We start from the raw sequence: 55,176 nt of genomic DNA, 5'->3' as shown, positions 1-55,176 counted from the left end.
CGGTTTCGACCTTGTCGCCGAGCGCCTTCTCCACCTCGAGGCGGCCTTGGTCGTGCTGGTAGGAATAGCCGAAATCGCCGATCGGGCCGGTGTAGACCCAGCATGCCTTCAACTTGTCGGCGGCCTGCGCCGACGCCGCCAGTGACATGGCGGCGGTCGTGGTCATCAACGCGATAAACAGTTTTTTCATTGTGTTACCTCTCTGAGTTTAGCCTTGGAGCTTCCCGTTTGTTTTTGTTGTCAACGATCCGGAACGAATGGCTGCCCCAAGGAAGCCGGCGTGTTCATCATCGTCAGACGCTTGTTGCGCGAGATTAGAACGAGAACCACGACGGTTGCCAGATAGGGCAGAGAAGAAAGCAGCTGCGAAGGCACCGGAATGCCAAATGCCTGTGCATGAAGCTGGCCGATCCACACCGCGCCAAAGATGTAGGCGCCGGCGAGCACGCGCCACGGCCGCCAGGAGGCGAAGACGACCAGCGCCAGCGCGATCCAGCCGCGGCCCGCGCTCATGTTCTCCACCCATTGCGGCGTGTAGACCAGCGACAGATGGCCGCCGGCAAGGCCGGCGCAGGCGCCGCCGAAGATGACCGCGAGATAGCGGTAGCGGATGACCTTGATGCCGAGCGCATGCGCCGATGTGTGGCTGTCGCCGATCGAGCGCAGGGTGAGGCCGGTGCGGGTCTTGAACAGGAACCACATGACGGCCGCCGTCAGCGCGATCGAGATATAGAAGATCGGGTCCTGGCCGAACAGCAGCCTGCCGACCACGGGAATGTCGGTGAGCACCGGAACGTAGAGGTTTGGCAGCCGCTCGCCGGGCTGGCCGACGAAGCTGGTCCCCATCATGCCGGACAGGCCGAGGCCAAGCAGCGTCAATGACAGGCCGGTCGCCACCTGGTTGGTGGCGAGCGACAGCGTCATCACCGCAAACAGCAGCGAGAACACGGCACCCATGGCGATTGCCGCCAACAATCCGATCCAGGGCGATCCCGTGAGATAGCTGGCGCCGAAGCCGCCGACGGCGCCCATGATCATCATGCCTTCGACGCCGAGGTTGAGCACGCCGGAGCGCTCGACCACCAGTTCGCCGATGGCCGCTATTAAAAGCGGCGTTGCCGCCGTGGCGATGGTCAAAAGGATGTTGACGGCGATGTCCATCAGCGGGCTTCCTTCAACTTCGGCGCGGCTTCAAGCTTCGCCGCGCTTTTCGTCAGCGCCATGCCGACCAGGCGAATGCGGTAATGGATGAGCGTGTCGCAACCGAGCACGAAGAACAAAAGCATGCCCTGGAACACGCGTGCCACCTTGTCGGAAATGCCGAGCGCGCTCTGCACCGCCTCGCCGCCGAGATAGGTCAACGCCAGCACCAGGCCCGCGGCGACGATGCCGAGCGGATTGAGCCGGCCGAGGAAAGCCACGATGATCGCTGTGAAGCCGTAGCCGGGCGAGATCACCGGTTGCAGCTGGCCGATGGCGCCGGAGACTTCCGAAATGCCGGCAAGCCCAGCCAGCGCGCCTGACAGCAGGAACGCAAAGAACACCATGCGGTTGAGGCCGAAACCGGCGAAGCGCCCTGCCCTCGGGCTGGAGCCGAGCACGCGGACCTCAAAACCCTTGAGCAGGCGGCTCATCAGCACCCAGATCAGCACGGCTGCAACAAGCGCGAAGACAAAACCCCAATTGGCGCGGCCGGCATCCGGCATCAGTTCCGGCAGGACCGCCGAGTCGTTGAACTGGATCGTCTGCGGGAAACCGTGGCCCTGCGGATCGCGCCAGGGGCCGCGCACCAACCAGTCGAGGAAAAGCTGGGCGACATAGACCAGCATCAGGCTGGTCAGGATTTCGTTGGTGCCGAAGCGCGTCTTTAAGAGAGCCGGGATTGCAGCGTAGGCGGCGCCGCCGACCATGCCGAACAACAGCATCAGCGGCAGCACAAGCGGGCCTTCGAACCCGGGAAACAGCACCGGAATGGCCGAGCCGAAAATGCCGCCGAGGATGAACTGTCCCTCGGCGCCGATGTTCCAGATGTTGGCCTTGTAGCAGACGGACAGGCCGACCGCGATCAGGATCAACGGCGCGGCCTTGATCGCCAGCTCATGCAGCTGCCAGACCTGGCTGATCGGCTCGATGAAGTAAATCCCGAAAGCAGTCAGCGGGTTGACGCCGAGCAGCGCGAACAGAACCGCGCCGGCGATGATCGTCAGAGCGAAGGCGATGAAGGGCGACAGCGCCGAAAACAGCATCGAGCGCTGTGGGCGTTTGACGAGTTCGAGGCGCATCATGCCGTCTCCAGACCATGTTCGGCGTGGCCGGGCTCGGCGCCGCCCATCAACAGGCCGATCTTCTCGAAAGTGGCCTCGGCGATCGGCAGCGGCTTCGACAATTCGCCGTTGTGCATGACCGAGATCGCGTCCGAAATCTCGAACAGCTCATCGAGGTCCTGGCTGATGACCAGAACCGCCGAGCCACTGCGCGCCAGTTCGATCAGCGCCTGGCGGATATGAGCGGCGGCGCCGGCGTCGACGCCCCAGGTCGGTTGGTTGACGACCATGACGGCAGGGCTGCGGTCGAGTTCGCGACCGACGATGAATTTCTGCAGATTGCCGCCCGAAAGGGCCGCAGCTTCCGGATCGGGCGCGCTCTTGCGCACATCCATCGCCACGATGATGCGCTGGGCGGCGGCATAGACCGCACCGCTTTTGACGGCGCCGCCGGCGCCGACAAAAACCTTGCCGTCGGTGGCGTGCCGCGACAGAAGCAGGTTTTCCGAAAGCTTCATGCGTGGCGCCGCGCCATGGCCGAGGCGTTCTTCCGGCACGAAGGCAGCGCCCATCAGCCGCCGGCTTGTGATCGAGAGCGAGCCGGCATCCTTGCCGCGGATGCGCACGGATGCGGCGTCCTGCTGCAGCACCTCGCCGGAGACGGATTCGAAGAACTCGCCCTGGCCGTTGCCGGCGACACCGGCAATGCCGATCACTTCGCCGGCGCGCACAGTGAGGGTTATGTTCTTCAGCGGGATCGAAAACGGGGTTGCCGGCTTGCGGCTGAGGGCGCGGATTTCGAGCAATGGCTGCGCGGTCTCGATGCCTTCGGCCGGCGCACGCACCACGGCCTTCACCTCGTTGCCGACCATCATGCGGGCCAGCGACGAAGCCGTTTCCTCGCGCGGGTTGCAATGGCCGACGACCTTGCCGTGACGCAGCACGGTGGCGCGGTCGCAGATGCGTTTGACCTCTTCCAGCCGGTGCGAAATGTAGAGGATGGATTTGCCCTCCGAGCGCAGGCGCTCAAGCGTTTCGAACAGCTTGTCGGCTTCCTGCGGCGTCAGCACCGAGGTCGGCTCGTCGAGGATGATGAGTTGCGGCGTCTGCAACAGGCAGCGGATGATCTCGATGCGCTGGCGTTCGCCGACCGAGAGATCGCCGACCAGCGAGTCCGGATCAAGCGGCAGGCCATAGCTGAAGGAAAGCGCCCTCGCCTTGGCCGCAATCGAGCTGATCGGTGAGCCGTCATCCAGAGACAGAGCGATATTCTCGGCCGCGGTCAGCGCCTCGAACAGCGAAAAGTGCTGAAACACCATGCCGATGCCGAGCTTCTTCGCCATGCCCGGACTGGTGATCCGCACCGCTTCCCCGTTCCAGAATATCTCGCCGGAATTGGGCTCCAGCGAGCCGAACAGCATCTTGACCAGCGTCGACTTGCCGGCGCCGTTTTCGCCAAGCAGCGCGTGGATCTCGCCCTTGGCGATGTTGAGGTCGATATGATCGCACGCCGTCAGCGTGCCGAATATCTTGGTCAGGCCACGAACCTCAAGCAGGTTCGCTCCATCATGATCTGCACTCACAGTGCCTCCCATCCGGTTCCCGGACATGTTCTGTTCCCGCCAGCATGGTATGCGCTGGCCGCTCTCGTGCGAAAGCAGCACCCACCTTGAAAGAGCTTCAAGAATTTCAGCGGAAACTCAAGGGGTAAAGATTGACCTGCTTCGGACAACAAACCGATCGCCCGGTTTTTCGGGTAAACATTGCTTGGCGTCGCGGCAAAACGCTGAAAAGCAAGGCAGATCAGGGGATCAGTATGGTCGTGCCAGTGGTCTTGCGCCCTTCGAGATCGGCTTGCGCCTTGCCCGCGTCCTTCAGCGCATAACGCTGGTTGATCTTGATCTCGACCGCACCGCTCAACACCACGTCGAACAATGCCGCGGCGGAGACTTCGAGGTCTTCACGCTTGGCGTTGTAGACGAACAAAGTCGGCCTGGTAGCGAACAGCGAGCCCTTCTGCGCCAGCAGCGACATCGAAAATGGCGGGATCGGTCCAGAGGACTGACCGAAAGAGACGAACATGCCGAGCGGCTTCAGACAGTCGAGCGAGGCCGGGAATGTGTCGTTGCCGACCGAATCGTAGACGACGTCACATTTCTTGCCGCCGGTGATGGCGGCGACGCCGGCGACGAAATCCTGCTCCTTGTAGTTGATGACATGGCCGAAGCCATGCGCCTTGGCGAGCTCGATCTTATCGGTTGAGCTTGCCGTGCCGATCACGGTGGCGCCGAGATGTTTTGCCCATTGTCCCAGGATCAGCCCGACGCCGCCGGCGGCGGCATGAAATAGGATGGTGTCGCCTGCCTTCACCTTGAAGGTTCGGCGCAACAGATACTCCGCCGTCATGCCTTTAAGCATCATGCCGGCGGCCTGTTCGTCGCTGATGCGGTCCGGCACCTTGACGACGCGGTCGGCGGCGACGACGCGCTCCTCGGCATAGGCGCCGACACTGACGGCATAGGCGATGCGGTCGCCCGGCTTCAGCCAGTCGATGCCTGCGCCGACCTCGAGAACCACACCTGCCGCCTCGCCGCCCGGGATCAGCGGGAAGCCGCCGGGCGGCGGATAGAGGCCGATGCGGTGATAGACATCGATGAAATTGAGGCCGATCGCGGTGTGCCTGACCAGGATCTGCCCGGCGCCGGGTTGTCCCGGATCGGCGTCTTCATAGGTCAGGACTTCCGGACCGCCATGGGCGTGGATACGGATTGCTTTGGACATTTGTGGGCTTTCCTGCGGTCAGGCTTTCTTAGTGTCCGGCTTGGCGCCGAGTTTGGGGAAGAACTGCATGATACCGCCGATGCAGGCGAGGTAAAGTCCGGTGATGGTGATGCCGACCTTGGTAAAGACGCCGACCTGTTCGCCCAAAACGCCGATCTGGTCGTAGAAGGCGGCAAGGGCCGCCTGCGCCAGCGCCAGCGCACCGAAAGCACACCAGAGCAGCGTCATGCCAAGATTGATTGGCCGCAGCCGCACCACCCGCACGGGATGAATGAAGTTGATCGGCACGAAGGTGAGGATGCCGGCCGCCACGACGACGCCGAAGGACACCCACTGTCCCGGCTCGATGACGAACAGCGTGAACACGACCATGTTCCAGACCACCGGAAAGCCTTTGAAGAAGTTCTCCTTCGTCTTCATTCCGGTGTCGGCATAATAGATGGCGCTGGACACCACGATGATGGCCGCCGACAGGAAAGACAGCCCTTCGCCCATGAAGCCGCGCTGGTAGAGCGCGAAGGCGGGGATCAGCACATAGGTGACATAGTCGATGATGTTGTCGAGGAGTTCGCCCGACCAGGTCGGCAGGATCTCCTTGACCTCAAGCTTGCGCGCGATCGGCCCGTCTATGCCGTCGACGAACAGCGCCAGCCCCAGCCACCAGAACATCGCCGTCCAGCGTTGCTCGCTTGCCGCCACCAGAGACAGGAAGGCCAGGAACGAGCCAGACGCGGTCAACAGATGCACCGAGAATGCCCGCGCCTGCGGCCAGGTGACCTTTTTCTTCGGCCTGGGTATCCGGTCGGTGATCTTTTTGGCGGCATTCCTGGCGGTTGTGTTCTTGCTCACGGGCCCCGCCAATCCAGTTTGCAGATTTCGGCCGAGCGGCCGGCAAAGTTCCAGTTGTGGCCGAACGCCCGCATCTTGCTTTTGTCGGACCTGGCCACGATGATCTCCGGCGCGATCCAGTATTCCGAGTTGCCGATCACGGTATCCTTCTCGCGATCCTTGCCGGGAATCGGTGTGACCGCCCCGTCGATGATCTTCGGTATCTGGAAAATACGGGTCTTGTCACGCGTCTCGTAGGTGATCGGCACCTGCTCGACACCGAGGAACTTGCCGACAAGGATCGACAACAGCGAGGTTGTTCCGCCGGCCTTCCCGGTGAAGATCCTGGTCAGCGCTTTCACCGCGTAGACGGAGGCGCGCTTGTCGATGAACAGGCCTGCGGTCCAGTTGCCGCGGCTCATAAAGCCGGGGATTTCCATGACCAGACCGAGATTGAGGCCGGACAGGTCGACCTCGCCGAAATGGCCTGCGTCGATGCGGAAGCCCGCCCAGGTCTGACAATAACCCTCCGTCGGCGGATGGCTGCCAAGCGACAGCACGCAAGGACAAAAAACCGTGCAATTGCAGGAGAGTACGAGCTCTCTTTTCATTGCCCAGCCTTGCTCTGCCATGGAATTCTCCCCCGTCATGCCGAGACTACTAGCAGGGCGACTACCCAGACAAGCAGTATCGCACCGGCCACTCGGGTTGGAAGGCTGCCGGTGGTCTGTTTTTCGATCAAGGTGAACAGGCCGATCAGCGCCATCCAGAACACGTTCATCGCGCCGACGGCAAACATCACCAGCATCAGCGCCCAGCAGCAGCCGAGGCACCACAGGCCCTGCTTCAGCCCTAGCCGGAAGATGCCACCCGGCTCCGCGCTCCAGTTGGAAAACAGTGTCGAGAACGGGTTCCGGCATTTTGTCAGGCAGGCCTGCTTGAGGCTGCTGAACTGGTAGAGGCCGGCAACCAGCAGCGCGGCCGCCGCGGCAAGGCCGCTCACCGGATCGAGCAATCGAGCGGAGGACGTAAATGCGTGGACGAGCAACGTCAGCACCGCGAAGCCGATAGAGGCGACAAGCCATGTCGAGAGGTAGCCGGCAGCCAGGACCAGCGGATGGGCCACCGGCTCGCCCTTGATGCGGGCGGTGTCGGCGATTTCACAATAGGTACGGATCATCGGCGCCGCCGACGGCAGCATCGTCGCCACGGCCATCAAAAACCACATCACGATCAGCGCCAGAACCGGTGCGCCGCCGGCATCAAGTGGTGCGGGCGTCAGGCACATGCCGAAGAAGCGGTCGAGGACATCCGGCAGCGGCAGTTGCGGCAGATATCGCAGGACCACATCGCCTGGTACGCCGGGGAGCCGGGCTTCGGCGCCGCGGATCGCCATGGCGCCGAGAATGAACCAGGCGAGCAGAATGCCGCCGGCGATGGCGATGTTGACCGTCAGGCGGGGGCTGCGGGCCAGGCTTGCCGTGGCGCGACCGGCGCGGTCGAGATGGCTGAAATCGTCCTGCTGGCCGGTCATGACAACCGAATGAGCCTAATCGCCGCGTTGATCAAGCCGCATGGTCTGACCTATATCCATGGGTAGACACCTGCATCGCAAACTGGAAGTCCAATTTGGATCATCGCGAGACAGCACGGATACTGGTAGCCGGCAGCGGCCCTGCCGGACTGATCGCGGCGCTCGGTTTCGCCGAGGCGGGCTTTCCGGTAACCCTGGTCGGACCCGAAGCAGGCGGGCCCGATGGCCGGACCACGGCGCTGATGAACCCTGCTCTCAAGGTTCTCGATCGGCTGGGCGTGCTGGCCGAACTTGCGCCGAAGGCCGCGCCGCTGAAGGTCATGCGCATCGTTGATGCGACCAGCCGGCTGATCCGCAGCCCGGTGGTGACTTTTCGCGCCATGGAGATCGGCGAGGAGCAGTTCGGGCTCAACCTGCCCAACAGTGCGCTGAACCCGACGCTGGCCAAGTCCGTCGCGGCCCATCCCGGCATCGAATGGCTGACGTCGATGGTCGAGAGTTGGCGTCTGGACGCCGATCAGGCGCATGCCGTCTTGACTGATGGTCGCGAAGTCTCGGCCGCGCTTGCGGTCGCTGCCGATGGGCGCCTGTCGCCGGCGCGCGAGGCGGCAGGCATAGTGGCCTCGGTGCGATCCTACCGCCAAGCGGCGCTGGTGCTGAATTTTGGCCATCGCAGCGAACACGGCTTCACCTCGACCGAGTTCCACACAGAGACCGGGCCGTTCACCCAGGTGCCGCTGCCCGGCAACCGCTCCAGCCTCGTCTGGGTGGTGAAACCGGAGGCGGCGAAGGACCTCGCCGCACTCGATGACGCGACGCTTTCCGAGCGTGTCGAGCAGCAGATGCAGTCGATGCTGGGCCGGGTGTCGGTCGAGCCCGGCCGACAAATTTACCCGCTTTCAGCGGCATCACCGGGGCGCTTCGCGCAAAACCGTGTGGCGCTGGTCGGCGAGGCTGCACATGTGTTCCCGCCGATCGGGGCCCAAGGTCTAAACCTCGGCATCAGGGACGTCGAGGATCTGATTGGAATCGCACGCGAAAATCGCGGCGACCCTGGCGCCGCAAGGGCTTTGGCCGCCTATGATTCCAGGCGCCGTCCCGACATTCAGGCGCGTTCGGGCGCGGTCAACCTGCTTAACATGTCGTTGCTGTCGGACATGTTGCCGGCGCAGATGGCACGCAGCGCCGGCCTCAATGTGCTCGGCAGTTTCGCGCCGCTGCGCGCCTTTTTCATGCGCGAAGGCTTGAGGCCGGGCAGCGGCTTTGCGGCGCTTACCGGCGGTTCAGGGAAACAGGTCCGGCGGTAAGATGCCGTGGCGGATCATGTAGAGCAGCCCGGTCACCGTCAGCACCGAGAGGCAGGTGGTGATCAGCACGCTGGCCGACGCGCGTTGCACCCAGACGCCATATTGCTGGGCGATGACGAAGACGTTGGTTGCGGTCGGTAATGCCGCCAAAAGCACGGCTGAAAAAACCCAGATTTCGGAAAAGTTCCCGATCCAGCTCAGCACGACGTAGCAGAGCGATGGATGCAGGATCAGCTTCAGCGCCGCGATCGACGCCAACTCATGCGGCACGCGGTTGAGGGGCCGGAGCGCAAGCGTCACGCCCATGGCAAACAGGGCGCAAGGGGCGGCCGCCCGAGACAGATATTCGAGCAGGCGATCGACCGGCTGCGGTGGGTGAAAGCCGAGATAGGCGGCGCCGACGCCAAGCGCGGTCGCGATGATGAACGGGTGCAGGACGATTTTCCTGACTACGCCGAGGATGAGCCGCCACGGCGATGTCTTGTCGTCGCCCGACAGCGCCATCATCATCGGCGCGATGGCGAAATGCATGATATTTTCGAAGCAGAAGATCAGCGCGACGGGAACCGCCGCTTGTTCGCCGAAGGCGAGCAGCGCCAGCCCCGGCCCCATATAGCCGATATTGCCGTAGGCCGCGGCCAGCGCCTTGATCGTCGACTGGGCGATCTCGCCGCGCGACGCCGTCACCGACCATACGAACATGATCGAGAAGATCGTGTAGGTGGAAAATACCGAGCCGAAGATGAAGCGCCATTCGGTCAACTGTTCGAACGGCGTGCGGGCCAGCAATTGGAAGAACAGGGCAGGAAGCGCGACATAGACGATGAAGGTGTTCATCCAGCCAAGCGCTTCCAGCGGCTGCCTGGTCATGCGCGCGACCAGAAAGCCGATGAAAATCAGCCCGAAGAACGGAAGAACAAGACCGACAATGTCAGACATTTTTGCCCTGGCCCGAAACCCCGGGACCGGGCTAGCCCGTAGCTTCATCGGGCGTCAAGCGCTTCGGCATTGAACTGACACGCCATCTGCGCCAAATAAAGCCTGATCCCAGACCTAAGTCGGGCTCGATTTTTGGCCACGGTGTGTGTAAATTCAAAGCCTTAGAGCGCTCTTCGCACATTCGAGGGGACGCCGGGCGCTCTAGAGGCTTAGTGGTGAGTATGATGAAAACGGCCAAATTTTCGATCGGACAGGTGGTTCGTCATCGGCTGTTTCCGTTCCGCGGCATCATTTTCGATGTCGATCCGCAATTCGCCAACACCGACGAATGGTACGAAGCCATCCCGGCCGACGTGCGGCCGCGCAAGGACCAGCCGTTCTACCATCTGCTCGCCGAGAATTCGGAAACGGAATACATCGCCTATGTCTCCGAGCAGAACCTGCTCGAGGACCAATCAGGTGAGCCGGTCCGTCATCCGCAGATCGGCGAGATGTTCTACAAGCGGCCGGATGGACGCTACGAGCCGAAACGCCAGTCGAGACACTGACATCACCTTGCATCGACGTGACGACAACAAAAAAGCGGGGCATGACCCCGCTTTTTGTCGCTCCGGTATCTGTCCCGGCGATTAGTTGGCGGCTTTGGCCTTGGCCTGCTCGTCCTTGAGCTTCTTGGCGAAGTCCTGGTTGTTCTTGACGACGAAATCCTGAAGTTTTTTCTGCCGATCCTCGATGTCCGACTGCTGCAGCGGCGCGCCGTCAAAGGCGCCGCTGAAGCCGGTCAAGGCAACCTTGATGGGATTTGGCTGACTTTGGAAGTTGATCGAGGTCAGCGTGATCGCCTGTCCCTTCTTGAAGGACGCGACGAGCGCGTCGGTCAGCGGCACTTCGGCAACGCAACGGTCGGCGAAGCAAATGACATAATCCAGCTTCGTCGCCTTGCCGGCGTCTATCTGCAGGGCGATGCCGGGGGGCACCAGGCGACCTGGGGGAACCGTGACCTGGAAGACCTTGCGGTTTACCTTGCCCTTCAACTCGATCAGGCTGACGCCGGTGACGAACTGGCCGTTGCCGGCAGTGATGATGTTCTGGACATTGCAGATGTCGACATCTTCCTGCTTGGTGCAGGCCTTGAACCAACCCTGCGGAATCTGTTGCTGTGCCGAAGCGGTGGGAAGTCCGGCGCCCAGAAAGCCGACCACGCCCGCGGCCAGGACCGAAAGGCGGTATGCGTTGCTGTTCAGGCTCGTCATGTCGTGCATTTCCTCTCAAATGATCCCGGGACCGGCTTCTTCGCGCCGTGTGGTCCTGCTACCTGTTGCCGAATTGAGGCAACAGAATGACTTCGGAGCGCGTGTTACACTGCATGAGCAGCCGAATCCAGCCCGCCGCCTGCAATTCTTGGCCTCGCAATTTGGCTCGTGCGATTTGGGTTGATGTATCTGGCCGGAGCGCCGCGGCGCCATGTTAGGGTGCACTCCGAATCATCAAGCCGCCCAGTAAGGAGACGGTCATGGGCCGCATTCTTGTTTGGCTGATCGCCGCAATTTCGTTCTTCGCCTTTGCACCCGGCGTGGCGATGTCGGAACCGAAACATGCCATCGCCATGCAGGGCGAGCCGGCGCTGCCAGCCGACTACCAGCATTTCGACTACGTCAATCCCGATGCGCCGAAGGGCGGCAACATCACTTACTGCGTCGTCGGGAGCTTCGACAATCTGAACCCGTTCATCCTGAAGAGCCTGCGCACCACGGCGCGCGGCATGCAGGACCTCATTTTCGGCAATCTCGTCTTCGAGCCGTTGATGATGCGCAACTACGACGAGGCCTTCACCCTCTATGGCCTGCTCGCAGACAGCGCCGATATGGACCCGGAGCGCAAATCGATCGAATTCCACCTTAATCCAAATGCGAAGTGGTCGGACGGTGAGCCGGTGACGCCGGATGACGTGCTGTTCACCTATGATGTCTTCACCGACAAGGGCCGCCCTCCCTACAGGGATCGCATGAGCCTGGTCGCCAAGCTCGAAAAGACCGGCGATCACAGCGTGCGCTTCACCTTCAATGACAAGGCCAATCGCGAGACCCCCTTGATCATCGCGCTGACGCCGATCATCCCAAAGCACGCCTTCAACAAGGATACCTTCGACAAGACGACGCTGAAGCCGGTGATCGGCAGCGGTCCCTACACCATCGACAAGGTGCAGCCGGGACAGCGCATCGTCTTCAAGCGCAATCCGAATTACTGGGGCAAGGACATCCCTTCCAAGCGCGGCTTCGACAATTACGACCAGATCACCATCGAGTACTTCCTCAACGCCAACGCCAAGACTGAAGCGTTCAAGAAAGGCATCTGCGCCATTTACGATGAGGGCGATCCGGTCAAGCGCGAGCGCGATATCGATTTTCCCGCCTTCCATCGCGGCGAGGTGATCGCCGAGACCTTCGACACCGGCATACCGCCCGTGGTGACCGGGTTCCTGTTCAACACGCGGCTGGAGAAGTTTTCCAATCCGGAGGTGCGACGCGCGCTCGGCATGCTCTACGACTTCGAATGGGCCAACAAGAACCTGTTCGGCGGTAAGTACACGCGCACGATGAGCTATTGGCAGAATTCCGAACTTTCCGCGCTCGGCCATCCCGCCAGCGACAGGGAAAAGGCGCTGCTGGCGCCCTACCCCGGCCGCGTGCCGGCCGATGTCATGGACGGCAGCTGGCGCCCGCCGGTGAATGACGGCACCGGCCAGGACCGTAAGGTGCTGAAGGTGGCGTTCGACCTGCTGAAGAGCCAGGGCTACACCGTCAAGGACGGGGTCCTGCTGGACCCAAAGGGAAACCCGTTCGGTTTCGAGATCCTGACGGCCTCGCAGGACGAGGAACGCTTTGCCGCCATCTATCAGCGCTCGCTGGAAAAGATCGGCATCGCGGTGACCATCCGCAGCCTCGAGGCCGACCAGATCCAGTCGCGCAAGCAGCGTTTCGACTTTGAGGTTCTTGTCGGGTCGAGCGGGTTCAGCAACTCGCTGTCTCCCGGTATGGAGCAGAACCTTCGCTGGGGTTCTTCAGAGGCCAAAAGAGAAGGTTCATTCAATCTGGCCGGCGTCGCCGATCCGGCGGTCGACGCGGCGATCGACGCGATGCTGAGAGCACGGACCAAGGAAGACTATGTCGCCGCCGTGCGCGTGCTCGACCGATTGCTGATCTCCGGCAATTACATGGTGCCGATGCAGTACAACGCGCAGCAATGGCTCGCTTACTGGAATTACCTGGACCATCCCAAAAAGACGCCCATATTCGGTTATCAATGGCCGACCTGGTGGCGCAAGCCGAACTGAGCGTGGCCGAGATCGGTCTCGCTGAAACGTTCGGCTGCAGGAGATCAAGATGAGCGATGACAATTCCATTACCGTCGACGTGGTTTCCGACGTCGTCTGCCCCTGGTGCTTCGTCGGCCAGAAGCGGCTGGATAAAGCGATTGCCGCTGCCGGCGACGTTGAGGTTCATGTGCGCTGGCGGCCGTTCCAGCTCGACCCGACCATCCCGCCCGAGGGCAAGGACCGGCGCGAATACATGCTGGCCAAATTCGGCAGCGACGAGCGCATCCGTCAGATGCATGCCCGCGTAGAGCCGCTCGGCGAAGCCGAAGGCATCAATTTCGCTTTCGACGCCATCAAGGTCGCCGCCAACACGCTGGACGCGCATCGTGTCATCCGCTGGGCCGGTGCCGCCGGTGAAGCCGTGCAGAACCGGCTCGTGCGCCGGCTGTTCCAACTGTATTTCGAGAAAGGCGGCAATATTGGCGACCACGCCGTGCTGATCGATGCCGCCCGCGAGGCCGGCATGGACGCTGCCGTGGTCGAAACGCTCCTGCCGACCGATGCCGACGTCGAGGAGGTGCGCACAGAAATCGCCACGGCATCGCGGATGGGGATCACCGGCGTGCCGTGCTTCCTGCTCGAAGGCAAATACGCCGTCATGGGCGCGCAGGACGCCGACACGCTGACTGATGCCATCCGCCAGGTCGCGGCCGCAAAGGCCAAGGGCGAACTGGAAAAGGCCGGCTAGAGCCTGTTCCATCCCGATGGAAATCGGGATGGGCTCTATCTCCTTATTTGAGCATGATCTGATCCGAAAACCGGCAACCACTTTTCGGGATCATGCTCGGGTTATTTCACCGTCACCTTGGCTTTGCTGAGGAAGAAGCCATGCCCGTTGCTGCCCGTGCAGGTCAGTCCCTTGGTTGACGACTGGCAGGTAAACGGCCCTTTGCTCCAGCTGTTGCCATAGGCCAGCTTCGCGACATCGCTGCAGCAGCCCTGCTCTCCCGGATTCTTGATCAATGTCGCCGGGCCGTTCGGCCCAAGGATCACGGTGACGTAGCTGGGCTCGACGCGCGAACAGCTCAGTTCCGGACCGCCATCCTGTGGTTCGTAGGTGCTGGTGCCGCCCTTCGGCGTGTAGATGCAGCCGATGTTGCCGGACGGAGCATTGAACTCGATTTGCCCTTCGGCGCTTGCCGGAATGGTCTGGCTGACGGCATGCGCAAGAGGCAGCCAGGCAAAGAGCGTCACCATTGCGGGAACGGCTGCGCGTGCAAGCATTGGGGAGCTTCCTTGTTGGGGACCGGACATGCATCGGTGCCGACAGTGCCCGGCAAGGTTCATTCCAGTGCGCTTGATTGTCAAACGGTGTTGAGCTGCAGCTAAAAAGCGTGGGCCAACTCATGAGCAGTCGCCGTGCAGGAGCGACGATCTTGCGTGCCCAACCATGATGGCCGGTGAAATGATTCGGGCGGCCTGGGGCGATCACGGACGGCAATTTTTCGGGCGATCCGGTTAGCGCGCGGTGGGAAAACCGGCCGACGGGCAGGCCTTTTGGTCACAAAGCCGTGTATGAGCCTTCCCTCAGGGAATATATTCGCACATCTGAGCGTTCTCGCAACACATTGAAACAAAGGACAAATTTGACCCAGAGACGGCGATCTCGCAGCACCAACTGTTGCCTCATGGCAACGGCGGGTGGGCTGCTTCACATTCGCCGGCATAAAATTCATAGAAAATGATCAATTGGTGTTACTATCCGTAACAAAACTAAAAAAGGTTTGGGCGGGATTGTGATTCGGGTCGACGGACCGCGACGTTCAATATCGGCACTTTGGAACCGCGACGCCCCCGCCGGGCCGTCGCCCCTGACGCCAGTATCGTCGATGCGGACCTTCTGGGGACTGATGCGGGCCTACTGGTTCTCGGACCGGTGGAGAGAGGCCTGGGCTCTCACCGTCGTCCTCGCACTCATCATAGCCCTGTCGAGCAAGGCCGACGTCTGGTTTACCGTGTTGGCGGGCGAACTGGCAGCCTCAATCGCTTTTTTTCACGACGCCGCGAATACCACGCCCCTTGAATCGGTGCTTACCAATGCCGGCCTGCTTGTGCTGCTGGTCGTGTTCAAGGACATGGGAATCATAGGCGCCTGCAAATTTGTATCGGCGACATTGCATCGCAAATGGCGCGCCTGGTTGAACGCGCGTTTCAATGCGGCGCTGCTCGATACCAACCATACGCACTACCACGCTCAGAATGGCTCGCCAGATGCGCCAGCGCCCGACAACATCGATCAGCGCTTGCAGGAATCGATCAAAGACATGGCGGGCGGCGCCATCGGGCTTGCCCAAGGTGTCTTCGGCGTCTTCACCTCACTTTATTTTGTCGGCGGCGCTTTGCTGGCGAATTCCGTGGAGGTAAAAGGCCTGGATGCCCTCGGCAGCTATGGCAGCGCCGTCCTCGCTCTGCTGGCGGTTGCCATCTATGTGCCCGTCAATACCTGGATCGCGATCAAACTCGGCGGAATGCTGGAGTGGCTCAATGTCAGGATGCAGAAGGCCGAAGGCACCTATCGCAGCGAGCTGATCACCTTGTTGCGCCGCAGTTTCCATGTGTCGGCGTCGCAAGGCGAAGACGTGCAAAAGACGATACATGGACGGCTCTATCTGGATATCGATACCACCTGGTCGAAGCTCAACATCGTCAACACCCTCTATGCGGGATTCGAATCGGTCTATAATTTCGTCGGGGCCAAAGTTGTCGCCTACGGACCTGGTCTGGTGCCGTTCATCCACAACGGCGTCGACCTCAAGGGCTACATAACCGGTTCCGAGCAGGTCAACGCGCTGATCAGCAAATGTTCCTGGTTCATCCATGTCATGCCGAGTCTCGCCACCTTGCGGGCCAACAGCCAGCGCGTCATCGAGTTGGCGCACGCCATTGAAAACGTCCAACAGCCGCAGGAATTCTACAGCCAGACCGGCCGTTCCGACTTCCACTATGCCAGCCAGAACCCGGTCTTCGGCCTGACCATCCAGAAGCTTGAACTGGCGCATCAGGGTGAAGACGCCACGCCGTTCCTGAGCGCAGCCAATCTGCGCTTTCGGCGCGGCGAGTGGGCATTCCTCAAGGGCGAATCCGGCTGCGGCAAGACTTCGCTGATCAAGGCGATCAACGGCTTGTGGCCTTATGGCCGCGGCACCATCGTCTTCCCTGACGGTGTGAGGAGCTTCTATGCCGCCCAGGAGGTCAAGCTGCAGCTGGTGTCGCTGAAGCAGCTGGTGTGCCTGCCCGGCTCCGAGGACGACTATGGCGATGCGCAGGTCGCGGCAGCCCTGCACAAGGCCGGCCTTGGCGATTTCATCGAACACATGGCCGATGAAAGCCGCGAGGGAAAGATCTGGGACCAGCTGCTGTCCGGCGGCCAGAAGCAGAAGCTGGTTGTGGCCCGCATCGTGCTGCAGCAACCGGGACTGCTGTTCCTCGACGAAGCGACCGGCGCGCTCGATCCCGATGGCAAGATCGCCTTCCATCAGGCGATCAAGGACAATTGCCCCGATGTCACGGTGATCAGCATCATGCACGAGGCGGTGGCGCCACGCTCGGCCTCGGGCGAGGAATTCTACCATAGCGTGGTCGCGATCGCCGACGGCGTCGCCACCAAGAGGCCGCTTGTTCCGAACCTTCCGCGCGAGCTCACCACCATCCTTACGCAGCCGCGGCCGGTCGAGGACAAATGGATGCGTTTTTCACGCCGGCTGAAGCAGAAATAGCAGCCACGCCGAAGCGCGTTCCGCCACTGGCGGCGGGGCACTCGCTCCCTCCCCTTCAATAATCATCACAGTCTCGCGATTGGGCCGGCTCCCGGCTGTTTTCCGCCACCCCCGCGATTGACTCGCCAAGATGCGCTCCTATGTTGCGCCCGCTCGCTGAATTCCAACTCGAACCCGCGAGCAGAAAGGTCACCGCGCCATGCCTGGCGACAGTAGTCGAACGCAACCGCCGTCCGCCTCGATGTGACCTCTAACGGCTCACGTCCCGCCGGACGGCAAGGAGTGAGCCATGAACGAATTTACCCCCGTCGTAGCGGGCGACGATGCCGTCGCTATCGCGCGTATCCTTGCCAATGATCACGTCGCCGATGTCGTCGAGGCCCTGAACCGGGAAGCTCGCGATACCGCGATAGAACTGCTTTGCGAAATGCCGTTCGAGCGGCTGGTCGAGATCTTCGACCAGCCTGAACTCGACGGCGCCTCCGATCTGGCCGAGGCGCTGCCGCGCGCCAAGGCGTGCAAGCTCCTGACCGCCATGTCGGTCGACCGCGCCGCCGATATCCTGCGCGAACTGGACGAACCGGCGCGCTCCGAGCTGCTCGGCGGGTTGGTCCCGCCGCTGCGGGCAACGCTGCTTTCCATTCTCGGCTATCCCGAAGGCAGCGCCGCCTCAATCATGACGACCGAATTCGTCAGCGTGCCGTCGGACTGGTCCGTCGGGCGCACGCTCGACTATATCCGCAAGGTGGAGCGGACGCGGGAGACCGTCTACGCCATCTACATCGTCGATCCAGACACGCATGTGCTGGTGCGCTCGACCGGCCTGCGCCGGCTGATCCGATCCTGTCGGTGGCGCCGGATCGCGCCCCGGTGACGGTGACGCCGCTGACCGATCGCGAGACACTGGCGCAGACGATCTCCAAATATGACCTGCTCGCGGTTCCCGTCGTCGACCACGGCAAGATCCTCGGCATCGTCACCATCGACGACATCATCGACACCATGATCGAGGAGACGACCGAGGACGCGCACCGTTTCGGCGGCATGGAGGCGCTCGACGAGCCCTACATGAAGATGAGCTTTCTCGCGATGATCAAGAAGCGCGGCGGCTGGCTGTGCGCGCTGTTCATCTCGGAGATGCTGACCGCCAATGCCATGCAAAGCTATGAAGGCGAACTGCAAAAAGCGATCGTGCTCACTCTGTTCATCCCGCTGATCATGAGCTCGGGCGGCAATTCCGGTTCGCAGGCGACCTCGCTCGTCATTCGCGCGCTGGCGCTGCGCGAGATCGGCCTTCGCGACTGGTGGCGGGTGGCGTTGCGCGAATTGCCCACCGGCTTCGTGCTCGGCGCCATGCTTGGCGTGGTCGGCATCTGCCGCATCGCGCTCTGGCAATATATGGGCTTCTACGATTATGGGCCGCATTGGCCGCTGATCGCGGCGACCGTGGGGGCAGCACTCGTCGGCATCGTCACCTTCGGCTCGCTGTCGGGGTCGATGCTGCCGTTCGCGCTGAAACGGATCGGCTTCGATCCGGCGAGCGCCTCGGCGCCGTTCGTCGCCACGCTGGTCGATGTCACCGGCCTGGCGATCTATTTCTCGGTGGCGCTGGTCATCCTGCGCGGCACTTTGTTGTAATAAGCTTCAGGCCTCCCATCGCGGTGGCAACAGCGGCTGCCATGGGGGGTTCTTCAAGATCGAGCGCGCGGGCGTCAATCGACCCGCACGCCGTTCTTCACGCGGTAGGTGGGCTTGTACATGGTGACCAGTTCCTCCGCTGCCGTCGGGTGGACGGCCATGGTGCGGTCGAAATCATCCTTGGTGACGCCGGCCTTCAGCGGAATGCCGAGCAACTGCGCCATCTCGCCGGCGTCCGGCCCGAGGATGTGCGCGCCGAGCACTTTTCGCGTGGCGCCATCGACCACCAGCTTCGTCAGCATCTTTTCGTCGCGGCCCGACAGCGTGTGCCGCATCGGCCGGAATGTGGCGCGGTAGATTTCGATATCGGAGTAGCGCTTGACGGCATCGTCCTCGGACAGCCCGACGGTGCCGATCTCCGGCTGTGAGAAGACGGCGGTCGGAATGGTGTCGTGGTCGGGCGCGGTCGGATTGCCCTTGAATGCGGTCTCGATGAAGCACATGGCTTCGTGGATCGCCACAGGCGTCAACTGCACGCGGTTGGTGACGTCGCCGATCGCCCAGATGTTGTCGATGTTGGTGCGGGAATACTGGTCGACAACGATGGCGCCGGTTATGCCGAGCTCGATACCGACGCCTTCCAGGCCCATATTCTCGGTGTTTGGGAGGCGGCCGATGGCGAGCATGACCTGGTCGATCGTCAGCACCTTGCCGCCGGTGACCAACGCATCCAGCCTGCCGTCCGGCCGTTTGCGGACCCATTCCGACACGGCGTGGCAGAGGATCTTGATCCCCTTCTTTTCCATGGTTTCGTGCAGCATGTGCCGCAGGTCCATGTCGAAGCGCGACAGTATCTCCTTGCCGCGATAGACCAGCGTGGTGTCGACGCCCAAGCCATGGAAGATATTGGCGAATTCGACGGCGATGTAGCCTCCGCCCTCGATCATGATCGCCTTCGGCAGTTGCTTGAGGTCGAAAACCTCATTGGAAAAGATGCAATGCTCGTGACCGGGCAGCGCCGGGTGCGGCGCCGGCCGGCCGCCGGTGGCGATCAGGATCTGGTCGGCGGTGACGGTGCGGTCATCGCCCAGGAGATGCACGACATGCGGGTCGACCAGCATGGCGCGCGAGTGGAACGTCTCGCCGCCGGCGCCTTTCACGTTCTTTTCGTAGATCGCTTCCAGACGGGCAATCTCGCGGTCCTTGTTGGCGACCAGCGTCGGCCAGTCGAAGCTCGCCTCCGGCACCGTCCAGCCATAGCCGGCGGCGTCGGCAAAATGCTCGGGAAATTGCGAGGCATAGACATAGAGTTTTTTCGGCACGCAGCCACGGATGACGCAGGTGCCGCCATAGCGGTATTCCTCCGCGATGCCGACACGTTTGCCGAGCGCTGCCGCTACGCGCGCCGCCCGAACCCCGCCGGAGCCGCCGCCGATGACGAAGAGATCGTAGTCGTAGCCGGCCATGCTGCTGTTCCTTGCCCCAAGAAATGTTTGAGACAGGTAGGCTGCATGAAGCCAAAAGAAAAGCCCGGTTTCCACCGGGGTTTCTGGTTCAGCGGCAAGGGTGCCGGTGGCGAAATCAGATGTCTTAGTTCTTGGGCGCTTCCGGCTGGTCACCGTCTGCGGGCGCATCGCCGTCGGCAGGTGCAGCGCCATCGGCCGGGGCAGTTGCGTTATCCGGTGCAGGCGCGGCCGGAGCAGCGGCCTTCGCGGCTGCTGCCAGCGTTTCGCCGACCTGCTGGGCGAGATCGCGCGCCAAGCCGTTCTGCCAGATGTCGGCGGCCTTGACCAGTTCGCGCGTCACGTTGGGGCCGTTGTCGAGCAGCTTCTTGCCGGCATCGGAATTGTAGAAGGCGGCGATGTCGGTGAGATCCTTCTCGGAGAACACCTTGGCATAGGCGAGCGCTGCTTCCTTCTCCAGATCGGCACGGCGCGAGGCCAGCGCCAGTGCCTTCTCGCTGACGGTCTTGCCGATCAGCTCCTGCATATCAGGGTTCTTCTGGATGAGCTGCTGCTCGAGCGAGGCCGCCGCTTGCGGCAGGATGTTGTCGAACGAGTCGGTCGCGTGGATTGCCGTGACCGCCGCCCGTGCCGCCTTCAGATGCGATTCCGTGATCTCCTGCGAGAACGCCGGGGAAGAGAAGGCGAAAACGGCCGAAGCCGCCAGAACGGCGCAAAGATTGCGAACCCGGTTATGCAACATCATGATCGGTAGAACTCCCTGGTTTTCGGGCGGCATGGACGGTTTGGATGCCGTCGCCGCCGGCGATGATGGCCGCTGACGCCAGCCCGATGAAAAGACCATGCTCGACCACACCAGGAATGGCATGGAGAGCATTCGAAAGCGCTCTTGTATCCGGAATGCGGCCAAAAGATGCATCGAGGATAAAATGGCCGCCGTCTGTAACAAAAGGCTGGCCCCCCGTCATCCTCAATGTAACCGGGCCGGAAAGGCCGAGACTTTTGGCCGCTGCCGCGACCGCGATTTCGGTCGCGCGCAGGCCGAACCGGTTGACTTCGATCGGCAAGGGAAACCGGCCAAGGGTGTCGACCATCTTCGAGCGATCGGCAATGACGATCATGCGCTGAGATGCCGCCGCGACGATCTTCTCGCGCAGCAGCGCGCCGCCGCCACCCTTGATCAGCGTCAGCGCCGCGTCGATCTCGTCGGCGCCGTCGACGGTGAGGTCGAGCTCGGGCGTTTCCTCAAGCGTCGACAGCGGCACGCCGAGTTCGCGGCAAAGGGCTGCAGTGCGCTCCGACGTCGGCACGCCGATGACGGTCAAGCCCGCGGCGATCTTTTCGGCCAGCAGCCGCACGAATTCGTCGGCCGTCGTCCCGGTGCCGATGCCGATGCGCATGCCGTCGCTGACATGGGCAAGGGCAGCCCGCGCGGCCTCGACCTTCAACTGCCTCGCATCCATGCTCGCCCCGGGGATTTGGCTTGGTTCTGATTTTTCTGGATGCGCGCTCCTAGCACTTTTGCCCGCAGGGTCAAAGACTTTGGCTCGCACCGGCTTGCCTGAAAGAAGCGCAGCCGCTATCGCCTGCCTGCAATGCATCAGCCACAGGACAGGCCATGACCCAACCGATCATCGTGTTCGACCTCGACGGGACGCTGATCGACACGGCGCCGGACCTGCTCGACAGCCTCAACCACAGCCTTGCCGCCAGCGAGCTTGCCGCTGTCGACGAGGCCGGCTTCCGGCGTTTTGTCGGCCAGGGCGGACGGGTGATGATCGAGCGCGCGCATACCGCGCAGCAGAAGTCGCTGGCGGTGGACGAGCACGACCGGCTGCTCAAGCTGTTCCTCGACCACTACACGCTCAACATCCCCGGCAAGTCCCGCCCCTACCCCGGCGTGGTCGAGGCGATCGCCCGCTTCGAGAAGGCCGGCTACCTGCTTGCCATCTGCACCAACAAATACGAGGCGAATTCGAAAGCGCTGATCGAGGCGCTCGGCCTGACAAAGCATTTCGCCGCGATCGCCGGCCAGGACACGTTCGCCTTCCGCAAGCCCGACCCGCGCCATCTCACCGAAACCATCAGGCTCGCCGGCGGTGACCCGCACCATGCGCTGATGGTCGGCGATTCGCAGACCGACATCGACACGGCCAAGGCCGCCGGCATTCCCGTGGTTGCCGTCGATTTCGGCTACACCGACCGCCATGTCAGGGAATTCGAGCCGTCGGCGGTGATTTCGCATTTCGACGCGCTGACGCTCGACCTGGCGGAACGGCTGATTGCTGCGGCGACCGGCTGAACGAAACGGGCGAGTGCGCGGCAGCGCCTGCCCTCGCCTATTTCAGGCATAGAAGGCGGGCGCATCGCCTTGACTTCACAACCCTGCCTCCCTTATATCGCGGCTCGCTTGGCCTTCGGGCAACGAGCGGGCGATTAGCTCAGCGGGAGAGCACACCCTTCACACGGGTGGGGTCGCAGGTTCAATCCCTGCATCGCCCACCATTTTCTTTCCCGGAACAGCACACTCCAAGCCAGCACTCCTAGCAGCTGCAACTCGCCCCTTCCCCACCAAAATTCTTCTGCGCAAAGTTCAACGCGCTTGAGTAGCTCGTGTAGCTCTGGAACTGGCATACATCGGATCCGTTCCGCACCTTCATCTGCTCGAGATCCCAGAACGAGACCTCGATGTGATCGTTGGCACAATAGACCGTGTATTTTTCAGGCTCCAGCGCTCGTGCCTTCTGCGCCGGGATGGAGACGGCAGGAATGGAAAGCACGGAAAGTGCAAGCATGATGGCGTGACGTGTGCGCATGTAAAAACCCCGAATGAAAACCAGCCCGTATTATTGCCGCTATCTTGAAGCGCTGCATCACGGCTTTTTGACGAACGACTTCTTTCCGGTGCCCGGCTCGCCGTCAGCTATGTGCTGATCCAGATCTCCGCTGTGTTGGCGCTAATTGGTACCGCTCGGGGGCGCGTGGCCGGCAGCAGGGAGGTCGGCTTGGATTGCGTCCATTCGGTCATGGTGTTCCTGCAAGGCATCGCAGCGCCGCGCGAGCCTAAGCCTTCTTCTTTCGTCTCCGTGATCCCGCCCGCATCGCAATTTCGGTGCCGCGAACCGTTTCGTACTGGTCGGCATCGATCAACGATTGGTCGAAGCTGACGCCGGTCATTTCGGAGATTTCGGTCAGCGGGTACATGGCGCCGATGAGCTCGTCGGAGACGGCAAACTCCAGCTCCGTGTCCGACAGATCCTGTTCGAGGACGAAGCCATAGCTGGCGAGCCCGTCTGTGACGCGCGCCACGATCACCTTCCAGAAACGGCGCGGCACCGGCGCGCGAAGACTTGTTCCCTTGGGGCCTTTGCCGGCAAAGGTTCGGTCGTCATCGGCGAGCACCGGGCCAGCGAAGACACACAGCCGTTCGCTCGCCGCCTCCGACAGGACGTGGTTCTCAAGATCGCCCCAGTTCTTCTCACCGCTGTCGGAGCGGTTGTAGCCCTCGACCTGGGGCGAGCAGTTGGTGACATGGAAGGAGCAGACATTGCCCCTGAGCAGAAGCTCGAAGGTGCTGCCCCAGGCCACGTCATCGCGCCGGACGATATGGCCCTTGTCGAAGGCGCCCTGATCCTGAGTGTAGAAGACATCGGGGATCTGATACTTGTCGTCGAGCCGCAGATCCGGGAACCAGCGCTCGCTGAACAGGCCGCCACGCGAATAGTTGCGGCCCTTTTCCGGCTCGCGCAGATTGCTCTCCTCGGTGACGTTGGAGGCGGTGAACAGGGCCAGCCGCCGCTTGGCGTGCATCTTGAGCGAAAAATTCTGGTAGTCGAGCCGCGTGCCACCGGCCTTGAGCGGCGCCAGCACGGACAGGTCGGTGGCCTCCGGCATCGGCACCACGACGGGCGCGAGCTTGGTGCCGCCAGAGAGAAATTTCTCGTCGTAGCCCTCATAAGCGTCATAGTCGGCGAGCGTTTTGGGAACGAAGGCGCCGCCTGGAGGGGTCGGCTTGGCCGCTTCGAGTTCGACCGACTCCGTGACCGCTTCATGGGCAGGAGTTGCGCCGAGCGAGACGGTGATGCGCAACGGCACTTCGAAAGTGACGCTGCCGCCGGGCGAAACGACGACGCCTCCGGATGAAGGCGTCTGGGTGACGACGCCCGCGATCTGCTTAACGCCGCCGACCTCGACCAGGTTTACGCCCTCGGCCGGCGACCCGCTGTCCGCCTTGTTCCACCATGCGCCCCAATCGTTGGGGCCGCCGCTGGCGGCGCCGGAGAAATTGAGGCCGAGGTCGACGACGCGCTGGTCCCTGGCCAGCGCGCCGGTGGGCACGGCGTAGTTGCGTTCGAGATAGCGGCCGGCAAAATGCAGCGCCACGACCTCGCCAGTGGCGAGATTGATCATGCCGGTACCGGAGTTGCCACCGGTCGTCGAGCAGTCATGTGTCGCCGCGCTGACGATCTTGCCGAAACTTTCAGTGTTGAAGCCGCCCTGAAGCATGCCCGGCTGCAGGCGCTTGACCTGGAAGCGGTTACGCATGATCTCCGTCTGGACGTCGATCGCGTTGCGATTGTCGAACGCGGGATAGCCGATGGCGACGACCTCCTGGCGCAGCATATCGCGCGCGTCGGCGACGGCGAGCGACAGCGGCGTGATGTTGTCGGGCAGGCCTTCGACTTCGAGGATCGCCATGTCCCAATAGGGATGGATCATCCGAACATTGCGGATCTTGAAGACGTTTCCCGCCGCCGAATCGCGCTTGAAGTCGATGCCGGCAGCGCGGCCGCTGATGAATTGCAGATTGCGGTCGCCAAGGCCGTCCGCAAATATCTGCGCCACATGACGGTTGGTCATCAGCAGGTTGCGGCCGACGACGAAGCCCGTGCCGCCGTAAGGGATATTGGTGTTCCACAACAGTTCGATACGCCCGATCGCCGGCAGGGCGGCTTCGATGCGCTGCTTCAATGCGGCCTCGCTGGTAAGCTTCGTCCACAGCGAATGGCCAGGTGTCGGAGCGCCGTCGAAAGTCAGCGTCGTAAAGGTGCCATCCTTGATGTCATAGACCGGCCGCAACTCCGGGATGATTATGGCTTCCAGATCGGAAAGCTGCTCGGGCGCGACTTCGGCGCCCCGCGCGAGGCTCTCCATGCCAGCGCGCGCCGATTCAAACGCCGCCTCCGTCTTGCCGGCTTCCGCAGGCGCAAGGGATTCCAGAGCGCCGCCTGCCATCGTCTCCACGTTGCCGAGGACTGATTCAGTCCCCTCGCCCCCGGTGACGAGATCGAGATATTGACGGATTCGCTGCTCTCTGCTGACCGGCATAGTCGCCCTCAAAGGTTCTGTCGAAGAAAAGAAATGTATTGCCCCATTTTAGACTGGTGCAATTCTGACTGGCAGGCAAGGAAACAAATCAACTCGCGTCGAAGATGACCGGAGTGCAACGTCGGCATGTCTCTTTGCCGCAGTCGCTCGCGCGATGTATGACGCTCGCATTATTTCAGCGATGCTGTATGTGATCTCCGTCACAGACGCTCACGCTGTTTGCGCCCACCTATCGCAACGGGTGGAAGGGCCATTGCGGCCGCTCGGTTTTACAGAAATTTTATCACCTATCCATTTTTATCAGTCGGCGCCTGCACGCGCGGCTCCTCTCGCCGGGCGTGCAGGCGGCTTTCCGCCCGGCACGAGCCAGGCACTGGGCGCGACCACTGCGCCAAGCCTTTACAAGGCGTAATCGCAAGGGATGAACGCCGGCCTTTGACGCGGTGCACTCTTGCCTTAGACTTCGGCCCTTAAACTTCGCCGATTGCGGCAATTGGGAATTTGGAACATGGCTTTTGGCGGCCCAAACGACAGAAACGATCTGCCGCGCCTGGCACGCATCGATCCAAAGCTGTTCGATATCCTGTTCAGCGGCTGCAAGGTCGAGCGCTACGCCGCCGGCCAGCATCTGTTCGTCCAGGAAGATGCCGCCGACCGGATCTACGGGGTGATGAGCGGCACGGTGGAAATCTCGATCTATTCGCCTGGCGGGCAGAAGCTGGTGGCCAATATCGAGCTGTCGCGCAGCCTCGTCGGCGAGATCGGCGCGCTTGACGGGCGGCCACGCACCGCCACCGCCATCTGCCTGACCGCTTGCGAGCTGGTTTCGCTCAGCAGGACACAACTATTTGATCGCATTGAGAAAAATCCACTGCTGGCACGCGCGATGATCGAACTTCTGTGCGCCCGGCTGCGCTGGGTCAGCGGCGAACTCGGCGACCAGGCCTTCTTCGGCATCGAGGCGAGGCTCGCCAAACGCCTGGTCTTCCTGGCCAAGGTGATGGCCGACAGCGCCGGCTGGATTCCGATCTCGCAATCGGAACTCGGAGAGTTCCTCGGCGCCACGCGCGAGTCCGTCAACAAGACGCTCAACGACTGGCGCAACCGCTCGTTCATTGCCATCAAACGCGGCGGCCTGCGCATCACCGACACCGGGGCGCTGCGCCATATCGCCGAATCGCAGGACGACGACTGACGCCGAATCAGAGCCGCGAAATTAGGTAGCGCAGCGCCGAGCGGCTGGGCATGAAGAAGTATCCACCCCCCTTGGTGGTGACGAATTGCGGCATGTCACGGAGCGTCGTGACCTTTTCCCATGACGGAATGGTGAACCTGCCATCACCGCCGCGCGAACCAATCGTCGGGTCCTTTTCAGCGACGAGGCCCTGGAACGTGGCCGACGAAACCCAGGTCTGCTGAATGAATTCGTACTGGCGCTCTATGTCGGCGTTGAGGCACATGAACAGCAGCCCTTTCTCGACCTTGCCATTCTTGCCGTCGTGCTTCTCATAGGTACGGCCGACCCGCAGGATACGATGGCGCTTGCCGATATTGATCTGCGTATCGCGGTCCTCACCCAGCGAGTCGCGTGGGTTGGAACGGCGAATGTGGGCACCAAGCGGGCAGCGATGGCCTTGCGGATCCTCGGCGCCAGCGGCGAAGTCGTTGTCGATGACGCGTCCCGGATGATCGGGGTTTCGCACCAGCGAGCTACCGTTCTGCCAGCGGCCGAGCATCTTGGCGGCAATCCAGTCTTGCGTGATGGCTTGGTTGCCGAGTTGGCTCGCGACCAAGGCTGCAGCCTTTTTGCAGTAGTTGTTGAAGACGTCGACGTGCTGCTCGAACTGGCGAATAACCAGGAATGAACCGTTGCGCCCGAAATCGCGCGGCGGTGGCGGCAGGCCCGGAATCAGCCGGCTACGGCGCACCTGCGAAAGGATTCCAGTCCGATCGCGTGATGCGCTTACCGAGGGCGAGGCTGGATAGAACCCATGCTCATCACGATAGCCGAACAGGAACTCGCCGGGCGCGACCAGATGCATGGGCGCGGCGCCCCTACTGGCGCGGGTCGTGCCCCGGACAATCGGCTGCGAAATCCCGTCCGCGAAACCGAAATGCTCGTAGGCTGGCCCACGTTCCGACCGATCGTCACGCTTTGCCCCGTCGGACGATTTCGTCTTCGTGTCGGTCGGACCCCGGTTTACGGCGAGCGGCAGTTCGGCGACGACCTTCATGCCTGCACCGGTCGTCTTTCGTCTCACGGTGGCAATCTCGGTCTTCAACCGTCCCGGGTCTTCAGCATAGCAGACGATGACCAGGTCCACAGGGTTCTCCAGCGACCCCCACTCCCATTCGTCCGGGCCGTCGCGGCCTCGGTCGTCCAGTATGCGCCCACGCTCGGGGTTGCCCATGCCATGGCGAAAGGCGATCGGAAATGTTTCCAGTGGATCGCCCTCCACACCCTCGTCGAGCCCAAACTGCCGCAGGCCACCGGGACCAAAGGCGACTATCATAGCGCGCCCGGCGGGCCTGCCTTCGCCGAAACTCGTCTGCTCGACAACGAAATCGAGCCAGGCTCTGCGCTTGGGCGCCGGCAACTTGTCCGGCACCCGGATCGCAAGCATATGCGAATAAGCGAGCGGGCCGAGCGGGCCGAAGAAGATGGACTGGATCTCGCCGGTTTCCAGCTGCTGTTCGAGAGGCGCCGGAAAGGCAGAGCTGATATTGGCCAGCAGCGAAGTGGTCTTTTGAACGGTGGTTGTTTCGCTCGCCGGGCGCCGTAGCGAACCGAACAAGCTCAGCCAGTCGCGCGCCTCGTTGCCGACGGCGGAAGCAATGCCGCGCCTGACCCGGGAATTGATCCGGATGCGCTCTGTGTTGATTTGGGGATAGGCGGAGTACCAGAACAGGGTCGGCACCTGCTGGCGCCGCGCCCAGCGCTTGAAACGATCGCCGTCGCGCGCGCCGTCCAGGAACAGCCATCGTGTGCGTGGATAGCCCACGGTGTTGCTCCACACGCCGGTCAGGCCAGCGGACGCCTTGGCGATGAAGTCCTCAAGATAGCTTTCCCAGCTGCCGCCGTAGTTGGAGAAGAACATCAATCGGTTGGAGCCGGGCAGCAGTATCCAGCGGGCGAAATGGATGGTGTTGATTGTGTTGAGGAAGCCTGGCTTGAATACCTTCTGGGCAGCTATCGAGATCAGGTAGAAGGAAAACCTGAGCGCCAGCCGCCGCAGAATGCCGGCCTTCATCGTCGAAATCGCAGTCAGATGGTTTTGTGCCGCGTGGCCCTCCTTGACGAGTATCGCGTTCAATTCAGATATGCCGATCGATGTGCTTTCCGGCCGATCCCTGTCCTCGCGGCGTCGCAGCGCCAGCAAGCACGAAAACGCCAGCAGCGCCGCTGCCACCAACACTCCAAGTCCCGACAACAGAAGTGAGGTGATTGCTACGGCTATGGCGGTGAAGGAGATTTCCTGGGAACTGATGTCGATAGATCTGCCGAACACCACACTGTAGGTCATGTACCAGCAAGCAGCCCAGATGATCGCCACCGTGACGAAGACCGGCGGTACCAGCAACGTCGTCACCAGGGCACGGCCCCAATGACCCGGCGGCTTTTCCAGCAGGCTCTCGGCCGGCTCGAACGCCCAGGCAAACGTCCCTAATGACTGGACATGCTGGCGAACTTCAGCGAGCACGGCAGGAGCGTTGCCGGCGCCTTTGCGTGGCCGCTCGACGATGTCGCGCACGGCTTCGAAAAGCTGCTGCTCGGCCTTGATACGCTGGACCGAGTGCCCCGGCGTGCCCGAAAACACCAGTCCGGCATTGCTGCCGAAGGACGGCGATATGTCGACATTGTGCTTGCGCAGGAAATCGTTCAATGCGCCGCCATCGCGCAGATCGCAGACATCCTTGAAGATCGGCCGCAGCCGGTGCCCGATGGCGTGCGTGACCGCATCGATGACATCGTCGATGCTGCCGTCACCGGAAATCTCGAGAACCAGAGCTCCTTTTTCCTGACCGGAATCAGCGCCGATCTCGCCGGTGCCGACCACGGTCAGGCTGGTGAAGTGGACGGTGCCGGCAATGTCGAGCGCGGTGCGGATATCTTCGGCGGCCGGGTTGCCGAGGCTGGCAACCTTGTCGCGGACAGCATCCAGCGACGCGGATCGGGTGACCGGGCAGACCACCGTCACCATAGACTGCGTTACGGTGCGGCAGAGTTCTGCCCGTTCGAAATCGACCTTGAGGGTTTCGGGATAGGCGCCGATGCGGGTCATGCGCCCGGCCTTGCCGGGCATGCGGCGCACGCCCTGCTTCTGGAACAGGGCGCGCAGGCTTTCGCCGATCTGGATCCTGGCGATCTCGGCGCCGATGCACTGATGAATGCCGTGGCCGAACACCATGTAGTCGCGATGCGGGCGCGATGTGTCGAACTGGTCCGGGTTCTGCACGGCGTCCGCATCGAACATCGCCGACAGCGTCGCCGGCATCACCACCGTGCCGGCTTTCACCAGGCGCTCGCGGCGCGTGCCCTTGCCGATGATTGCGTCGCGCGCCGTGTAGCGCCAGGGGCCGACCCAGATCGGCTTGAAGCGCATGGCTTCAAGGACGGCCCTGTCGAGCTTGGCGGTATCGTTTTCGGCCAATGCGGCATCGATAGCCTGCCGTGCGTCGGGCCGCGACAAGATCACGTCGAGGCAATTGCCGGCGGCCAGCACATTGGTCGGGACGAAGCCGGCGATCATGCCCAGCATGATCGAATTGAGGTCATCCCGCGACAGGCGGCCCTGATCCATCTGGACAACCAGCCTCGCCAGCGGTTGCTCGGCCTTCAAGCCCCGGTCCCTAGCCGACTGGATGGAGCGATCGATGACTTTGAGAAGACGGTCGCCCGCCACCACTGCGAGTTCGCGCATGACGGGGCTCGCCGTCGGGTCCGAAAAGAACAGCGCACTCAGCGCGATCGCCCAGTCGGCGAATTCGGATTCATCGTCCATCTCGACGCCGAAATAATCGCGGCAGATGTGCACCGGGACGATCTTCATCAACCTGGAGATCGCATCCAAGCCGGGGCTGGCGCGCGTCATGATCTCTTGCGAATGACGCGCCGCGATCGGCCTGACGGCGGCTTCGACCTCGGCCGGCGGGAATGCACTCAGCACCGACGATTTCATGCGCCGGTAGTCGGCGCCGTCCTGCATGCCGAGGATGAAGTTCGATCCGCGGGCAAGCTCGGTCATTTCCGGGCCGTATGGGGTCTGGAATTCGTCGCCGCGCTCCAATATGTCGCGGACATCGGCGTTCTTGGTGACCACCAGAACACCGAAGAGCTTGCCGGTCGGGCGGATACGCCGCAACAGGGAAAGCGCCCAGCGGGGGTCTTCGGCCAGAGACCCGACGATGCGCGCAATCAGCCCTGTCTTGCGGATCCGGCCGAGATCGAACGGCGGCATTTCCGACAGCGGGCGCTGGTTTTTCTGGGCCACGCGAATAGCGTCGAAATACTTCAGTTCGGTCATGCGCGTTCAAGCCCCCCGGCTATCCACGTTATTGCGATGCCGGCCGTTCAACGCCTAGGTTTGCATCGGTTGCACGTATGTGAATCTTTTCACAGTTGGTCCATGTTCCAGCCAGCATTGACGCCATGTTCATTTGGCCAGTCGGAAATTGGCGACGAGGAACTCGTTCGCGGCCTTGTCGGTGAACGGTATCCAGCGCACACGCTGTTCTGAAAAATCGGGATGCCGGGTGGTGAAAATGGTCATCTCGCGCCGCGCCTGTTCCGGCCGGCCGCTTCGCATCAGCGCGCCGATCTTCAGGAACCTGGAATAGAAATAGCCGGGAGACAGGTTGAGCGAGCGGTCAGCGGCAGCGATCGCCGCCGGCCAGTTCTCGACCAAACAATAGGCCGCCGTCAGTTCCCCCAGATTGTGGAAGCGGTAGAGGTCGAACGGGCTCAATCGCTCGGTATCGAGAAAGAACGGTATCGCGGTCGCGGCATTGCCGAGCAGCAGCTGGGCGCTGCCCATGGCCGAGCGCGCGAAGGCAAAGCTCGGATTGATGTGGATCGCTTCCTCGAGATGGTCGACGGCCGACCGCGGTTCGCCGCGCATGATGTCGACGGCGCCGAGATGGGCGTGCGGGCGCGCATCCAGGCTGTCCACCAGCAACGCCTTGCGGGCAAACTGCTCGACCTTGTTCAAATCGTCGCTGTCGCCGAAACGCAGCCATGCCCGCCAGAAATACCACCACGCCAGTTCGTTGAGCACGGCGCTCGAGTTGGCGTCCTCGCGGTAGGCCTTCTGGAAGAACTCGAGTGCGGTTTCGGTGTCGCCGCGGGTGCGCCGGTTCATGTGCCAGCGGCCCCGTCGCACCAGTTGCCAGGTCTCCAGGCTTTCCCAGGGAACCTGGAAGGTGCGTGCCTGTTCCGCCCGGTCGACCTCCTTGTCGAGGATCGAAACGATCTCAGCGCCGATCTGGTCGCGCAGGTTGAAGATGTCGACCAGATCGCGATCGAAGCGCTGCGACCACACCAGCCGCCCGTTGGACGCGTCGGCCAGCGAGGTGTTGAGGCGGATCTGGCCACCATTGCGCATCAGCGTGCCGCTGACGATGTAGCGCGCGCCGAGCGCGTTGCCGATCACCCGCGTGCCCAGCGTGTCGTCGCGGAACTGGAAGCTGGAGCCCTTGGCGATGACCGAGAGCCATCTGGTGTTGGATAGACCATAGATGATGTCCTCGGCGATGCCGTCGGCCATGTAGCCGATGTCATGCTCGCCGCCATCGGCGTGGAAGGGCAGGACGGCGATCGCCGGCGGCCCCTTGGACGACAGCTTCTGCTGCGCATTGGCCTGGGGAATGGCCGCGAACGACGCCGCCGGCGAGGATCCGTTGCCGCTGCGGCCGGCGATCAGAACGCGCACCGGCAAGGCGATGTTCTTCAGCATGAATTCGCCGAGATCGGTGAAATCGGCCGCCGTCTTGTCCTTCACATGGTGCCAGGTCGTCTCCGAAACGGCGAGACCGTTGCCCGGCGCGAATTCCTGGATTCTCGCCGCGATGTTGACGTCGTCGCCGTAGAGGCGGCCACCACGCACGATGACGTCGCCGGTGTTGATGCCGGCGCGAAACGGCATGCGCATATCGTCGGCAACCTCGGCGTTGAGGGCGACGATGCGGCCCTGGAAATCAAAGGCTGCGCGCAACGCCTCGATCGGATTGCCGAACTCGGCCATGATGCTGTCGCCGGCGTCGCCGAACGTGCGGCCGCCAAATGTGCCACAGCTGTCGGCGATGATGTCGCGCCGTTCCTCGAATGCCGCGACAGCAGACTCGTCGTCGATGCCCATCAGCCGCGAGAACCCGACGGCATCGATAGAAATGATTGTCGCCAGCTGACGGGTGTAGTTCCGTACAGCCATGTTCGAGCCCCCGCTCCCTTTCTGGTTCTGGTCCAGCACAGGCGACGACCCGTTCCTGAAACACTTCGCCGCGCGCTGAGAGATGAAGATTCCGGCGGGGTTGGCGCGCCATGCCACCCCGCCAGGACCAGAAGTCTAGCAGGGTCTTTGGCAAAGCTCTACCACCATCGGGTTGTCCAGCGCGGGCCGTGGCAGCACTCATGGTTGGCCGGCCGTTGGCGCAAATATGGGCGTGCCGTCGCTCTGATCGCCGCGATCCAGGGCTTCACGGAACCTGCGCGACGTCAGCTATCGGAACAAACTGTGCTGCCTGCGAGTTTCCGGTGCGGTTCAGCCAACGTGAAATGAGGGTAATCATGCGAAATCTTGTTCTGGCGACCGGTGTCGTCGTTGTTCTGGCCGGCTCGACGGCCTTTGCCGCGGATGACAGCCCGCTGCCGCCGACGAATGCCCAGAAACTGTCGGCAATCATCGCCAAGGTCGAGCAGCGCGACGGCTTTCGCTATGTGAAGGAGGTCGACTGGGACAAGGACGGCTACACCGTGACCTATTACACCGCCGACAAGGCGAAAGTCGAAATCACCTTCGATCCCGTGACCGCCGAACCGAAATAGCGCCGATACCGCACCGCTTCGGCAATTCCGTCCGCCGCGTTTTTTTGCCTACGATGGTTGCAGTTGTCGGACAACGGGGCGACCATGCTTTCTTCCAATCGAATTGCCAACTCGCTTGCGCTTGTCGTTGCACTGGCTGGCGCGGCGGTCTGCCTTGGTCCAGCGCGTGCCGACGGGCCATCCTTCGACTGCCGCAAAGCCAGCCTGCCGGTGGAAAAGGCGATCTGTGCCGACCCGCAACTGTCGGCAATTGATGCCTTGGTGGCCGAGGCCTTTACGGGTTTCGAGCCAGCCTTTGGCGGCGACAAGCGCAAGATCGCCCGTGCGCTCATCGACGACAGGAACGCCTGTGGGCAGGATGCCGCCTGCATCGTCAGCGCCCAGAACAATGCGCTGCAGACCTACGGCAATGCGCCGTCCTGGGTGCAGGATTACAACATCGCCCTGATCGGCAAGAAGGCGCTCGACACCGCGGCCCGCCATCCGGGCAGCCCCGACCAGCCCCTGCCCTCGTCGATCGGCCAATGCGCCTTGACCCACATCACCGCGCTGACGACGCGGCTCGGCGACGACCCGCTGGAAACCGCCGGCCCTGAAGCCGGCAGCCTGGCGCGGTTCAGCAATGGCGGCGCCGGGGTTTCCTACGAGCGGGAGCCTGGCCTTGCCAGTTCGAAAGCCGGCGATCCTGTCGTCATGTGCCTGATATCGATCCCGAGGGATTGTCCGCAGGGCGACGAGCGCGGGCGGGTCTATTACGGCGTCGACCTCACGATAAAAGGCACATGGGTTTTGCCGGATTCGCAACATCTATGCGGCGGCGCCTGAAGATTTGCCGCAAAGCACTGCTGGATGCACTCTTGCGCCGATCCGCCTTTGATGGCTGAGTGCGCGTAACAGTTGCAGGGCACGGGGGTGCATGGCCATGGTTAAGCATGTTTTGAAGCGCATCCTGATGATGCTTGCCGGCTATTTCGTTTCGGTGCTGATCGGATTGTTCGCGGTCGTGGCGATATATTGCGCACTCGCCGTATTGCCCAACGCGCCGGACTATTTCGGCGCCATGCAATTTTCGCCCATTGTCGTGCTGCTGTGGCCGCCGCTCGGCATGGTCGTCTATTTCCTGACGATCGTGCTGACCGGCCTGCAGACGCTGATCTTCGCGCTGCTCGCCGAATTCTTTGCCCTGCGCAATTTCCTGGTGCACATGCTGTTTGGCGCCGCTGCCGCTGCAGCCGGCTTCTTCCTGGTCTGGCCGGCCGCGGAAGAGGATGCCGGACGCTGGGCCGATATCGGCATCATCGCCGCCGCCGGCCTCGTAGCCGGTCTGGTCTATTGGCTGATCGCGGGCCGCGACGCCGGCTTCCGGCGTCCGCTCATCCAGCGCTGATCGCAGGAAACGGGTGACCGTCCATCGGCCAAAAATCTAATAAAACCAGATAGACAAAGTGAGTTCCTCGTTTCGTTGAACGAGGAACTCCGCTGGTTCAGCTCGTCGGCGAACGCACCGCTTCGATCGCGTCCAGCGCCTGCATCAGCCGCGTGTCGCGGTCGTAGACGTCGTTGAAATATTCGACTTTGCCGGACATGTCCGGCCAGGCAGTGAAGTAGGAGACATAGACGGGAATCGTGCGTGTCACGTCTTCGCTGGCATGGCCGTGCTTGAGCTTTTCGGCGATGTCGTCGACCGAGACGCCGAGCACCGCCGCCGCCATCCCACGTGGATCCTGAAGGCGAATACAGCCATGGCTGAGCGCCCGCATATCGCGCTGGAAGAAGGATTTTTGCGGCGTGTCGTGCATGTAGATGGCGTGCTTGTTGGGGAACAGGATCTTCAGTTCGCCCAGCGCATTGGCTTCGCTCGGCTGCTGGCGCACGCTGTAGGGAATGTTGGCGCCGTAGGCGCCCCAATTGACCGAGGAAGAGGGAACCCGCCTGCCGCGCGAATCGGTCACCTCGTAGCCGGCACGGTCGAGATAGCCCGGATCGCCACGCAGCCTTGGCAGCATCTCGTTGACGATGATCGACTGCGGCACGCCCCAATAGGGATGGAAATCGACCTGCTTGATCTCCTTGAAGAAGAAGGCGGTCTGGTTGGTGGTCCGGCCGATGACGACGCGGGTCTTCAGCTTCTCCTCGCCATTGTCGATATAGCTGGCGGTGAAGGCGGGCTGGTTGATGAAGACCCGCGGGCTGCCGAGATCGGACGGCATCCAGCGCAATTCTTCCAGCGCGACCTGCACCTTCTGCAGCCTGTCTGCCTTGGATGCGCCGGCGAGCGAGGCGACGGTGCGCGGGCCGATGACCCCATCGCCCTTCATGCCGGCCTTCACCTGCACGGCCTTGATGATCGGAACCAGTTCGGGAACATAGACATCGCTGGTGCCGAGACGAGACAGGATCTCGCCATAGGCGCCGCCCATCTCGTCGTCGAGATTGCGCGCGATCAGCGTCAGCAGCTTCGGCAGTTCGGCGCTGGTCTCGCCGGGCTTCAGCAACAGCTTGGGATCGACGACGATTTCGTTTTCGGCGCTCGCCTGCAGCGATTCAAGTTCGACGCGCAGCGCCTGATATTCCGCGTTCTGCGGGTGCCGCGATTCGAGGTAGGTGCGCACTTCCTGGGTGTGGGCCAGTGTCTTGAGCGCGCCTTCCATGTCGACCGGCTTCGGCGGAAATTCATAGTAGCCGGTGATGCGATTGGGATCGACGCGTCCGCTCTGGGCGTCACGGGCATAGCGCAGCACGCGCGCCGACAGCGCCATCTCGAAGCGGACGAGTTCCTTCAGATGGGCGTCGGCATCGACTGCCGATGCGTTGGCTGCCGGCACCTCGACCGTGTAGTCGGCCGACGTGAGACCATAGCTTGCGGCTTCGCCAAGCACCCGCACCGCATCCTGGGCGCGGGCATTGGGATTGCCCTCGTTCACCCAGATGAAATCAGGATTGGCAGAGTAATAGGCAATCAGTGCCTTGGCGATATCGGGCTCGGCATAGAGTTCATAGTCACTAAGGCCTGCAACGGCTTCGCGGAAGGCAGTGCTGGTCGCCGACGGCACAAAGGCGGCGTCTTCAGCTGTTGCCACCTGGGGAGGTGCTGCCACCAACGCGGCAAAGTCGACGCGCACCAGCCGGTCGGCCTTGTAGGTGTAGTAGGACGGGCTGCTGATCCTGGTGCCGCCGCCGCCCGATACGGCGGGCTTCGGCTTGCGCTTTGGCGGCGGCGGGAATTCGCCTTGCGGCCTGTGCTTGACGCCACCGCCGAACAGCATGTCGAACAGGCCTTGCGCGCTTGCCTGCGGCACACCGAAGGCCAGTGCTGCCGCCACTGCAAGCGGCATCACGGTGGCTTTATTTCCGAGGAATTTCATTAATCACCCGCTCCGGCTGCAAGCCGGCTCCCGTTCCGCGCCGCTAGACGATCTTGCCAACCGCATGGCGGATGTAAGGCGCTACTATACCGATTCATACCGATTTCGTTAAGCTTCCATAAATTTCCGCAGGCCTGTTGCAGAACGGTTTCACAACATCGTGACGTCTGGAGCGGCGTTGCCGCTCCAGACCGGTCAAAGCGGCTGCTGCTTCAGGCGTTGGCGCCACCGTCGATGGTGAGCGCGGCGCCGGTGACGAAGCGCGAATTGCCGGCGGGCTTCGACAGCAACGCGGCGGCGACCTTCTATGCGACGGTCCAGCACGGCATGTCGATTCAGGCCCGCGACGGCGCCTCGTGCGACGCGCTCATGGCCACAGTGGCCGGAGCGATGGCGGCGTGGCAGGGGCTGGTCGGAACAGCGTGACAAAGCGCGGAGCTTGTGCTGGAAATCCAGTCGGCGGCGAAATGCGCCGGGAGGGATCATCCGTGAAAAAAGGGTATCGCGAGTTGCTCGACGAGGCCAATGCCGAGATCGAGGTGGTCTCGCCCGAGGAAGCGGCCGGGCTGCTCGACGACGAGGACACCATCTTCGTCGACCTGCGCGATCCACGCGAGATCGAGCGGGACGGCCAGATCCCCGGCGCCAAACATGTCACTCGCGGCATGCTGGAATTCTGGATCGATCCCGAAAGCCCTTACCACAAGCCGTTCTTTGCCTCGGGCAAGAGCTTCGTCTTCTTTTGCGCCGGCGGCTGGCGCTCGGCGCTGGCCACCAAGACGGCGCAGGATATGGGGCTGTCGCCGGTCAAGCACATCCTTGGCGGCTATACCGCCTGGAAGGCGGCCGGATTGCCGGTCGAGCCGGGCGGCAAGAAGAAGGGCTAGCTCACCGCTCCGGCGTTGTCGGAGTCGACAATACACCCATTGGAATCAATGCAGTATCGGCTCGCGCTCGTTTTTGACAAAAGTCACAGCGCGTTCGACAACACCTTTGTCGGCGAGAATGCGACGGTGGCCGAGCCCATCGGCCCAGTGCAGCCGCACATGGCTGCCGGCGCCGGCATAACGTGTGGCATGATCGGCGGGGACTTCGCGGTCGTCCGGCGCGTGGATGACCAGCGTCGGCACCGGCGCTTCGGCCAACTGGCGGTCGCCGGTGAATTCATGCAGCGGCCGGCCCGACAGCCTTTTCACCTGATCGGCCATGGAAACCTGCGAACGCGGACCGACATTGAGCATGCGGCTGAAGTCGGCGAAGATCGCCGGCAGGGAACTTGGCGCGGCGACCAGCACCAGCCGCTCGGCCGCGACGGGCTGGATACCCTTGATCGAACCGGCAATGGCATTGGCGGCGACGGCGCCACCGAAGGAATGGCCGACGATCGCCTTGAACGGACCGAACCATTCGCCGGCGACCCTGACCGCCTCGACCGCATTGACCATATTGAGATGACGGCCCAGCGACTGGCCATGGCCCGGCAGGTCGAGCGAGGCGACCCGGTAGCCCGCATCGCGAAAGCCTTCGATCAGCGCCCGCATATATTCCGTGCGCGAACGCCAGCCATGGACCACCAGCACCGTGCCGGCAGACGCCCTGCCCGGCTCGGGCCGGAATTCGTGCACCATGACGCAGCCGGCCTTGGTCGTCAGCCGATGATGGCGCGCCTCGGCCATGAAGCCGGCGGCGCGGTCGACCGCACGCCGCTCGCCGTCGCTGAGCGCCTTCACGCTCGGCGTGCGGCAGAACAGTTCGAAGGCCGCGCGCCCGCTCAGACGCGGCGCCACAAACTCGGCCGCGCCGAACACGCCCCGGATGACCTTCAGTCCAAATGATGCCATAGTGGCGTTCCATCCATTCCGTTCAAGCATGAACATAATAGTTCAAACATGAACATTAAACAAGAGCTGCCCTGGGACAACCCGCGCTTTCGCAACTGGGTCGCGGTGGCGCGCGCCTGCCATGTGCTGGAGCGTACGCTGGCGGTAAAGCTGGCGCCGCTGGATCTCAAGCCGGCGCAGCTCGACGTGCTGATGAACCTCTATCGCCATCCCGGCATGTCGCAGCACGATCTCGCCCGCAAACTGCTGGTCGGCCGCTCCAACATCACCATGCTGTTGCCGCAGCTCGAGGCGCGCGGCCTGCTGCGCCGCGAAGGCGATGAGAAGGACAAGCGCGTGCTGCGGCTGACGCTTACCGAGGCCGGCACGGAGCTCCTGATGAAAGCGCTGAAGGTGCATATGGCGCTGATCGAAAAGGCGATGAGCCAGTCGACAGCGGAACAGTGCGACATGATCGGCGAACAGATGCGCAAGATCTATGACGTGCTGAAGGATACCTGAGCCGTTCGATCTACGCGCCTCCCACCTCACCACATCGTCTTCTTCGCCCGCTCCGGCCATTCCTTGTCGTAAGTACCGGCATCGATATTCTTGCGGCTGGTGACTTCCAGGATTGTTCCGGGTGTCGGCAGCGATTTCGGGCCGACGTGCTTTGCCGGGTTCCACAGCTCCGAGCGAACGATGGCGCGGGCGCACTGGAAATAGACCGAATCGACATCGACCACGATGACCGAGCGCGCCGGCTTGCCTTCGACGGCGAAGGAGGCGCAAAGCGCGGCGTCGGTGGTGATGCGGGCGCGGCCGTTGACGCGCAGCGTCGTGCCCGAACCCGGCACAAGAAACAGCAGCCCGACGCGAGGATTGCGGATGATGTTCTTAAGCGAATCGGCGCGGTTGTTGCCGCGTCGGTCCGGCATCATCAGCGTTCTCGGGTCATGCATGCGCACAAAGCCGGCGAGATCGCCGCGCGGCGAGCAGTCCAGCCCTTCCGGCCCGCTCGTCGCCAGAGCGACAAAAGGCGAGGCTTCGATGAAGGCGGCATATTCGGGAATGACGTGGTCGAGTTCCTTGACCGTCGACGCTTCGCCGGGCAAGCCGTAGAGCGCTTCAAGTTGTTCAACCGATGTGATCTCAGACATTTCCCGTCTCCGAACCGTTGCCAGCGTTACCCCCAGTCAATGACGTTTTGCCGACAGTGCCGAACTAGCGGTCGCGGCTCAGTCCCTTCTCCTGGAGCTCGGCGAGATAGGCATTCCAGCGCGCGTCCTTTTCGTGGCCAAGCGTGTGCAGGTAATTCCAGGTGAAGATGCCGGTGTCGTGGAAATCGTCGAAGGTGATGCGCACGGCGTAGTTGCCGACCGGCTCGATCTTCAGGATAGCAACGTTACGCTTGCCGGGAACCGTCACCCGCTGGTCCGGCGAATGGCCCTGCACCTCGGCCGAGGGTGAAGCGACGCGCAGCAGTTCGGCCGGCAGTTCGAACGGCCGATGATCGGGAAAGGTGACGGACAGCAGTTTTCTGTCCTTCGAGACCCTGAGTTCCTTCGGCGCCGTCATTGTTCTGCATCCCGCATCAATCCGCCCTTCCCTACGCTGCTTCGCGCGAGCGGAAAAGGCCATTTGGACCCGGCCGACACCGGATGTCGGCCAGGGAATGTCACCAAAGATCGAGAGCGGCTATCTTGAATGGCGGGTTGGATCGTATCACATAGCCGTATATAACGGCGCCACTCGCAGCCACGGGAATGCTTGAACGCATGGACATGATCGATCCCTTCGGTCGCACGATCAGCTACTTGCGCGTGTCGGTCACCGACCGCTGCGATTTCCGCTGCACCTATTGCATGGCCGAGGACATGGCGTTCCTGCCCAAGAAGGACCTGCTGTCGCTCGAGGAACTCGACCGGCTCTGCACCGTCTTCATCGAAAAGGGCGTGCGCAAACTGCGCCTCACCGGCGGCGAGCCGCTGGTGCGCAAGAACATCATGCATCTGGTGCGCCAGCTGTCGCGGCACCTGAAGAGCGGCGCGCTGGAAGAGTTGACGCTGACCACCAATGGCTCGCAGCTGTCGCGCTTTGCCGCCGAGCTTGCCGATTGCGGTGTCGAGCGCATCAATGTCTCGCTGGATACGCTCGATGCCGACAAGTTCCACGCCATCACCCGCTGGGGCCATCTCGGCAAGGTCATGCAAGGCATCGATGCCGCGCAGGCGGCGGGGCTGAAGGTGAAGCTCAACGCCGTTGCGCTGAAGGACTTCAACGACGTCGAGCTGCCGGAGATGATGCGCTGGGCGCATGGCCGCGGCATGGACTTGACCGTCATCGAAACCATGCCGATGGGCGAGATCGACGCCGACCGGACCGACCAGTATCTGCCGCTATCGCTGCTGCGCGCTTCGCTCGAGCGCCAGTTCACGCTGAGCGACATCCCCTACAAGACCGGCGGTCCGGCCCGCTACGTCCATGTCGCAGAGACCGGCGGCAGGCTGGGCTTCATCACGCCGATGACGCATAATTTCTGCGAAAGCTGCAACCGCGTGCGGCTGACGTGCACCGGCACGCTCTATATGTGCCTGGGTCAGGAGGATGCCGCCGACCTGCGCGCGCCGTTGCGTGCCTCAGAAGGCAACGAGCTGGTCGCTGCTGCCATCGACGAAGCGATCGGCCGCAAGCCGAAAGGCCATGATTTCATCATCGACCGCCGCACCAGCCGCCCGTCGGTGTCGAGACATATGAGCGTCACCGGCGGCTGATTTTCTCCGCGATTGGTGCAGAATGCTTCCGTTGGAAGCGAGGGGGATTTCCATGCAGCGTGTTTGCCAAACCGGGCTGTCAGCGCTGGTCGTGGCCCTATCATTGGCGACCACAGTGGCGCTCGCAAAGCCGTTCACCTACATCAATGCGCGCTATGGCACGGTGTGCACGTTCCTGAGCCAGATTTTCAGCAAGCCGATGCCTGAGTCCCTCAATGGCGACGGTCGAAAATGGCTTAGCCCCGATGGTGCGAGCTTGTCCTGTTACGGCGGATACAAGCTGACGGAAGATACGCCCGACAGTCTGGTTGAAAAGGAAAAAGCCGACCCTGACTCTGGGGAAAAGGTCACTTACAGCAAAACCGGTAAGAACTGGGCAGTGGTCTCAAGCACCAAAGGCGACAAGATCTTCTATACCCGAATCGTCTTCGAAAAAGAGGATGCAATCCATACAGTCTGGATCGAATATCCCGCCTCGCTCAAGGCCAAGTACGACCCACTGGTCGGCGCTATCGGCGACAGCCTGCATGGGGCTGAGCAACACTGGGAATAAATCGCTCTCGACGCTGCAAACCCGATTTACCGCCATCGCGTTCCGCCCTAAATTTCGGCCTATAGCGGCTCGTCGCTCGGTTTGGGGGAATACGACATGCGCACATTCTTACTTTCTCTTGCAATGCTTGGGTTTGCCGCCGCGCCGGCAGCAGCACAGTCCATCGGCGGCAGCTACACCGTCGCGGGCACCAATTTCGACGGCTCGAAATATGGCGGCGAAGCCACCATCACGCTGACCAGCGAGACCACCTGTACCATCCATTGGGAGACGGGCGGATCATCGTCGGACGGCATCTGCATGCGCAACGACGATGCCTTCTCCGCCGGCTATGTCATGGGCAAGGAAATCGGTCTCGTCGTCTATAAGGTAGAAGATGACGGCTCGCTGCACGGCCTGTGGACCATCGCCGGCAAGAACGGCAGCGGCACCGAGGTGCTGACCCCGAAATGAGCCTGCTGGTCATCCGGCCAGCCCTCTTAGCGATTTTGTGGGCCACGGGTGAAAATCCGTGGCCTATTTCTTTGACGTTGCTGTCTTGCCGCCGGCTGCTACAGGCTTGGGCGGTTCACCGTTTCGCCGAAACGTCGAACCGCTTTATTCTTTGTTTTCACGCAATTCCGGACGGAAAACCGTTTCACACTTTTCTGGAATTGCTCTTGCAAACCGGTAACGCCCTTGCCTCTTTCCCCAAACATTCGCGGCGCGCTGTGCATGATGGTGGCCATGATCGGCTTCACCCTCAACGACGCCATCACCAAGTTCTCGTCGGAATCGATGAACATGGCGCAGGTGATGCTGGTGCGCGGCGCCTTTGCGTCGCTGCTCGTCGGCCTGCTCGCCTGGCAGCAAGGCGCGCTCGCGCGACCGAGGTCGATGCTGCAGCCGCTGGTGACGCTTCGCGTGGTCGCCGAGGCCGGCGCCACCGTCGCCTTCCTTGTGGCATTAGCGCATCTGCCGATCGCCAATGTCTCGGCGGTGCTGCAGGCGCTGCCGCTGGCGGTGACGATGGGGGCGGCACTCGTATTCAGCGAAGCGGTCGGCTGGCGGCGCTGGCTGGCGATCGCGGTCGGCTTTGGCGGCGTGCTGATCATCGTGCGGCCAGGCTTCGAAGGCTTCAGCATCTATTCGCTGTACGCACTCGTCAGCGTCGCCTGTTGCGCAGTACGTGACCTCGCCACCAAGCGCATCCCGAGGGCTATCCCGACCTTGCTGGTGTCGACGGCAACGGCAATCGCCATGACCATCGTTGGCGCCGTGCTGCTGTCGCCGATGGGCGGCTGGACGCCGATGTCCGGCAAAGGCTCGGCACTTTTGGCATTGGCGGCGGTGCTGGTGCTGATCGGCTACCAGTTCATCATCATGGCAATGCGGGCCGGCGACATCTCCTTCATTGCGCCATTCCGCTACACCGCCCTCTTTTGGTCGATGCTGCTTGGCCTCATCATCTTCGGCGATGTTCCCGACCTGCCGATGATCGTTGGCTCCGCCATCATCATCGGCTCCGGCCTCTACGCGCTCTATCGCGAACGGGTCGTCGGCCGGCAGAAGCCGGCGGCCGAAAGCGCTGGACCCGACATGGCGCCGGACGGCATATAGGTTGGCCATGAGCCAAGACATTGCAGGAATTATCCTGGCCGGAGGCCTGTCACGGCGCATGGGCGGCGGCGACAAGACTTTGCTAGCGCTTGGCGAGCGTCCGCTTCTCGACCATGTCGTTGCCCGCCTGGCGCCGCAGGTCGGATCGCTGGCGCTCAGCGCCAATAGTGACCCGGCGCGCTTCGCCGCGGCCGGTCTTCCGGTTCTCGCCGATGCGGTGGAAGGCTATGCCGGACCGCTGGCCGGAATTCTCACCGGCCTCGAATGGGCGGCAGCGAATACCGCTTTCAAGGCATTGGCGACGGCCGCCGGCGACACGCCGTTCCTGCCGGTGGACCTGGTCGAGAGGCTGGCTGCGGCTGTTGACGAGCGACCAGGCTCCATCGCTGTTGCCAGTTCCGGCGGCAGGCGGCATCCGACCTTTGCGCTGTGGCCGCTCGGGCTGCGTGAGGCCTTGCGCCATTTCCTGATCGACGAGGACAACAGGCGCGTCTCCGCCTTCATCGAGCGGCACGACTGTGTCGAAGTGGAATTTCCGTTGCTGACCCACGGCAGTGACGAGATCGACCCGTTCTTCAACATCAACACACCGCACGACCTTGCGGTGGCCGAGCGTCTGTTGCAGAGCATCGGCCCATGAACATCTTCGGCATCACCGGCTGGAAGAATTCCGGCAAGACCACACTGACCGAGAAGCTGGTCACAGAGCTCGTCCGGCGCGGCTGGACAGTGTCGACGGTCAAACATGCCCACCATGAGTTCGACATCGACAAGCCTGGCGCCGACAGCTATCGCCACCGCCAAGCGGGCGCCACCGAGGTCGCGGTGGTGTCGGGCAAACGCTGGGCGCTGATGCATGAATTGCGCGGTGAGGACGAGCCGACGCTGGAGACGGTCCTGTCGCGGCTGGCACCGTGCGATATCGTGCTGGTCGAAGGCTACAAGCGCGAGGTGCACAAAAAGATCGAAACCCGGCGGCAGGAGGCCAAGGACCGCTCGCCGCTGTCAGCGAACGACGGACATATCGTGGCGATTGCCGCCGACTTCGCGGTTACCGGCGAAAGCCTGCCTGTGTTCGATCTCGACGACACGGGAGGGATAGCCGACTTCATCGAGCGCATGACCGGCCTCAAACCTTGAGGCCACTGCCCTGGCCCGGTTCAGCCGCCCTCTTCAGCCGTTGCATTGTCTAAGCGCGTCGCGCCTGAACGCCCTCATGCAACGCGCTTCAGGTTGTTTTATTTATGCATGTCGTTGTCCCAAAACCGCTGCACACTTCGGGCGACATGCATTAACCCGGCGTCAGCATTGGCTGGATCCGCAAATCCCGCAAGCAACGGTTTTACAGTTGCTTTTCTCCCGAAAACAGTGGGAGTATCGCGCCAGCGGGCGGTCAAAAGCACCGCCCCACAGAGCCGTTCCGGAACGACGGCCGGGAGCCATAAAGAGAGGACTATCATGCGTATTGCACTGCGTATCGCGCTCGCCGCATCGGCTGCGCTGCTGACGCTCGGCGTCGCCCAGGCTCAGGAAACGACCCTGAGAATCGGCACCGAAGGCGCCTACCCCCCATTCAACAACCTGACCTCGGACGGCCAGCTCGTGGGCTTCGACATCGACATCGCCAAGGCGCTCTGCGACGAGATGAAGGTCAAGTGCACCTTCGTCGCCCAGGATTGGGACGGCATCATTCCGGCCCTGCAGGCCGGCAAGTTCGACGCCATCGTCGCCTCGATGTCGATCACACCGGAGCGCGCCGAGAAGGTCGACTTCACCCACAAATACTACAACACGCCGTCGGCGATCGCGGTACCCAAGGATTCGACCCTCAAGGGCGTGACCAAGGAAGACCTGGCCGGCAAGACTATCGGCGTCGCAACCACGACGACGCATTTCAATTACGCCTCGAAAACCTATACGGACAGCACGGTCAAGGGCTATCCGAGCAGCCCCGAAGAGCAGGCCGATCTCGCCAACGGGCGTCTCGACGCGATCGAGGACGATATCGTCGTGTTGCAACAGTTCCTGGATTCGCCTGATGGCGCCTGCTGCAAGATTCTCGGCCAGCCCTCGCCGCAGCCGGTCGATATCTTTGGACCGGGCGCCGGCATCGCCGTGCGCAAGGGCGAGACGGATCTGGTCAACAAGTTGAACAGCGCCATCGACGCTATCCGCGCTAACGGAAAGTACAAGGAAATCAACGACAAGTACTTCAAGTTCGACGTCTTCGGCGCCGAGTCCTGATCGTCTGAAACAAGGCGGCAGGGGAATTTTCTCCTGCCGCCTTGGCCTGACAGAAGTGGAGACAAGACCCGTCAATGCCAAGCCAGAACATATGGATACTTCTCACTTGGGGACCCGATGGCTGGATTGACGATATTGCCTATGGCGCACTGGTCACGATTGCGCTCGCGCTGGCGACACTGCCGATCGGCCTGACGATCGGCTTTTTCGTGGCCTGGGCGAAACAATCCGAAGAGCCGTCGCTTCGCGTGGCCGCCAACATCTACACCACGGTGTTTCGCGGCCTGCCGGAACTGGTGACGCTTTTCCTGTTCTTCTTCGGCATGCCGATCCTCTTGCAGTATGTCATCCGTCTGTTCAGGCCGGAAGCGACGGTCGATGTCGACAGCTTCCTCGCCGGCATGATCGTGCTGTCGCTTATCTTTTCGTCGTATTCCAGCGAAGTCTTCCTTTCGGCCTTTCGCGCCATTCCGAAGGGCCAGTATGAAGGCGGCTATGCCATCGGGCTGTCGAAATGGCAGACGATGCGCAAGGTGATCCTGCCGCAGCTGCTGCGCATCGCCTTCCCCGGCCTTGAGAATTGCTGGCTGAGCCTGCTCAAGGACACGGCCCTGGTGTCGGTCGTCAACCTGGCTGAAACCCTGCGCAACGCCGGCGTGGCGGCCCGTGTCACCAAACATTCCTTCCTGTTCTACAGCGTCGCGGCGATGGTGTTCCTTATCCTTGCCATCCTGTCGTCGATCGCCACCGGCTTCATCCTGCGTTCGCTCGGGAGGAGGGAGGCACGATGAGCGTCGTGACGCGCGCCGCCGTCGACATCGAGAAGCCACCACCACGGGCGCGAGGCTGGCCGCGGGCCCGTATCGTCGGCTACGCGCTGGTCGGCTTCTGGATCCTGTTCGGCATCGGCATCGCCGTCTATCTGGTTTACGCCTGGAATGGCGAATTCTTCGCCAGATACGCGCCGGCCTATCTGCAGGGCTTGGGAACCACGCTTGGGCTGGTGGCCATCTCTATGGTGCTCGGCGCGCTTTTTTCGCTGCCCGTCACCTATGCCCGCATGTCGAAGAACCGCTATCTGTCCGTCCTGGCCTATTGCTACGTCTACTTCTTCCGCGGCACGCCGCTGCTCGTCCAAGTCTATCTCGTCTATTACGGCCTGGGCTCATTCCGGGTGCAGCTCGAATCCGTCGGACTGTGGTGGTTCTTCCGCGACGCCTTCAATTGCGGTGTGTTCGCCTTCGCGCTCAACACCGCCGCCTACCAGGCCGAAATCCTGCGCGGCGCCATAGAGAGTGTTCCGAGGGGTCAATGGGAGGGCGCTGCTTCGCTCGGCCTGCACAAATTGCAGACGCTGCGCAAGGTCGTCCTGCCGCAGGCCTTTATCGTCGCGCTCCGGCCCTACGGCAACGAGCTCGTCTTGATGATCAAGGCTTCCGCCATCGTTGCCATCATCACCGTCTATGATTTGATGGGCAACGCGAAGCTGGCCTACGCCAAGTCCTTCGACTTCCAGGCCTATGTCTGGGTCGCCATCGTCTATCTGGTGATGGTCGAGATCCTGCGCCACGGCGTCGAATGGATCGAGCGACGGATCACCATTCATCTGATCCGCTGAGCGGTCGGCTGTACCAGTCGATCGGCTCATGCGCGTCTTGACGAATGGCGCGTAGAGCCTAGAGCTTTCCAAGACAATTCCGTTCCGTCTGAAGGGCAACTCATGGCATCTGTGGCATTTCTCGGTCTTGGCGTGATGGGCTATCCCATGGCCGGGCACCTCAGGAACAAAGGCGGCCACGACGTCACCGTCTACAACCGCACCGCGGCGAAAGCCGAGCAATGGGTTGCCCAGCATGGCGGCAAGTCTGCCGCGACGCCGGCGGAGGCCGCAGAGGGCCAGGACTTCGTCTTCTCCTGCGTCGGCAATGACGACGATCTGCGCTCGGTGACGGCCGGGGCCCATGGCGCCTTCGCCGCGATGAAAAAAGGCTCCGTCTTCATCGACAACACCACCGCTTCGGCCGAAGTCGCGCGCGAACTGGCCGACGCCGCTGAAAAGGCCGGCTTTTCCTTCCTCGACGCGCCGGTTTCCGGCGGCCAGGCGGGCGCTGAAAACGGCATGCTGACGGTGATGGTCGGCGGCGAGCAGGCTGCTTTCGAGAAGGCCAGGCCGGTCATCGACGCCTTTGCCCGCATGGTCGGGCTGATGGGTCCGTCGGGCGCCGGCCAGCTCACGAAGATGATCAATCAGATCACCATTGCCGGGCTGGTTCAGGGACTGGCCGAAGGCATCCATTTCGGCAAGAAGGCCGGGCTCGACATCGAGAAGGTCATCGAGGTGATTTCCAAGGGCGCTGCCGGGTCCTGGCAGATGGAGAACCGACACAAGACGATGAATGCCGGTAAATATGATTTCGGCTTTGCCGTCGACTGGATGCGCAAGGATCTCGGCATCTGCCTCGATGAAGCCGACCGCAATGGCGCCAGACTGCCGGTGACCGCCCTTGTCGACCAGTTCTACAAGGATGTGCAGGCGATGGGCGGCAAGCGCTGGGACACCTCGTCCCTGCTGGCGCGCCTGGAAAAATAGGCGTTCGCAATGGCCGAGCTTTCGCCCCAATCGAGCGCCGATGAGATCGTCGCCCATTTGCGCTCGATCGGCACGGAGAACAATCGCCTAGGTATGCTGCGCTACGGCATCAAGATCGAGCGCGCGCTCGGCATCTCGCATGGCATGCAGCGGCAGATCGCCAAAAAGATCAAGCGCAACCACGAGCGTGCTTTCGAGCTTTGGCAGACCGGCATCATGGAGGCGCAGTTCATCGCTTCCGTCACGGCCGACCCGAAGCGCTTCTCAGCCGCGGATGCACGACAATGGGCCGCGTCCTTCGATTCCTGGGATATCGTCGACGGCGTCTCCGATCTCTTCGTCGACACGGACGCCTGGAAGGAGCTGATTGAAGAGTTCGCGGCGGACGAGCGCGAGTTCGTTCGACGCACGGCCTTTGCCATGATGGCGTGGTCCGTCGTGCACCGGAAGCAGGAGCCGGTGGCGACTTTCCTCGGCTTCCTGCCGATCATCGAAGCGCATGCCGCCGACAGCCGCAATTTCGTGAAGAAGGCGGCAAACTGGGCGCTTCGTTCGATCGGCAAGCGATCGTTGGAGATGCACGGAGCTGCCCTTGCCGTGGCCGAACGGCTGGCCCAGTCGACCGACAAGACGGCTCGCTGGATTGGCAAGGACGCCGTACGGGAACTCACCAATGCCAAGATCATCGAGCGGATCGCCGCCAGAAAAGGCTGACCTAGCCAACGTCCGGTTCACCGAGGTGACGCGGCAGACGCGCGCCGATTTCGAAGGCCTCTTCGAAGCGCAAGGCGGTCCGAAGTATTGCTGGTGCATGGCCTGGCGGCCCCTGCCCGGCCGCCGCGAGCATGTCCAGCACGCCGAGTTGAAACGGGCCATGATGGCGCTTGTCGAGGCCGGTACGCCGGTCGGAATCTTGGCCCAGATTGACGGCAAGACCGTCGGCTGGTGCTCGGTCGCGCCGCGCCAGACATATCGGAAGCTGACGTCGCAACAGGACGATGACGAGACCGGCATCTGGTCGATCGTCTGCTTCTATGTGCCAAGGGCGCTGCGCGGCGGCGGGCTGGCGGCAGCGCTGTTGCTTGACGCCGCCATAGATCACGCCTTTGCCAAGGGCGCCGGCGTGATCGAGGCCTACCCGGTCGACGAGGCATCGCCGAGCTACCGTTTCATGGGGTTTCGCGACATGTTCATCGCTCGCGGGTTCCATGAGGTCGGCATGGCCGGCTCTCGCAGACATGTGATGCGGCTCGAGCGTTGACGCGATCGGCCGCGGCGTCTTTACTCCTGCACAAAGGAAGCGGCCGATGAGCAGTCCTCTCAAATCGACCTTGGCGCTTGCAGCCGCGTTGTTGGTGTTCACCGCTACCAACGCCTCAGGCCAAACCGCGCACATCTTCTGGAAAGATCTGCGTCCTGCGACGCAGGCGGTGGCCGAAGATGCCGGCCTGCCGATGATTGCGGCAAAACTGCCCGATCGTGGCGAGACATTGTCGCTCAACCTGCAGGACAAGACGGTACAAATAGCCGGCTATGCATTGCCGGTCGACCGTGATGGCGATCTCGTCTACCAGTTCCTGCTGGTGCCGTGGACAGGCGCTTGCAGCCACATGCCGACGCCGCCGCCCAACCAGATCGTGCTGGTGACGCCGGCTCGTCCCTACAAGATGTCGCAGGCCTATGAGTCGGTTGCCGTGACCGGCGCCTTGCGGCCCGGCTTGGAGAAGAGCCAGTTGTTCATTCTCGACGGCGTCAGCATCATCCAGTCCGGCTACACCGTACGCAAAGCCGATGTGGTGGCAGTCGACACGGTGCCGGACACGATCACGCTGCCGGTCAACTCGCCCTGGAGTTTCCTCAACAAAAAGAAAAACTAAGCGCCGCCTGCTTGTGCAGCGTCACCGCCCAGTCACGGACAACCGCGCTCAGGCCGCGTTGGCGCCGGATTCCTTGTCCAGCAGCATGTAGTCGAGCGGCATTTCGGTCGTGTACTTGATCTGCTCCATGGCGAAGGACGACGACACGTCGCGGATCTCGATCTTGGCGATCAGCCGCTTGTAGAAGGCGTCATAGGCGGCGATGTCGGGCACCACGACGCGCAGGAGATAGTCGACGTCGCCGCTCATGCGGTAGAATTCGACCACTTCGGGAAATTCCTGGATGACTTCCGAGAAACGCCGCAGCCATTCATGGCTGTGCGAATTGGTGCGGATCGACACGAAAACGGTGACGCGCACATTGACCTTTTCGTGGTCGAGGATGGCGACGCGCCGCTTGATGACGCCCTCTTCCTCCAGCTTCTGGATGCGGCGCCAGCACGGCGTCGTCGACAGGCCGACTTTCTTGGCGACATCGGCAACCGCGAGCGTCGCGTCCTCCTGCAGGAGGCGGAGAATTTTTCTGTCGAGGCGATCCATTGAGGTGCTCCTGGTGCAGGCCGCGTTCCCTCGGGCGCGACGCGCTTTGGGAATAGATTGGCTATACTCCCTCTTATTTCGACCTTTCACAAGAAAGAAATTCTGCCGGATGGCACAAAAGCGAGTGATATCTTGCTTAAAGTCTAATCTATGCGATAGCGGATTTCCGATCTCAGAAACGGCAGCAAATCCATTTCAAACCATGGATTCTGCTTCAGCCATCCTGAGTTGCGCCATGACGGGTGTGGCAGCGGCAGCACTTTCGGGCTGGCCGGCGCATCCCAGATGGTGCGCCAGTCCTTCACGGTTTCCGTCAGCGACGGCCGGCGCGTGGCGCCCATATGCCAGGATTGCGCGTAGGAGCCGATTGTCAAGACGAGGTCGATCTGCGGCATCAGCGCCATCAGCGGCGCGCGCCAGGCCAGCGCGCATTCTCGGCGCGGCGGCAGGTCGCCGCCCTTTGCGTCCTGGCCGGGGAAGCAGAACCCCATCGGCACTATGGCGAATTTTTCCGTGTCGTAGAATTCCTCGCTGGTTACGCCCAGCCAGCTTCGCAAGCGGTCGCCGGACGCGTCGGTGAACGGCATGCCGGACGAATGCACCTTTGTGCCTGGCGCCTGGCCGGCGAGCAGGATGCGGGCGCTGGATGATGGCAGCAGCACCGGGCGGGGCTCGTGCGGCAGTGGCCTGCCGACCGGAGTGTCGATGCAGATGCGGCAGGCGCGGACCTTTGCCGTCAGGCGTTCGAGTTCCGCCTCCATCAGGCGGAAGCGCTCGGGCGACTGGAGACGGCGCTGTACCAGCGCGGCACGTTTGTGCACTCGTCCGGCACTTTGATGCGCGCCGGTTTCATGAAATCCATGGCGATCATGCCGGTGATATCGGCGATCGAATAGGCGTCGCCGGCGGCGAATTCGCGGTTTGCTAGTTCGGTGTCGAGCAGTTTCAGGAATTCAACCGCTTTCGCCTTGTTGGCCTCACCCCATTCGGGGATCTGCGGAATTTCCCATTCCTTCATCGCCGGATGGATGTGGCGAAAAGCCTGGGCGACGCAGCTGAGCAGATTGAACTCCATGCGCCTTTGCCACATCTCGACCTTGGCCTTGCCGAGCGCGCCTTGCCCGAACAGCGCCGGTTCGGGATGCAGTTCCTCGAAATAGCGGCAGATGGCGACGGATTCGGTGAGGATGGTGCCGTCGTCGAGCTCCAGCACCGGCAGCCGCTGCAACGGGTTGCGCGACCTGACCGGCTCCTGTTTGTGCCCCATCGCACCCATGTCGACCGGCACCAGTGGCACTGCGATGCCCTTCTCGGCGAGGAAAACCCGCACGCGCCGCGGATTGGGGGCGCGGCCGCCGTCGAACAGTTTCATGCTTATCCTCCCGATCTGGTCCTTCAACTATAGTGCTCGTCACCAGAAGCGAAACATCTCTCGCAAGGCGTCACCGACCGAAGCCAGGGTGCCGTGCTTTCTTTCGAGCGGGCCACCGTGGTGGCTTTCGCGCCAGTCTTGCGGCTGATCGAAAGTGCCGGCCCAGATGCCAACCTTGCCGGCGCGGGCAATGGCCTGCTCGGTGTCGAAATCGCCATAGGCAATTGCCCAGCCGGCCTCAACCTGGGCCCGGTTGAGATCCTTTCCACCGGCCTTGCAATCGCCGAGCAGGCGGCCGTAGCGGTCGCGCTGCCAGCCGCTGCAGGTCACCGGATTGCCTGATATCAGCCGCACCAGCGCCTGGCGTGCCAGCCTGCCGCAAGCGTAGTCTGCGCCATCCCTACGGCAGATCTGCTGGTATTCCGGAGCGTCGATGCCGCGCATGCGGATACGTTCGGTGCCAAGGGTGAGTGAATCGCCATCGTTGACGATCGCCGCCCCTTGCGCCTTGCGCGTCTCGAAACGGTCGAGGCGTGCGGCGAGCAGGATCAGCAGGCCGAGCAGAATGACCGTCAGCGCGTAATCCAGCAGCTTGCGCCACAGGCTTCGCGGAGGCGGCGGATAGTATCGCCGGCGCGGTCTTGGCGACCACGAACGGCTCATATGGCAAACAGTCTCTTAATCATTCGAACGTAGCTTAACGAATTGAGATCGCTGCGCGCATAAATCGAAGTTTCCATGCCTCTGCTACGCTCGAACACAGCGGATAAATTCATTGTGGACCGCCGGAAACCGCACCGCAACAGCGATGTGGCGCGCGCGGTGCGCAAGACGCGCGACCGTCTTTCGCAGCAGGTCGGCAATCTCGACTTCGACCGCGAGCTGCTGAAGCTGCATGCCGGGACCATGGTGCGCGGCGCAGCCATCATCCCACTGCTGGTGTTGGCGGTCGCGGCGGCCGGGCTGCTGGCCGGTGTGGACAAACAGATCAGCGTCTGGGCGCTGTTCACCCTGATCTGCTATTCGATCGTCGCCTTCATGGCGCGCCGCGTCGGCCGCACCGAAGCCGCCGAGCTCAACCCTGTTCGCACCCGCAGGGAATTCCTGATCGGCCATTCGCTGTGCGGCCTCGGCTGGGCGTGGTTCGCCTGGCTCGGCTGCGCCACCTGCCAGATCGACCAGTTCCAGGCCGCCAAGGCGGTGGTGCTGCTGCTGGCCATGGCGGCGACCGCTATCATGGCGTCGTCCTTGCGCGGCTCTCTGCTTGCCACCTTCGTCGTTCCGGTGGCGGTCTATGCCTATGCTGAAACGAAATTTTGGGTGCCGGTCGGGACGATCATGGTCGCCCTGCTGGTCGCGGCATTGCCGTTCTTTGCCTATATCGCGCGCCATCTCAACCGCTCGTCGCTGATACTTCTGTCCTTCCGCTCCGAAAAGGATGCGCTGCTCGCCGAGGTGGAGACCGCGAAATCGATGTCGGACGAAGCTCGTCGGCGGGCCGAAGACGCCAATCTGGCGAAGTCGCGCTTCCTTGCTTCTATGAGCCATGAGCTCAGGACGCCCCTCAACGCCATTCTCGGTTTTTCCGAGGTGATGGCCAATGAGGTGCTCGGGCCGATGAGCAACCCGACCTATCGCGACTACGCCCGCGACGTGCACGATTCCGGCCAGCATCTGCTCGACCTGATCAACGAAATCCTCGATCTGTCTCGCATCGAGGCCGGCCGCTATCAGCTCAACGAAGAGCCGGTGATGCTGCTCAACATCGCCGAAGATTGCTGCCACATGATGGAATTGAAGGCGCGCAACAAGGACATCCGCATCGTCCAGGATTTCGAAAGTGCCCTGCCGCGGCTGTTCGCCGACGAGCGCGCGGTGCGGCAGATCACGCTCAACCTCCTGTCCAACGCCATCAAATTCACCGCCACCGGCGGCGAAGTTCGCGTGCGCGTCGGCTGGACGGCGGGCGGCGGCCAGTACATTTCGGTCAAGGACAATGGGCCGGGCATACCGGAAGACGAAATCCCGATCGTGCTGTCCGCCTTCGGCCAGGGCTCGATCGCCATCAAGAGCGCCGAACAGGGCACCGGGCTCGGACTGCCGATTGTGCAGGGCCTGCTCGCCATGCATGGCGGCGAATTCGAACTTCAGTCGAAATTGCGCGAAGGCACCGAGGCAATCGCCATCTTCCCGCTCGCCCGAGTGATGGAGGAACTGCCGGCGCTGCCAACCAAGACCGTGGCGGCGGCCCGCCGACGTTGACAGCTTATTCTAGGCTTTGACCGCCGCCGCCATGCCCGAACTGGTAAGCGCCGCCGCCTTGACCAGACCGGCGGCAAGGGCGGCCCCTACCCCTTCGCCGTGGCTGATGCCGAGATCAAACAGCGGCCTGAGGCCGAACCGCTCGGCGGCAAGCCTTTGGCCGGGTTCAGGCGACTGGCTGGCCAGCAGGCAATGGTCGAGCGCACCCGGGTTGGCGGCATGCAGCACGGCAGCGGCAGCGGTCGCGGCGAAGCCGTCGAGCAGCACCGGGATTTTTTGCATCCGGGCGGCGAGGATGGCGCCGGCAATGGCCGCAAACTCGCGGCCACCGACCCGGCGCAGTGCTTCCAACGGGTCCTTCAGAGCCGCACCATGGAAGGCGACGGCTGCATCGACTACATCAGCCTTGCGCGCCTGCATGGCCGCGTCGGCACCGGAGCCGGGGCCGACCCAGTCGGCGCCGCTGCCACCGAACAGGGCGGCGCACAAAGCCGCCGCAACGGTGGAGTTGCCGACGCCGAGATCGCCGAGGCAAATCAGATCGGAGCCACCGGCAATGGCTTCCATGCCGAAGGCCATGGTGGCGGCGCAGCCGCGTTCGTCGAGGGCGGCGTCCTCGGTGATGTCGGCGGTCGCAATGTGCAGCGCCAGATCGAACACCTTGAGGCCAAGATTGTTGGCGACGCAAATCTGGTTGATTGCCGCACCGCCGGCGGCGCACAGCTCAACGGCGTTTGCGGTCTCAGCGACAGGGCGCGGCGAGATGCCGTGGCGGGTCACGCCATGGTTGCCGGCGAAGATCGCCACCAGGGGCCGGTTCACCGCCGGCGGGGCGCGCCCGCTCCAGGCAGCAAGCCAGGCGGCGATGTCCTCGATGCGGCCAAGCGAGGCTTTCGGCTTGTCGGCCTTGGGAAAAACGGGGGGGGGCCGGGTTTGGGGGGGGGGATTGTTGGTGGTATAGAGAA

55 protein-coding genes, 1 tRNA gene and 1 pseudogene (1 of these 57 only partly in view) are annotated in these 55,176 nt (G+C 62.5%); 29 read left to right on the top strand and 28 right to left on the bottom strand.

The window, feature by feature from the left end:
• The 8 genes from NKI35_RS26705 to NKI35_RS26670 form a co-directional block, all read right to left on the bottom strand.
• Positions 1–190: the beginning of a BMP family ABC transporter substrate-binding protein gene (locus tag NKI35_RS26705; protein ID WP_023668961.1), read on the bottom strand. 878 nt of this gene lie to the left of the window's left edge; 190 of the gene's 1,068 nt are visible here — the first part of the coding sequence; its start codon is at positions 188–190; its stop codon lies beyond the left edge, outside the window.
• A gap of 50 nt (positions 191–240) precedes the next feature.
• Positions 241–1,161 (bottom strand): ABC transporter permease, encoded by a 921-nt coding sequence (locus NKI35_RS26700; RefSeq protein WP_352741827.1) that lies wholly within the window; start codon positions 1,159–1,161, stop codon positions 241–243.
• Positions 1,161–2,285, bottom strand: a complete 1,125-nt coding sequence (locus NKI35_RS26695) for an ABC transporter permease (protein ID WP_352741826.1) — start codon at positions 2,283–2,285, stop codon at positions 1,161–1,163. Before NKI35_RS26695 ends, NKI35_RS26700 begins: the two co-directional genes overlap by 1 nt.
• Positions 2,282–3,859: an ABC transporter ATP-binding protein gene (locus NKI35_RS26690; protein ID WP_023752277.1), complete on the bottom strand. Its 1,578-nt coding sequence runs from the start codon at positions 3,857–3,859 to the stop codon at positions 2,282–2,284. Before NKI35_RS26690 ends, NKI35_RS26695 begins: the two co-directional genes overlap by 4 nt.
• A gap of 208 nt (positions 3,860–4,067) precedes the next feature.
• Entirely contained in the window at positions 4,068–5,045 is a 978-nt protein-coding gene (locus NKI35_RS26685; RefSeq protein ID WP_352741825.1) for a quinone oxidoreductase family protein, read from the bottom strand.
• Between the two features lie 18 nt (positions 5,046–5,063).
• The gene (pcsA, locus tag NKI35_RS26680) at positions 5,064–5,894 is read right to left on the bottom strand and encodes a phosphatidylcholine synthase (RefSeq protein ID WP_023682522.1); all 831 of its coding nucleotides are present in this window, start codon (positions 5,892–5,894) and stop codon (positions 5,064–5,066) included.
• Positions 5,891–6,505 carry a DUF1326 domain-containing protein gene (locus NKI35_RS26675; protein WP_352741824.1) on the bottom strand — a complete coding sequence of 205 codons (615 nt, stop codon included), beginning with the start codon at positions 6,503–6,505 and terminating at the stop codon, positions 5,891–5,893. Before NKI35_RS26675 ends, pcsA begins: the two co-directional genes overlap by 4 nt.
• A gap of 14 nt (positions 6,506–6,519) precedes the next feature.
• Positions 6,520–7,407: a DUF2182 domain-containing protein gene (locus NKI35_RS26670; protein WP_023691318.1), complete on the bottom strand. Its 888-nt coding sequence runs from the start codon at positions 7,405–7,407 to the stop codon at positions 6,520–6,522.
• 95 nt (positions 7,408–7,502) lie between these two features.
• Between NKI35_RS26670 and NKI35_RS26665 the strand changes: the two genes are divergently transcribed.
• Positions 7,503–8,714, top strand: coding sequence for a UbiH/UbiF family hydroxylase (locus NKI35_RS26665; protein WP_023726573.1), 1,212 nt, complete (start codon positions 7,503–7,505; stop codon positions 8,712–8,714).
• Here NKI35_RS26665 and NKI35_RS26660 read toward each other — a convergent pair.
• Positions 8,691–9,653: an AEC family transporter gene (locus NKI35_RS26660; protein ID WP_023741221.1), complete on the bottom strand. Its 963-nt coding sequence runs from the start codon at positions 9,651–9,653 to the stop codon at positions 8,691–8,693. The two genes, NKI35_RS26665 and NKI35_RS26660, sit on opposite strands and share 24 nt — an antisense overlap.
• A 224-nt stretch (positions 9,654–9,877) precedes the next feature.
• Between NKI35_RS26660 and hspQ the strand changes: the two genes are divergently transcribed.
• Positions 9,878–10,201: a heat shock protein HspQ gene (gene hspQ, locus NKI35_RS26655; protein WP_352741823.1), complete on the top strand. Its 324-nt coding sequence runs from the start codon at positions 9,878–9,880 to the stop codon at positions 10,199–10,201.
• Between the two features lie 81 nt (positions 10,202–10,282).
• On the opposite strand, the gene NKI35_RS26650 is transcribed toward hspQ, so the two are convergent.
• On the bottom strand, positions 10,283–10,906 hold the full coding sequence (locus tag NKI35_RS26650) for an invasion associated locus B family protein (protein ID WP_023668972.1): 624 nt from the start codon (positions 10,904–10,906) through the stop codon (positions 10,283–10,285).
• A gap of 260 nt (positions 10,907–11,166) precedes the next feature.
• On the opposite strand from NKI35_RS26650, the gene NKI35_RS26645 reads away from it, so the two are divergent.
• Together NKI35_RS26645 and NKI35_RS26640 are read left to right on the top strand one after the other, a co-directional pair.
• Positions 11,167–12,987: an extracellular solute-binding protein gene (locus tag NKI35_RS26645; RefSeq protein WP_352741822.1), complete on the top strand. Its 1,821-nt coding sequence runs from the start codon at positions 11,167–11,169 to the stop codon at positions 12,985–12,987.
• Positions 12,988–13,036: 49 nt separating this feature from the next.
• The gene (locus NKI35_RS26640; protein WP_023726576.1) at positions 13,037–13,717 is read left to right on the top strand and encodes a DsbA family oxidoreductase; all 681 of its coding nucleotides are present in this window, start codon (positions 13,037–13,039) and stop codon (positions 13,715–13,717) included.
• Positions 13,718–13,818: 101 nt separating this feature from the next.
• Here the strand turns inward: NKI35_RS26640 and NKI35_RS26635 are convergent, their stop codons facing one another.
• On the bottom strand, positions 13,819–14,253 hold the full coding sequence (locus NKI35_RS26635; protein WP_023682515.1) for a hypothetical protein: 435 nt from the start codon (positions 14,251–14,253) through the stop codon (positions 13,819–13,821).
• 605 nt (positions 14,254–14,858) lie between these two features.
• Here NKI35_RS26635 and NKI35_RS26630 point away from each other — a divergent pair.
• Positions 14,859–16,745: an ABC transporter ATP-binding protein/permease gene (locus NKI35_RS26630; RefSeq protein ID WP_352741821.1), complete on the top strand. Its 1,887-nt coding sequence runs from the start codon at positions 14,859–14,861 to the stop codon at positions 16,743–16,745.
• A gap of 289 nt (positions 16,746–17,034) precedes the next feature.
• A pseudogene (mgtE, locus tag NKI35_RS26625) lies at positions 17,035–18,383 on the top strand (magnesium transporter).
• Positions 18,384–18,457: 74 nt separating this feature from the next.
• On the opposite strand, the gene gor reads toward mgtE, so the two are convergent.
• The 3 genes from gor to rpiA all read right to left on the bottom strand — a co-directional run bounded on the left by gor (position 18,458) and on the right by rpiA (position 21,309).
• Complete coding sequence (gene gor, locus NKI35_RS26620) at positions 18,458–19,849, bottom strand: glutathione-disulfide reductase (RefSeq protein ID WP_023691326.1); 1,392 nt, start codon at positions 19,847–19,849, stop codon at positions 18,458–18,460.
• Positions 19,850–19,973: 124 nt separating this feature from the next.
• The gene (locus NKI35_RS26615) at positions 19,974–20,591 is read right to left on the bottom strand and encodes a DUF2059 domain-containing protein (protein WP_023668979.1); all 618 of its coding nucleotides are present in this window, start codon (positions 20,589–20,591) and stop codon (positions 19,974–19,976) included.
• The gene (rpiA, locus tag NKI35_RS26610) at positions 20,578–21,309 is read right to left on the bottom strand and encodes a ribose-5-phosphate isomerase RpiA (RefSeq protein WP_023726579.1); all 732 of its coding nucleotides are present in this window, start codon (positions 21,307–21,309) and stop codon (positions 20,578–20,580) included. Before rpiA ends, NKI35_RS26615 begins: the two co-directional genes overlap by 14 nt.
• A 155-nt stretch (positions 21,310–21,464) precedes the next feature.
• On the opposite strand from rpiA, the gene NKI35_RS26605 reads away from it, so the two are divergent.
• Both NKI35_RS26605 and NKI35_RS26600 read left to right on the top strand, forming a co-directional pair.
• Positions 21,465–22,148, top strand: a complete 684-nt coding sequence (locus NKI35_RS26605; RefSeq protein WP_352741820.1) for a phosphoglycolate phosphatase — start codon at positions 21,465–21,467, stop codon at positions 22,146–22,148.
• A 128-nt stretch (positions 22,149–22,276) separates the two neighbouring features.
• A tRNA-Val gene (locus NKI35_RS26600) sits at positions 22,277–22,351 on the top strand.
• A 38-nt stretch (positions 22,352–22,389) separates the two neighbouring features.
• Here the strand turns inward: NKI35_RS26600 and NKI35_RS26595 are convergent.
• Entirely contained in the window at positions 22,390–22,662 is a 273-nt protein-coding gene (locus NKI35_RS26595; protein ID WP_023706833.1) for a hypothetical protein, read from the bottom strand.
• 247 nt (positions 22,663–22,909) lie between these two features.
• Positions 22,910–25,174, bottom strand: coding sequence for a DNA/RNA non-specific endonuclease (locus tag NKI35_RS26590; RefSeq protein ID WP_352654780.1), 2,265 nt, complete (start codon positions 25,172–25,174; stop codon positions 22,910–22,912).
• 508 nt (positions 25,175–25,682) lie between these two features.
• On the opposite strand from NKI35_RS26590, the gene NKI35_RS26585 reads away from it, so the two are divergent.
• Positions 25,683–26,369 (top strand): Crp/Fnr family transcriptional regulator, encoded by a 687-nt coding sequence (locus NKI35_RS26585; RefSeq protein WP_023726584.1) that lies wholly within the window; start codon positions 25,683–25,685, stop codon positions 26,367–26,369.
• A 7-nt stretch (positions 26,370–26,376) separates the two neighbouring features.
• Here NKI35_RS26585 and NKI35_RS26580 read toward each other — a convergent pair whose 3' ends face one another.
• Both NKI35_RS26580 and NKI35_RS26575 read right to left on the bottom strand, forming a co-directional pair.
• Complete coding sequence (locus NKI35_RS26580) at positions 26,377–30,699, bottom strand: cytochrome P450 (RefSeq protein ID WP_352741819.1); 4,323 nt, start codon at positions 30,697–30,699, stop codon at positions 26,377–26,379.
• A gap of 129 nt (positions 30,700–30,828) precedes the next feature.
• Positions 30,829–32,601 carry an adenylate/guanylate cyclase domain-containing protein gene (locus tag NKI35_RS26575; RefSeq protein ID WP_352741818.1) on the bottom strand — a complete coding sequence of 591 codons (1,773 nt, stop codon included), beginning with the start codon at positions 32,599–32,601 and terminating at the stop codon, positions 30,829–30,831.
• 356 nt (positions 32,602–32,957) lie between these two features.
• Between NKI35_RS26575 and NKI35_RS26570 the strand changes: the two genes are divergently transcribed.
• The 3 genes from NKI35_RS26570 (at position 32,958) to NKI35_RS26560 (ending at position 34,602) form a co-directional block, all read left to right on the top strand.
• Positions 32,958–33,215 carry a PepSY domain-containing protein gene (locus tag NKI35_RS26570; protein ID WP_023726587.1) on the top strand — a complete coding sequence of 86 codons (258 nt, stop codon included), beginning with the start codon at positions 32,958–32,960 and terminating at the stop codon, positions 33,213–33,215.
• A gap of 84 nt (positions 33,216–33,299) precedes the next feature.
• Positions 33,300–34,040: a lysozyme inhibitor LprI family protein gene (locus tag NKI35_RS26565; RefSeq protein WP_352534795.1), complete on the top strand. Its 741-nt coding sequence runs from the start codon at positions 33,300–33,302 to the stop codon at positions 34,038–34,040.
• A 91-nt stretch (positions 34,041–34,131) separates the two neighbouring features.
• Positions 34,132–34,602: a hypothetical protein gene (locus tag NKI35_RS26560; protein ID WP_023668992.1), complete on the top strand. Its 471-nt coding sequence runs from the start codon at positions 34,132–34,134 to the stop codon at positions 34,600–34,602.
• Positions 34,603–34,699: 97 nt separating this feature from the next.
• Here NKI35_RS26560 and NKI35_RS26555 read toward each other — a convergent pair whose 3' ends face one another.
• Positions 34,700–36,580, bottom strand: a complete 1,881-nt coding sequence (locus NKI35_RS26555) for a L,D-transpeptidase family protein (protein ID WP_023690750.1) — start codon at positions 36,578–36,580, stop codon at positions 34,700–34,702.
• Positions 36,581–36,814: 234 nt separating this feature from the next.
• Here NKI35_RS26555 and NKI35_RS26550 point away from each other — a divergent pair, with 234 nt between their 5' ends.
• Both NKI35_RS26550 and NKI35_RS26545 read left to right on the top strand, forming a co-directional pair.
• Positions 36,815–37,006, top strand: a complete 192-nt coding sequence (locus NKI35_RS26550) for a hypothetical protein (protein ID WP_502897174.1) — start codon at positions 36,815–36,817, stop codon at positions 37,004–37,006.
• Between the two features lie 62 nt (positions 37,007–37,068).
• Positions 37,069–37,467, top strand: a complete 399-nt coding sequence (locus NKI35_RS26545) for a rhodanese-like domain-containing protein (protein ID WP_023682502.1) — start codon at positions 37,069–37,071, stop codon at positions 37,465–37,467.
• Positions 37,468–37,512: 45 nt separating this feature from the next.
• Here NKI35_RS26545 and NKI35_RS26540 read toward each other — a convergent pair whose 3' ends face one another.
• Entirely contained in the window at positions 37,513–38,421 is a 909-nt protein-coding gene (locus tag NKI35_RS26540) for an alpha/beta hydrolase (protein ID WP_352741817.1), read from the bottom strand.
• Between the two features lie 48 nt (positions 38,422–38,469).
• On the opposite strand from NKI35_RS26540, the gene NKI35_RS26535 reads away from it, so the two are divergent.
• Positions 38,470–38,922 carry a MarR family winged helix-turn-helix transcriptional regulator gene (locus NKI35_RS26535; protein WP_023682500.1) on the top strand — a complete coding sequence of 151 codons (453 nt, stop codon included), beginning with the start codon at positions 38,470–38,472 and terminating at the stop codon, positions 38,920–38,922.
• A 26-nt stretch (positions 38,923–38,948) separates the two neighbouring features.
• Here NKI35_RS26535 and NKI35_RS26530 read toward each other — a convergent pair whose 3' ends face one another.
• Positions 38,949–39,560, bottom strand: coding sequence for a pyridoxamine 5'-phosphate oxidase family protein (locus NKI35_RS26530; RefSeq protein ID WP_023714204.1), 612 nt, complete (start codon positions 39,558–39,560; stop codon positions 38,949–38,951).
• 64 nt (positions 39,561–39,624) lie between these two features.
• On the bottom strand, positions 39,625–39,978 hold the full coding sequence (locus NKI35_RS26525) for a gamma-butyrobetaine hydroxylase family protein (protein ID WP_023668999.1): 354 nt from the start codon (positions 39,976–39,978) through the stop codon (positions 39,625–39,627).
• 200 nt (positions 39,979–40,178) lie between these two features.
• Here NKI35_RS26525 and moaA point away from each other — a divergent pair, with 200 nt between their 5' ends.
• The 3 genes from moaA to NKI35_RS26510 all read left to right on the top strand — a co-directional run bounded on the left by moaA (position 40,179) and on the right by NKI35_RS26510 (position 42,180).
• The gene (moaA, locus tag NKI35_RS26520) at positions 40,179–41,174 is read left to right on the top strand and encodes a GTP 3',8-cyclase MoaA (RefSeq protein ID WP_031193366.1); all 996 of its coding nucleotides are present in this window, start codon (positions 40,179–40,181) and stop codon (positions 41,172–41,174) included.
• Positions 41,175–41,226: 52 nt separating this feature from the next.
• Positions 41,227–41,727, top strand: coding sequence for a hypothetical protein (locus tag NKI35_RS26515; protein ID WP_023706844.1), 501 nt, complete (start codon positions 41,227–41,229; stop codon positions 41,725–41,727).
• 96 nt (positions 41,728–41,823) lie between these two features.
• Positions 41,824–42,180, top strand: a complete 357-nt coding sequence (locus NKI35_RS26510; protein ID WP_023669002.1) for a hypothetical protein — start codon at positions 41,824–41,826, stop codon at positions 42,178–42,180.
• A 98-nt stretch (positions 42,181–42,278) separates the two neighbouring features.
• On the opposite strand, the gene NKI35_RS26505 is transcribed toward NKI35_RS26510, so the two are convergent.
• On the bottom strand, positions 42,279–42,455 hold the full coding sequence (locus NKI35_RS26505; RefSeq protein ID WP_198020043.1) for a hypothetical protein: 177 nt from the start codon (positions 42,453–42,455) through the stop codon (positions 42,279–42,281).
• Here NKI35_RS26505 and NKI35_RS26500 point away from each other — a divergent pair.
• From NKI35_RS26500 to NKI35_RS26455, 10 genes are all read left to right on the top strand, one after another.
• Positions 42,406–43,326, top strand: a complete 921-nt coding sequence (locus NKI35_RS26500; RefSeq protein WP_023730566.1) for a DMT family transporter — start codon at positions 42,406–42,408, stop codon at positions 43,324–43,326. The genes NKI35_RS26505 and NKI35_RS26500 overlap by 50 nt on opposite strands.
• A 7-nt stretch (positions 43,327–43,333) precedes the next feature.
• Positions 43,334–43,966: a molybdenum cofactor guanylyltransferase MobA gene (gene mobA / locus NKI35_RS26495; protein ID WP_023706846.1), complete on the top strand. Its 633-nt coding sequence runs from the start codon at positions 43,334–43,336 to the stop codon at positions 43,964–43,966.
• Positions 43,963–44,466 (top strand): molybdopterin-guanine dinucleotide biosynthesis protein B, encoded by a 504-nt coding sequence (gene mobB, locus NKI35_RS26490; RefSeq protein ID WP_352741816.1) that lies wholly within the window; start codon positions 43,963–43,965, stop codon positions 44,464–44,466. The genes mobA and mobB overlap by 4 nt, the downstream gene beginning before the upstream one ends.
• 318 nt (positions 44,467–44,784) lie before the next feature.
• Entirely contained in the window at positions 44,785–45,570 is a 786-nt protein-coding gene (locus NKI35_RS26485; protein WP_023688509.1) for an ABC transporter substrate-binding protein, read from the top strand.
• 74 nt (positions 45,571–45,644) lie between these two features.
• Entirely contained in the window at positions 45,645–46,361 is a 717-nt protein-coding gene (locus tag NKI35_RS26480; RefSeq protein ID WP_023669007.1) for an ABC transporter permease, read from the top strand.
• A complete protein-coding gene (locus tag NKI35_RS26475) occupies positions 46,358–47,188 on the top strand; it encodes an ABC transporter permease (protein WP_352741815.1) in 831 nt (276 codons plus the stop codon). The genes NKI35_RS26480 and NKI35_RS26475 overlap by 4 nt, the downstream gene beginning before the upstream one ends.
• A gap of 102 nt (positions 47,189–47,290) precedes the next feature.
• Entirely contained in the window at positions 47,291–48,160 is an 870-nt protein-coding gene (locus NKI35_RS26470; protein ID WP_352741814.1) for an NAD(P)-dependent oxidoreductase, read from the top strand.
• Positions 48,161–48,169: 9 nt separating this feature from the next.
• Positions 48,170–48,874, top strand: a complete 705-nt coding sequence (locus NKI35_RS26465; protein ID WP_352741813.1) for a DNA alkylation repair protein — start codon at positions 48,170–48,172, stop codon at positions 48,872–48,874.
• Positions 48,834–49,421 (top strand): GNAT family N-acetyltransferase, encoded by a 588-nt coding sequence (locus tag NKI35_RS26460; RefSeq protein ID WP_352741812.1) that lies wholly within the window; start codon positions 48,834–48,836, stop codon positions 49,419–49,421. The genes NKI35_RS26465 and NKI35_RS26460 overlap by 41 nt, the downstream gene beginning before the upstream one ends.
• Before the next feature lie 46 nt (positions 49,422–49,467).
• A complete protein-coding gene (locus NKI35_RS26455; RefSeq protein WP_352741811.1) occupies positions 49,468–50,037 on the top strand; it encodes a DUF3299 domain-containing protein in 570 nt (189 codons plus the stop codon).
• Between the two features lie 48 nt (positions 50,038–50,085).
• Here NKI35_RS26455 and NKI35_RS26450 read toward each other — a convergent pair whose 3' ends face one another.
• The 4 genes from NKI35_RS26450 to NKI35_RS26435 form a co-directional block, all read right to left on the bottom strand.
• Positions 50,086–50,577 (bottom strand): Lrp/AsnC family transcriptional regulator, encoded by a 492-nt coding sequence (locus NKI35_RS26450; RefSeq protein ID WP_023669013.1) that lies wholly within the window; start codon positions 50,575–50,577, stop codon positions 50,086–50,088.
• A 143-nt stretch (positions 50,578–50,720) separates the two neighbouring features.
• Positions 50,721–51,338: a uracil-DNA glycosylase family protein gene (locus NKI35_RS26445; protein ID WP_352741830.1), complete on the bottom strand. Its 618-nt coding sequence runs from the start codon at positions 51,336–51,338 to the stop codon at positions 50,721–50,723.
• Positions 51,338–51,949: a glutathione S-transferase gene (locus tag NKI35_RS26440; RefSeq protein WP_352741810.1), complete on the bottom strand. Its 612-nt coding sequence runs from the start codon at positions 51,947–51,949 to the stop codon at positions 51,338–51,340. Before NKI35_RS26440 ends, NKI35_RS26445 begins: the two co-directional genes overlap by 1 nt.
• Before the next feature lie 39 nt (positions 51,950–51,988).
• Positions 51,989–52,612: a thermonuclease family protein gene (locus NKI35_RS26435; protein WP_023682482.1), complete on the bottom strand. Its 624-nt coding sequence runs from the start codon at positions 52,610–52,612 to the stop codon at positions 51,989–51,991.
• A gap of 75 nt (positions 52,613–52,687) precedes the next feature.
• Between NKI35_RS26435 and NKI35_RS26430 the strand changes: the two genes are divergently transcribed.
• Complete coding sequence (locus NKI35_RS26430; RefSeq protein WP_352741809.1) at positions 52,688–54,211, top strand: sensor histidine kinase; 1,524 nt, start codon at positions 52,688–52,690, stop codon at positions 54,209–54,211.
• Positions 54,212–54,220: 9 nt separating this feature from the next.
• Here the strand turns inward: NKI35_RS26430 and NKI35_RS26425 are convergent.
• Positions 54,221–55,176 (bottom strand): nicotinate-nucleotide--dimethylbenzimidazole phosphoribosyltransferase (locus NKI35_RS26425; RefSeq protein WP_352741808.1); only part of this gene is annotated, 956 nt, incomplete at its 5' end.

Origin of the sequence: Mesorhizobium sp. M0676 (genome assembly GCF_040320535.1) — a bacterium.
GTDB lineage: Bacteria > Pseudomonadota > Alphaproteobacteria > Rhizobiales > Rhizobiaceae > Mesorhizobium.
This window is presented reverse-complemented; position numbering and strand designations above follow the sequence as displayed.

Bases quoted from the DNA above. Each gene is read 5' to 3' on its own strand.
- NKI35_RS26450 (WP_023669013.1), bottom strand. From the start codon at position 50,577: ATGGATCGCCTCGACAGAAAAATTCTCCGCCTCCTGCAGGAGGACGCG.
- NKI35_RS26565 (WP_352534795.1), top strand. From the start codon at position 33,300: ATGCTTTCTTCCAATCGAATTGCCAACTCGCTTGCGCTTGTCGTTGCA.
- NKI35_RS26525 (WP_023668999.1), bottom strand. From the start codon at position 39,978: ATGACGGCGCCGAAGGAACTCAGGGTCTCGAAGGACAGAAAACTGCTG.
- NKI35_RS26460 (WP_352741812.1), top strand. From the start codon at position 48,834: ATGCCAAGATCATCGAGCGGATCGCCGCCAGAAAAGGCTGACCTAGCC.
- NKI35_RS26555 (WP_023690750.1), bottom strand. From the start codon at position 36,580: ATGAAATTCCTCGGAAATAAAGCCACCGTGATGCCGCTTGCAGTGGCG.
- NKI35_RS26530 (WP_023714204.1), bottom strand. From the start codon at position 39,560: ATGTCTGAGATCACATCGGTTGAACAACTTGAAGCGCTCTACGGCTTG.
- NKI35_RS26470 (WP_352741814.1), top strand. From the start codon at position 47,291: ATGGCATCTGTGGCATTTCTCGGTCTTGGCGTGATGGGCTATCCCATG.
- NKI35_RS26595 (WP_023706833.1), bottom strand. From the start codon at position 22,662: ATGCGCACACGTCACGCCATCATGCTTGCACTTTCCGTGCTTTCCATT.
- NKI35_RS26505 (WP_198020043.1), bottom strand. From the start codon at position 42,455: ATGGCCACCATCATGCACAGCGCGCCGCGAATGTTTGGGGAAAGAGGC.
- NKI35_RS26580 (WP_352741819.1), bottom strand. From the start codon at position 30,699: ATGACCGAACTGAAGTATTTCGACGCTATTCGCGTGGCCCAGAAAAAC.
- gor (WP_023691326.1), bottom strand. From the start codon at position 19,849: ATGGCCGGCTACGACTACGATCTCTTCGTCATCGGCGGCGGCTCCGGC.
- NKI35_RS26445 (WP_352741830.1), bottom strand. From the start codon at position 51,338: ATGGAGGCGGAACTCGAACGCCTGACGGCAAAGGTCCGCGCCTGCCGC.
- NKI35_RS26685 (WP_352741825.1), bottom strand. From the start codon at position 5,045: ATGTCCAAAGCAATCCGTATCCACGCCCATGGCGGTCCGGAAGTCCTG.
- NKI35_RS26640 (WP_023726576.1), top strand. From the start codon at position 13,037: ATGAGCGATGACAATTCCATTACCGTCGACGTGGTTTCCGACGTCGTC.
- NKI35_RS26630 (WP_352741821.1), top strand. From the start codon at position 14,859: ATGCGGACCTTCTGGGGACTGATGCGGGCCTACTGGTTCTCGGACCGG.
- NKI35_RS26695 (WP_352741826.1), bottom strand. From the start codon at position 2,285: ATGATGCGCCTCGAACTCGTCAAACGCCCACAGCGCTCGATGCTGTTT.
- NKI35_RS26615 (WP_023668979.1), bottom strand. From the start codon at position 20,591: ATGATGTTGCATAACCGGGTTCGCAATCTTTGCGCCGTTCTGGCGGCT.
- NKI35_RS26585 (WP_023726584.1), top strand. From the start codon at position 25,683: ATGGCTTTTGGCGGCCCAAACGACAGAAACGATCTGCCGCGCCTGGCA.
- NKI35_RS26440 (WP_352741810.1), bottom strand. From the start codon at position 51,949: ATGAAACTGTTCGACGGCGGCCGCGCCCCCAATCCGCGGCGCGTGCGG.
- NKI35_RS26435 (WP_023682482.1), bottom strand. From the start codon at position 52,612: ATGAGCCGTTCGTGGTCGCCAAGACCGCGCCGGCGATACTATCCGCCG.
- NKI35_RS26575 (WP_352741818.1), bottom strand. From the start codon at position 32,601: ATGGCTGTACGGAACTACACCCGTCAGCTGGCGACAATCATTTCTATC.
- NKI35_RS26670 (WP_023691318.1), bottom strand. From the start codon at position 7,407: ATGACCGGCCAGCAGGACGATTTCAGCCATCTCGACCGCGCCGGTCGC.
- NKI35_RS26510 (WP_023669002.1), top strand. From the start codon at position 41,824: ATGCGCACATTCTTACTTTCTCTTGCAATGCTTGGGTTTGCCGCCGCG.
- hspQ (WP_352741823.1), top strand. From the start codon at position 9,878: ATGAAAACGGCCAAATTTTCGATCGGACAGGTGGTTCGTCATCGGCTG.
- NKI35_RS26650 (WP_023668972.1), bottom strand. From the start codon at position 10,906: ATGACGAGCCTGAACAGCAACGCATACCGCCTTTCGGTCCTGGCCGCG.
- NKI35_RS26550 (WP_502897174.1), top strand. From the start codon at position 36,815: ATGGTGAGCGCGGCGCCGGTGACGAAGCGCGAATTGCCGGCGGGCTTC.
- NKI35_RS26605 (WP_352741820.1), top strand. From the start codon at position 21,465: ATGACCCAACCGATCATCGTGTTCGACCTCGACGGGACGCTGATCGAC.
- NKI35_RS26455 (WP_352741811.1), top strand. From the start codon at position 49,468: ATGAGCAGTCCTCTCAAATCGACCTTGGCGCTTGCAGCCGCGTTGTTG.
- NKI35_RS26590 (WP_352654780.1), bottom strand. From the start codon at position 25,174: ATGCCGGTCAGCAGAGAGCAGCGAATCCGTCAATATCTCGATCTCGTC.
- NKI35_RS26645 (WP_352741822.1), top strand. From the start codon at position 11,167: ATGGGCCGCATTCTTGTTTGGCTGATCGCCGCAATTTCGTTCTTCGCC.
- NKI35_RS26540 (WP_352741817.1), bottom strand. From the start codon at position 38,421: ATGGCATCATTTGGACTGAAGGTCATCCGGGGCGTGTTCGGCGCGGCC.
- rpiA (WP_023726579.1), bottom strand. From the start codon at position 21,309: ATGGATGCGAGGCAGTTGAAGGTCGAGGCCGCGCGGGCTGCCCTTGCC.
- NKI35_RS26560 (WP_023668992.1), top strand. From the start codon at position 34,132: ATGGCCATGGTTAAGCATGTTTTGAAGCGCATCCTGATGATGCTTGCC.
- NKI35_RS26700 (WP_352741827.1), bottom strand. From the start codon at position 1,161: ATGGACATCGCCGTCAACATCCTTTTGACCATCGCCACGGCGGCAACG.
- moaA (WP_031193366.1), top strand. From the start codon at position 40,179: ATGGACATGATCGATCCCTTCGGTCGCACGATCAGCTACTTGCGCGTG.
- NKI35_RS26480 (WP_023669007.1), top strand. From the start codon at position 45,645: ATGCCAAGCCAGAACATATGGATACTTCTCACTTGGGGACCCGATGGC.
- NKI35_RS26635 (WP_023682515.1), bottom strand. From the start codon at position 14,253: ATGCTTGCACGCGCAGCCGTTCCCGCAATGGTGACGCTCTTTGCCTGG.
- NKI35_RS26690 (WP_023752277.1), bottom strand. From the start codon at position 3,859: ATGGGAGGCACTGTGAGTGCAGATCATGATGGAGCGAACCTGCTTGAG.
- NKI35_RS26570 (WP_023726587.1), top strand. From the start codon at position 32,958: ATGCGAAATCTTGTTCTGGCGACCGGTGTCGTCGTTGTTCTGGCCGGC.
- NKI35_RS26515 (WP_023706844.1), top strand. From the start codon at position 41,227: ATGCAGCGTGTTTGCCAAACCGGGCTGTCAGCGCTGGTCGTGGCCCTA.
- NKI35_RS26430 (WP_352741809.1), top strand. From the start codon at position 52,688: ATGCCTCTGCTACGCTCGAACACAGCGGATAAATTCATTGTGGACCGC.
- mobB (WP_352741816.1), top strand. From the start codon at position 43,963: ATGAACATCTTCGGCATCACCGGCTGGAAGAATTCCGGCAAGACCACA.
- NKI35_RS26485 (WP_023688509.1), top strand. From the start codon at position 44,785: ATGCGTATTGCACTGCGTATCGCGCTCGCCGCATCGGCTGCGCTGCTG.
- mobA (WP_023706846.1), top strand. From the start codon at position 43,334: ATGAGCCAAGACATTGCAGGAATTATCCTGGCCGGAGGCCTGTCACGG.
- NKI35_RS26465 (WP_352741813.1), top strand. From the start codon at position 48,170: ATGGCCGAGCTTTCGCCCCAATCGAGCGCCGATGAGATCGTCGCCCAT.
- NKI35_RS26475 (WP_352741815.1), top strand. From the start codon at position 46,358: ATGAGCGTCGTGACGCGCGCCGCCGTCGACATCGAGAAGCCACCACCA.
- NKI35_RS26535 (WP_023682500.1), top strand. From the start codon at position 38,470: ATGAACATTAAACAAGAGCTGCCCTGGGACAACCCGCGCTTTCGCAAC.
- NKI35_RS26660 (WP_023741221.1), bottom strand. From the start codon at position 9,653: ATGTCTGACATTGTCGGTCTTGTTCTTCCGTTCTTCGGGCTGATTTTC.
- NKI35_RS26675 (WP_352741824.1), bottom strand. From the start codon at position 6,505: ATGGCAGAGCAAGGCTGGGCAATGAAAAGAGAGCTCGTACTCTCCTGC.